Origin of the sequence: Pseudomonas triticicola (genome assembly GCF_019145375.1) — a bacterium.
GTDB lineage: Bacteria > Pseudomonadota > Gammaproteobacteria > Pseudomonadales > Pseudomonadaceae > Aquipseudomonas > Aquipseudomonas triticicola.
The window spans coordinates 471,733-529,403 of sequence record NZ_JAHSTX010000002.1; the positions used below are offsets into that span (position 1 = coordinate 471,733).

The window sequence follows — 57,671 nt, forward strand, 5'->3', positions numbered from 1 at the left end:
TGTAGTTTCCCTGTCTTCTGACGTAGCTGTTACCGAAGCTCAGAAAACTACCGCTGTGAACATCACCAAGAAAATCAAAGGCGTTAAAGCGGTCTCCGCTGACGGCCTGAAAGCCGAGTAAGGCAAGACTTCTCGCCTGAACCGGGAGAAGACGCGACAGACGGGCCGAGCAATACGTCTGCCGCAACTTTAGAGTTCATGCGAACGGTCACACGGATGTGACCATTACAGGCCCCGGCACTTGTGTCGGGGCCTGTTCTATTTTGGGCAATACCAATGTGGGAGCGAGCCTGCTCGCGAATGCGTAGTGTCAGCCGACAAGTTCGTCAGTAGACAGACCGTATTCGCGAGCAGGCTCGCTCCCACAGGGTAAATTTCGTTCGGCTTAATTGCCGCGTTTGCTGTTGATCTGCCGCAGGCGATTGCCTTCGAAGCGCAGGTATTGATACATGCCGTTGTTCGGGCCGTAGGTCCATTCCTCGGCCTGAAACTCTTCGCGGCGATTGGCACTGCGCTTGTAGCCAAGCACATCACGACTGACCGGCTCGCCGCATTTTTGCAGCACCTCGCTGGCGCGGTCGCCGAGGCTGATCAACTGGCTGCCGCAGCGCAATGTATCCGAAGCCGACGCATGGCCGGCGGCGCACGTCAGCGCGAGCACAGCCAGCCAGTTACGCACGGTCATTCGGCATCCAGGTGCATTTGCGTGACCACACGGCCGTCGCTTTCGGCCTCGCCGAGGTTGGCGTCGATGAAGTACACGCGGTCATCTTCCAGCTTGCCCTGGTCGACCAGGTAATCCTTGATGGTGCTGGCGCGATCCTGGCCCAACTGGCGCAACAGCACCTCGCTGCCGCTCCAGAACGCGATCACGCCCTGGCGCATTTTCGCTGTGCGTTCTTCCTTGCCGAGGTCTTTCCATTCTGCCGGTGGCTGGGTTTTCAGGCGGGTGCGGTAAATCCCTTCGAGCAACGCGCCTTTCTCGCTTTCGGGCACTTGCAGCAGCGAGGCCTGGGCCGGGACTTTGTCGCCACGGCGCTGGAGCATCTTGTAGTAGTTGTATTGATATTCGCGTTCCAGACGTTGCTCGGCGAGCAGTGGCCCATCACTGCTCTTCGCGGCAGTGCCTTCGATTTCTAGGCGCAGCGCGGGACGTTCCTTGAGCGCTTGCGACAGTTTCACCAGCGCCGCTTCTGCGTCTTTGCTCAGATCGCTGGAGCCCGGCGCGAAGGACACCGTGCCGAGGTCTTCGGAGCCGCCGCCACTGACCAGCCCGCCGATCATCTTGAACGGCGCGGCGGCCGCTTTGACGATGAGGTTGCGCAGGGTCTGCCAGACGATCGGCATGACGCTGAACTGTGGATTATTCAGGTCGCCGGTCACCGGCAATTCGATGGAGATCTTGCCGTCGACGTCCTTGAGCAGGGCGATCGCCAGTTTCAGCGGCAGACTCACTGCATCAGGGCTGTCGACCTTCTCGCCCAGTTGCAGCTGCTCGACGACGACTTTGTTCTCGGCTTTCAGTTGGCCTTTGGTGATCAGGTAGTGCAGATCAAGGTTGAGCCGGCCCTTGCGGATGCGGTAGCCGGCGAATTTGCCGGAGTAGGGCGTCAGGGTCGTCAGTTCGACGCGCTTGAAACTGGTGGCGATGTCGAGACTGGCCATCGGGTCGAACGGATTGACCGCACCCTTGATGGTCACCGGCGCATAACGGTCGACCTTGCCTTTGATGTCGACGCTGGCCGGTTTTGCCTGGCGACTGTCGATGGTACCGATCTGGCCGTTGAGCTGTTGCACGGCGGTGGCAAAATTCGGCGTCAGGCTGAAGTCGGCGAAGTTGGCCGAGCCGTCGTTGATCGCAATCGCACCGATGTGAATGCCCAGTGGTTTGTCCTTGCTAGCGGGTTTGGCTCCGGCAGGTTTGGCACCGCTGTCGGCTGGTTGCGGGATCAGCAGGTCGTCGACGTTGGTGCTGCGGTCGTCGTTGATCATGAAACGCACATACGGCTGCAACAGGTTGACCTTGTCGATCGACAGGCTGTCGCCGTGCTGATAGTTGATGCCATCGACCACGACTTGCTGCCATTTGAGGAAGTCGCGGGTCTTCAGCGTATCGAGGGTGTGCAGTTGATCGATCTGCGCGCGGCCGGTGACGCTGAGGGCCAGTGGCTCGGTGCTCTTCAGGTTGACTTTGAGGTCACTGCCGAGCATGCCGCTGCGCAGTTCCAGGCGAATGAACGGGTTGATGTAGGACTGCGCGACACGCAGGTCGACGTCCTGGGTTTTCACGTTCAGCTGCGCGTTGACCGGGGCCAGATTGACCGTGCCGTCGGCGCTGATCTTGCCTTGTTTGCCCAGACCGCTGTCGAGCTTGAGCTTGAAAGGCGAGCCGTTGAGGCTGTCGAAATCCTGCAGGTCGACGTTCAGCGGAGTGATGTCCAGCGCCACCGCCGGTTGCGCCGAGCGGTCAGCGAGATGGACCGTGTAGTTGCGCAGTTGCACATCCTTGACCAGCACCTGCCATGGCTTGCTCGGCGCAGTCGATTCAGGCTTCGGCGAGTCAGCGGCAGCCGGGGCATCGGCCGGTTCGGCAGCGGCTTTGGCCGCCGGTTTCGACGGTTGGCTGGCGAACAGTTTTTGCCAGTCCAGTTGGCCGTCGGCTTCCAGCGCCGCCCAGGTTTCCAGTTTGTTGCTGCGGATCTTGCCGACCACCACTTGCTGCTTGGCCAGGTCCAGCGAGGTGTCGCCGATGTCGAGGCGTTCGAGCCTGGCCAGCGGACGTCCGTCCGGAGCCTTGATGGCGAACGGCGCGATGCTCACCGCAACGTTGTTGAGCAGCAGTTCGGTTTGTTTCGACAGGTTGAGTTTGTACTCGGTGCTGAGGCTGACCACGCCGTTTTCCAGCACCAGCGGCACGGCGTCACGCACGTAAGGCCAGAAGGATTTCATCTGGCCATCGGTGACTTTCAGGGTGCCTTCGGAGGTGAACGGGATCAGGCTGAAATTGCCGGTCCAGTCGATCCGCCCGCCAGCGGGGCCGATGGCGACGAGGGTCATGTCGGCGCTGTCCTCGGGCAGGGTGCTGAGGTTTTTCAGCTCGAAACTGAGGTCGTCGTAAAGAAATTCGATCGGCTCGCTGGGCCGCATATCCTCGAAATGCACCACGCCGCCGGCCAGTTTGATGTTGTCGATACGCAGCGGGAATGGCTTGGCGTCGGGATCGGCCGGTGTCTGCTCGCTCGGCGGCACGTTGAACAGGCCCAGCAGGTTGAGCTTGCCGTCCTTGGCAAAGAGGATTTCGCTTTTGGGTTTGTCCAGTTCGATGTCGGACAGGTGCAGGGCCTTGGTCCAGAGGCTGTCGATCTGCAGGTTGGCATAGAGGCGATCGAAGCCGACCTGCTCCTTGCCCGGTTCGCCGATCACCAGGCCCCACAGGGTGACCTCAAGGCTGAAGGGGTTGAGTTCGATGCGCTGCAGATGCGCCGGCAGCGTCGCGTAGTTGGCCAGTTGCTGGTTGGCCACGCGCAAGGCAATGCCCGGCAGGATCAGAAACCCCAGCAGGCTGTAGAGGGCCAGGGCTGTCAGCAGTGCGCCAATCGCGCGAATCAATCCTTTGGGCATGTGCGGCTTCATCTGTCTGAATCGGAGTGCCTTGGAGTATGGCACGCGATTCTGGTTCCGAAGTGCTTGATGTGGGACAGGATTGTTCAGAAATTTCTGTAGGAACAGATCTCCCCGGTGGGAGCGAGCCTGCTCGCGAATGCGCTGGTTCAGTGAAAAACAAGTCGACTGACACTGCGCTTTCGCGAGCAGGCTCGCTCCCACAGGGGAATGTAATCGCTCATGCCTGAGGGATCACAGCTGCAAGATCAGCGTTTTCAACGGGGGCTGCTGGTCCCGCGAGGGGAAGTCGGCACCCGGGGTCATCACGCTCCATTCGCGCACCGGGCGGCCGGCCTTTTCGGCGCAGCGCAACACTTGTTCGCGCCAGTCGTCCATGCTGACTTTCGCCAGGTTGTTGCAGCAGATCAGTACGCCATTGTCGGCGGTGGTCAGCAGCGCCGGTTTGAGCAGGCTCTGATAATCGCGCAGCAAATCGACGGTGCCGAACGCACTTTTTGCCCACGCCGGCGGATCAAGAAGGACCAGATCGTATTGGCGCTGTTCGAGGCGCTGATAGCTCGGCAGCTTCTGCCCGCGCCGCACGCTGATCGGCAGGCCGGCGAGCTGGCGGATTGCCGGAAAGTAATCGGACTGAATGAATTGCATCGGCGGCAGTTGCGGGTTGAGCAAACCATTCTCGCGCCCGACCGCCAGATTGCCCTCGGCAAAATCGAGGTTGCACACCTCGCGTGCACCGCCGGCCGCCGCACTGAGGCCAACGCCGCAGGTGTAGGCGAACAGGTTGAGCACGCTTTTGCCTTGCGCGTGATCCTTGACCCAGCCACGGGTGTTGCGCAGGTCGAGGAACAGCAGCGGATCCTGCCCGGCATGACGCCCGCGCACGCGGTAGTTCAGGCCCCATTCATGCCCGACCAGATCCGCCAGTGCGGCGTCATCGGCTTTATAAACGCTGTCCTCGCGATCGATCCGCGAGTTGCCACGGGAGCGGTCGTTGTAGACCAGCAGGCTGTCGAAGCCCAGGGTCTGGTTGACCATGGCATGCAGTTGCAGCAGATCATCACGTTCGAGCGTCTGGTGAAAACTCTGCACCAGCAATTGTGGGCCGTAGCGGTCGATGGTCAGGCCGCCGGCACCTTCCTGGCTGCCGTGGAACAGCCGATAGCAATCGGTGCCCTGGCTGTGCAGCGCAGCGAGCAGGTCCTGGCGTTGATCGAGGGCGGCGCGCAGCGCCTGATTCAAGGAAGACATGCGGGCGCCTTGCTGAAAAAACGCGAAGCTTAGCAGTCGGGGAGCTAAAAGCGGCAAGTTTCTAGCTGCAAGCTAAAAGCGAAAAGCTGCGCGGACCGCTTTAGCTTGCAGCTTGTAGCTAGAAACTTGCAGCTCTCAAGTATTGAGCCGCTTGTCGACGAGGTCCTGCACCACACTCGGATCAGCCAGGGTCGAAGTATCGCCAAGGCTGTCGAGCTCATTGCAGGCAATCTTGCGCAAAATCCGCCGCATGATCTTGCCCGAGCGGGTCTTTGGCAGCGCCGGCGCCCACTGGATCAGGTCCGGTTTGGCGAAGCTACCGATCTCCTTGCTGACGTGCGCCAGCAGGTCTTTCTTCAGCTCGTCGTTGGCCTCGGTGCCGTTCATTGGCGTCACGAACGCGTAGATGCCCTGGCCTTTGACGTCGTGGGGATAACCGACCACGGCGGCCTCGGCGATGCTGTCGTGCAGCACCAGGGCGCTCTCCACTTCGGCGGTGCCAATGCGGTGGCCTGAGACGTTGATCACGTCGTCGATGCGTCCGGTGATCCAGTAATCGCCGTCCTCGTCGCGGCGGGCGCCGTCACCGGTGAAGTAATAGCCGGGGTAGGGTTTGAAGTAGGTGTCGATCATCCGCTGCGGATCGCCGTAGACGCTGCGAATCTGCGCCGGCCAGCTCGACTTGATCGCCAGCACGCCACTGCCGGCGCCTTTGATTTCCTTGCCGACTTCGTCAAGCAACACCGGTTGCACGCCAAACATCGGTTGCGTCGCGCAGCCCGGTTTGATCCGTTGGGCGCTGACCAGCGGGCTGAGCATGATGCCGCCGGTTTCGGTCTGCCACCAGGTGTCGACAATCGGGCAGCGCTGTTCACCGACAGCATTGAAATACCATTCCCACGCTTCCGGGTTGATCGGCTCACCGACGCTGCCGAGCAATCTGAGGCTGGCGCGCGACGTTTCCTTCAACGGTCCGGCGCCTTCGCGCATCAGCGCGCGCAGGGCGGTGGGTGCGGTATAGAAGATGTTGACCTTGTGCTTGTCGATGACCTGCCAGAAGCGCGAACTGCTCGGGTAGCTCGGTACGCCTTCGAACATCAGTGTGGTCGCACCGTTGGCCAGCGGCCCGTAGACGATGTAACTGTGGCCGGTGACCCAGCCGACGTCGGCGGTGCACCAGAACACTTCGCCGTCGCGGTAGTCGAGCACATATTTGAAGGTCATCGCCGCTTGCAGCAGATAGCCGCCGGTGGTGTGCAGCACGCCTTTGGGTTTGCCAGTGCTGCCGGAGGTGTAGAGGATGAACAGCGGATCTTCGGCGTCCATCGGTTCCGGCGGGCAGTCGTCGCTGACCTCACGCACGGCCTGGTGGTACCAGAGGTCACGGCCCTCGACCCAATCGACTTGGCCCTGAGTGCGCTCGACCACCACCACGGTGCTGACGTTCGGGCAGCTTTGCAGGGCTTTGTCGACGTTGTTTTTCAGTGGCACGAAGCGGCCGCCACGTACGCCCTCATCGGCGGTGATCACGGTACGGCAGTCGGCGTCGAGAATTCGATCACGCAGGGAATCCGGGGAAAATCCGCCGAACACCACCGAATGAATCGCGCCGATTCGCGCGCAGGCGAGCATGGCGTAGGCGGCTTCGGGGATCATCGGCATGTAGATGCACACCCGGTCGCCTTTCTTCACGCCACGGCTTTTCAGTACGTTGGCCAGACGGCAGACGTGGTGATGGAGTTTGTTGTAAGTGATCTGCGCCGATTCGGCAGGATCGTCGCCTTCCCAGAGCAGGGCGGTCTGCTCGCCACGGAGCTTGAGGTGACGGTCGATGCAGTTGTAACTGACGTTGAGCTTGCCGCCGGCAAACCAGGCCGCTTCACCGGTTTTCAGGTCATAGCGCTGCACGGTCTGCCACGGCGTGCTCCAATCGAGAAAACGCGTGGCCTGCTCGGCCCAGAAGGCGCTGGGGTGTTCAATCGATTCGCGGTACAGGCGCCGATACTCGTCCTGGCTCAACTGAGCGGCCTGGCGCACGGCATCGGCTTTGGGGAACGTGCTGATATCGAACATGACGGTTCCTTATTCTTGTGGTGCGACACGAATAAAGATGCGCCGAGCGCTGCACAGGTTCAAGTCATGCGCCAAAACAACTGTGGGAGCGAGCCTGCTCGCGAAGGCGGCGGATCAGTCAACACAGTGTTGAATGACGCACCGATTTCGCGAGCAGGCTCGCTCCCACAGGGGAACAGCGCTGTGCCCGAAGGCTTTTATCAGCCGCGATGACGCCCGCGGAAGTAGTTGATCAGGCCTTGAGTCGAGGCATCGTCAGCCACGGTCTCGTCGCTGCCGACCAGACGGTTGTAGACGCCTTTGCCCAATTCCTTGCCCAGTTCCACACCCCACTGGTCGAAGGCGTTGATGCCCCAGACCACGCTTTGCACGAATACTTTGTGCTCATACATGGCAACCAGGGCGCCGAGGCGACGCGGGCTGATGCGTTCGACCACCAGGGTGTTGCTCGGACGATTGCCCGGGATCACCTTGTGCGGCGCAAGTTTGCGCACGTCGTCTTCGCCCATGCCTTTGTCGCGCAGCTCAGCTTCGGCTTCCGACAGGGTCTTGCCGAGCATGAGCGCCTGGCTCTGCGACAGGCAGTTGGCGTACAGCCACTGGTGGTGGTCGGAAACCGGGTTGAAGCTGACGATCGGCACGATGAAGTCGGCCGGGATCAATTGGGTGCCCTGGTGCAGCAACTGGTGATAAGCGTGCTGACCGTTGCAGCCGACGCCGCCCCAGATTACCGGGCCGGTATCGGTCGACACCGAGGTGCCGTCCTGACGCACGCTCTTGCCGTTGGACTCCATGTCCAGCTGTTGCAAGTGCTTGGTGATGTTGCGCAGGTAGTGGTCGTACGGCAGGATCGCGTGGCTCTGCGCACCCCAGAAGTTGCCGTACCAGACGCCAAGCAGCGCCAGCAGCACTGGCATGTTCTGTTCGAACGGCGCGGTCTGGAAATGCTGGTCCATGGTGTAGGCACCGGACAGCAGTTCCTTGAAGTTGGACATGCCGATGGCCAGGGCAATCGGCAAACCGATCGCCGACCACAGCGAGTAACGCCCGCCGACCCAGTCCCACATCGGGAAGATGTTTTCTTCGCGGATACCGAAGGCCACCGCTGCGGCGTTGTTGCTCGACACAGCGATGAAGTGGCGATACAGCTCGGCTTCCGAGCCGCCCTGTGCCAGGTACCAGGCGCGTGCGGCCTGCGCGTTCTTCAGGGTTTCGAGGGTGTTGAACGACTTCGACGAAACGATGAACAGCGTGGTCTCGGCACGCAGTTTCTGCGTCAGCTCGTGGAATTCGCTGCCGTCGATGTTTGCCAGATAGTGGCAACGTACGCCTTTCTGCGCGTAGGACAGCAGTGCTTCGGAGACCAGCTCAGGACCGAGGAACGAACCACCGATGCCGATATTGACCACGTCGGTGATCGGCTTCTCGGTGTAACCGCGCCACAAGCCATCGTGGATGCGGCCGACCAGATCGGTGATCTGGTTCAGCACTTTGTGCACTTCCGGCATCACGTTGACGCCATTGACCGACAACTTGTCGCCGACCGGGCGGCGCAGGGCGGTGTGCAGTGCCGGGCGGCCTTCGGAGGCGTTGACGATTTCGCCGTCGAACAGCGCTTTGATCGCGCCCTTCAGATCGACTTCATTGGCCAGGCCCACGAGCAGGTTGCGGGTCTCGGCGTTGATCAAATTCTTCGAATAGTCGAGAAACAGACCGCAGCTGCTGAGGGTGAACTGATTGAAACGCTGCGGATCGGCGTTGAAGGCTTCGCGCATGCTGAAATCCTGCATGGCTTGGCGGTGATCTTTCAACGCTTGCCAGGCGGGCAGAGCGGTAACGTCGTGAGGAGTGCGGTAGTACGCCATCGCTGCGGTTTTCCTTTTTACTTGAACGGCCTTTGAACACGGTACAGATCAACCACGGGTTTTTAGCGCATGGGATCAACTGCGTCGACACGAGATCTGGACGCAGGGCGAATACAGTAAACCTCGCGCTGCGTTCTGTCTTGACTTTGTCTGACCAGATCCCTGTACTTTTTTAACATCCGTTGAGGAATCTGGCCGACAAACGGAGGTGCCCGGAACACTTTCGCCCAACCGGCATGCACCGAAAACACCTGTGGGAGCGAGCCTGCTCGCGAAGGCGTGGTGTCAGGCAACTTATAAGTCGCTGATACACCGCCTTGGCGAGCAGGCTCGCTCCCACAGGGAAATTCGTTGCTGCTTAAATCGGGCTATCGAGATTCAGGTGCAGGTTGTCGATCAGCCGCGTGGTGCCGAGGAACGCCGCTGCCAGAATCACCAGATCGCGATCCTCCGCCGTCGCCGGACGCAAGGTCAGGCCATGGCGGATTTCCAGATAGTCCGGACGCAGCCCCGCCGCTTCCAGCACCTGCAGCTGTGCAGCGATCAGCGCCGGGTAATCGCGCTCACCTTGCTTGATCGCTTCGGCAATGCTGCTCAGCACGCGATACACCACCGGTGCCACGGCGCGCTGGTCTTCATTGAGAAAGCCGTTGCGCGACGACAGCGCCAGACCGTCCGCTGCACGCACGGTCGGCTCGCCGATGATCTGGATCGGCATGTTCAGGTCGTGCACCAGTGCGCGGATCACCGCCAGTTGCTGGTAATCCTTCTGGCCGAAGATCGCCAGGTCCGGCTGGACCATGTTGAACAGCTTGCTGACCACCGTCGCCACACCTTCGAAGTGCCCCGGACGGCTGGCGCCACACAGGCCTTCGGACAATTGCGGCACACTGACCCGGGTTTGTCCGGCCATGCCGTCCGGGTACATCTCTTCAACCGTCGGCGCAAACAGCAGGTCGCAACCGGCTTCGAGGAGCTTTTCCTGATCGGCGGCGAGGGTGCGCGGGTATTTGTCGAGGTCTTCGCCGGCGCCGAACTGCAACGGGTTGACGAAAATACTGGCGACGACGAAATCCACTCGCTGAGTGGCTTTGGTGACCAGTGCTACGTGGCCGCTGTGCAGGTTGCCCATGGTCGGCACGAAGCCGATGCGCTTGCCTTCACTGCGCGCGCGGGCGACGGCGGCACGCAGTTCGCGTACGGTTTTGACGGTGTTCATGCAGAGAATCCGTGTTCGATGCCGGGGAACGTGGTGGCTTTTACTTCGCTGACGTAAGCCTTCAGCGCGGACTGGATGCTGTCCTGACCTTGCATGAAGTTTTTGACGAATTTGGGTACGCGGCCGGTGATCGACAGACCCAGCATGTCGTGCAATACCAACACCTGGCCGTCGGTGGCGTTACCGGCACCGATGCCTATCACTGGGATGCCAACGGCCTGGCTGATTTCTGCCGCCAGTTCGCTCGGTACGCACTCGAGCAGCAGCATAGCCGCACCGGCCTGCTCCAGCGCGATCGCATCGGCACGCATCTGCCGCGCCTGGTTCTCGTTGCGGCCCTGCACTTTATAGCCACCGAGGATGTTCACTGCTTGCGGGGTCAGGCCCATGTGCGCACACACCGGCACACCGCGCTCGGCGAGCAGGCGAATCGACTCCGCCAGCCACAGCTGACCTTCGACCTTGACCATGTGCGCACCGGCCTGCATCAGCATGGCGCTGTTGTTCATGGTCTGTTCGAGGGTGGCGTTGGCCATGAACGGCAGGTCGGCGAGGATCAGGGCATCGCCATTGCCACGCTTGACGCTGGCGACGTGATAGGCCATTTCCGCCGTGGTCACTGGCAGGGTGCTGTCATGACCCTGCAGAACCATGCCGAGGGAGTCGCCGACCAGCAGCACTTCGACACCGGCCTCGTTGCAGGCGTGGGCGAAGGTCGCGTCATAGCAGGTCAGCATGGTGATTTTTTCACCGTTCTGCTTGAGGCTCTGGAGCGTGGTCAGGGTGATGGCTGGCATGTAAAAAATCCTCGTTCAGGCGCTCTGGAAACTGCTGCGAGTCACGCGCGTGATTCTTCATCTACTCAGGCGCACGGTCTTGTGTCGTGCTTTGAAAGGCCTGGATTGCGCCCGTTCATACCGGGTTGGCGGCAGCGGGACGCCTATAGTCGTGATGAGCCAACAGGAAGTCAATTGCGTGTGTTACCGCATTGTTACGCGGGCGGTGTTACCGGCGTTACTGATGCGATTCAGCGCTGCGGCGGGCCTGATTCGGGGGATTTTTGTCTGACAAAATCCTGGATTTGTAATAAACCAATGTGGGAGCGAGCCTGCTCGCGAAGGCGGCAGATCAGTCAACACAGTGTTGAATGACGCACCGCATTCGCGAGCAGGCTCGCTCCCACAGGGGATTGCAATCAATCTGTTTGAAGGCGTTCAAGGCCGACGAACGGGCAGGCGGCCAGCAGGGCGGGAAGGGCGCGGCCATCGGCGAGACGCAGATCCTGCGGTGCCAGTTCAGCGAGGGGATAAAGAACGAACGCCCGCTCCTGAATCTGGTAATGCGGAACCTTCAGCCGTGGCTCATCGATCAGGCGATCGCCGAACAGCAGGATATCCAGATCCAGCGTGCGTGGCCCCCAGCGCTCCAGACGCTTGCGGCCCTGATCATTCTCGATTGCTTGCAGGGCGTCGAGCAGCTCGATCGGTGCGAGCGAACTGTCGAGGGCGGCGACCGCGTTGGTGTAACGCGGCTGGCCCGGCAGCAGCGAATCGCTTTGATAAAAGGCTGAAACGCCGGCAAGACTCGTCTGCGGCAATTGCCCCAGCGCCGCGATGGCGCTGCGCAACTGGTCGGCCGGGTCAGCGAGGTTGCTGCCCAGGCCGATGTAGATGCGTTCCATGCTTACTCGCCCGTCGCGCTCGAAGCACCGGCGCGCTTGCGCTTGGAACCGCCGCTGCGGCGACGCTTGCGCGTTGCGCCGCTGGCATCGTCACCCTTGCCGCTGAGGTCGCGGATCATGTCGCGACGCTCGCTGTCGTTGGCGTCCTGATAATCGGTCCACCATTCGCCGAGGCCATCGGTCTCCTCGCCGGCGCTTTCGCGCAGCAGCAGGAAGTCATAACCGGCGCGGAAGCGCGGGTTGTCCAGCAACAGATCGGCGCGTTTGCCGCTGCGGCGTGGCAGGCGTTCCTGCATGTCCCAGATTTCGCGGATCGGCATGGTGAAGCGCTTCGGAATGGCGATGCGCTGGCACTGTTCGGCGATCAGCTCATGAGCGGCTTCCTGCATCGCCGGAATCGGCGGCATGCCACGTTCCTGCAGACGCAACACGCGGGCTGGCAGCGCCGGCCAGAGCAGGGCGGCAAAGAGGAACGCCGGGGTCACCGGTTTGTTCTGCTTGATGCGCAGGTCGGTGTTGGTCAGTGCTTCGCTGATCAGCGTGTGGGTGTATTCCGGGTTGTATTCCAGCGCCTCGGCACTGGCCGGGAACAGCGGGGCGAACAGTTGCAGATCGACCAGCATTTCAAAGGTGATCGCGCCGTGCCCGGACAGGAACAGCTTGAGCACTTCTTCGAACAGCCGCGCCGACGGAATCTCGCGCAGCATCGGCGCCAGCTCACGGATCGGCTGCACGGTGTGCTTCTCGATGCCGAAGTTGAGCTTGGCGGCAAAACGCACGGCCCGCAGCATGCGCACCGGGTCTTCCTGGTAACGCTGCTTGGGGTCGCCGATCAGGCGGATCAGGTGATTGCGGATGTCGTGCACGCCATTGGCGTAATCGAGAATGCGCTCGCTGACCGGATCGTAATACAGGGCGTTGATGGTGAAGTCGCGGCGTTGCGCGTCTTCTTCCAGGGTGCCGTAGACGTTGTCGCGCAGAATGCGCCCGCTCTCGTTGCGCGAAGACTGGTTGCTGTCTTCGTCGTCTTCGTTGACCGGGTGATTGGCGCGGAAGGTCGCGACTTCAATGATTTCGCGACCGAAATGGATGTGCACCAGCTTGAACCGGCGGCCGATGATTCGCGCATTGCGGAATTCGGCACGCACCTGCTCGGGGGTGGCACTGGTGGCGACGTCGAAGTCCTTGGGCGTGATGCCCAGCAGCATGTCACGCACGCAACCACCGACCAGATAAGCCTGGTAACCGGCACCTTGCAGGCGTTCGACGATATTCACCGCATAGCGGCTGAACTGCGTTTTCTGCAGCGAATGTTGGCCGCTGTTGAGCACTTCAGGGGTGCTGCGGATGTGTTGCGTACGACGCACGGGAGTTCGGAATGACTGGAACAGCTTCTTCAGCATGGGATGCACTGTTTGAAGGAATGTTCGGCCATACCAAAAGAATGACCGCATGATGGGCGCAGATTCTAGCATTTAGTCGGGGGATGGTGTAGGACGCAGCAGATATGAGCTGCAAGCCGCAAGCTGCAAGGGTCGAGCGCGGGAAAACGGGGGGATTTCACGGAACGGAGAAACTACAAGGGGAGCCGAAGCTCCCCAAGAAGTAGTTGCGTGCTCTTTTTATTATTGATTCGGGCTTTTTGTTTTTGTTGAGTGCCCTCGCCACGAAGTGTTTCCTTCGTGACCCTCCCAATCGGGAGCCAAGAGCAAACGGATTGCTTTGGTCGCTGAATTGCAGTGATCTCTCGATCCAACCAGTACAGGCTCTGTCTTAGGACAGTTTTTGTTGTTCTCGGCCTGGTCGTGGGGCAAGCCCCAAATACAACGCCTCTCCAAAAGAATCAGTTAGCTGCGCCTCTCGCCGTCTTGTTTTTATTGTGCGTGAGTCGATTCGTCTTATTTTTATTGTCTTGTGCATTGCTTGTTATTGTTCTTGTACCAAACATATAGCAGGGTGCGTGCCAACTTTTGTCTCGCCCAGTAAAACAAGGGGTTAGGTCGATATAACCGTTTTGCAGGGGCGAAAAAAAGCCGGGGTTTCGTTACCGATAACCCCGGCTTCTGTTACGTGAATCGACTGCGGTAACAGTTTTTTCACATTGTCATGCGTTACCCGCGCACGCGGTGGGTAACGCTCAGCTCTCGCTGGCGACCCCGGTCTTGCGCCGTGGAATGCCCAGGCGCTGGCGGCGTTCCCACAGGCATTTGCGGCTGACGCCGAGTTTGCGTGCCAGTTCGGTCTCGGTCATGTGGTCCTGATGCTCGAGGACGAAGTGCTGGAAGTAATCCTCCAGCGACAGATCCTCGGTCGGCTCATGGCTGCTGTTGCTGGCGTTACCGCCGGTTTGCGGCGGCAGGCCGATGAACTCGTCGTCTTCCAGATCGCTCAGCTCGATGTCGATGCCCAGCAGGTCGGCCGAGATCTCCGGGCTTTCGCTGAGAATCACCGCGCGCTCGACAGCGTTTTCCAGCTCACGCACGTTACCGGGCCAGGAATAGTGGCGGATCGCCTGTTCGGCATCGGCGGCGAATTTCAGGTCGGTGCGATTGATCCGCGCGCTCTGGCGAGCGAGGAAGGCATTGGCGATTTCGTTGACGTCAGCGCCGCGCTCGCGCAGCGGCGGCAGCTTCAGGGCAATCACGTGCAGACGGTAATAAAGGTCTTCACGGAACTGACCGATTTTCGCCAAGCTCTTCAGATCGCGGTGAGTTGCAGCGATCAGGCGCACATCGACTTTCTGTGACTGCACCGAACCTACGCGGCGAATTTCGCCCTCCTGCAGAACCCGCAGCAAGCGAGCCTGGGCTTCGAGGGGCAGTTCGCCGATCTCATCGAGAAACAAGGTGCCGCCGTCCGCCGCTTCAACCAGACCGGCACGACCGGCGCTGGCGCCGGTGAACGCGCCTTTCTCGTGGCCGAACAGTTCTGATTCGATCAGGCTTTCCGGAATCGCCGCGCAGTTCACCGAAATCATCGGCGCCTTGGCGCGTTTCGACAGATTGTGCAGGGCGCGGGCCACCAGTTCTTTACCGGTACCGGACTCACCCTGAATCAATACGTTGGAATCGGTTGGCGCGACCTTGCGGATCTTGCTGTACAGGTCCTGCATCGGTGGGCAGGAGCCGATGATGCCGATTTCGCCATTGCTGTTATCCACAGCAGCTTTGCCATTGCCGGCGGCAGGCTTGCTCGCCGTAGCTTCGCCGGCAGCCGGCGCCGACTGGCGATCGCGCAGGATCCGCGCAACCGCCTGGAGCATTTCATCGTGGTCGAACGGCTTGGCGATGTAATCGACCGCGCCCATTTTCATCGAGTCGACCGCCGAGCGCAGGCTGGCGTAACTGGTCATGATCAGCACCGGTGTGCCCTGGCCGAGCTTGATCAGCTCGGTGCCCGGAGCGCCCGGCAGGCGCAGGTCGCTGACGATCAGATCGAACGTAGGAATGGTGAAGCGTTCTTGTGCTTCCTGCACTGATCCGGCTTCGCTGACCTGGTACTGGTTGCGTTCCAGCAGGCGGCGCAAGGCGGAGCGGATAATGGTTTCGTCTTCGACGATCAAAATGTGCGGCATTGATTCGATACTCTCGACGGTCTCAGTTCACAGCGGACGTCGCTTCGACATGACGCGGTAAGGTCACCCGGATACGGGTGCCGCGTTGGCTTTGTACATCAGCCGGGCTGTCGATGGTGATTTGTCCATAATGCTCTTCAACGATGGAATAGACCAGTGCAAGGCCCAGACCGGTGCCTTCACCCGGATCCTTGGTGGTGAAGAAAGGTTCGAACAATCGGTCCATGATGCTCGACGGAATGCCACTGCCTTCGTCTTCGACGATCAGATCGACCGTGTGTTCGCCGGCTTCGCTCTTGACCCGTACCGCACTGTGCGGCGGCGAGGCGTCGCGGGCGTTGGAGAGCAGATTGATCAGCACCTGGGCAAGCCGTTGCGGGTCGCCTTCGACCCAATGATCGGGATCGCACAGGTTGTAGAACTGCACTTCGAAATTGCGCCGGTTCAGCGCCAGCAGGCCAATGGCGTCCTGCGCGACCTCGGCCAGACACACCGGTTCGTCGTTGTGCTGATGACTGCCGGCATGGGCGAAGCTCATCAGCGACTGGACGATGCGCGAGACGCGTTTGGTCTGCTCGAGAATCTGCCCGCTGATTTCCGTCAGCTCGCCGTCGTCTTCACGTTCTTCGCGCAGGTTCTGCGCCAGGCAGGCGATGCCGGTGATCGGATTACCGATTTCGTGGGCCACACCCGCTGCGAGTCGACCGATGCTGGCCAGCCGTTCGGAATGCACCAGTTTATCTTCGAGCATCTGCGTTTCGGTCAAATCTTCGACGAGTAACACCAGACCACTGTTACCCGGTGCCAACGGCTCGTCGATTGCCGCTTTGTGCAGATTCAGCCAGCGGGTCTGACCATCGAGGGCCAGGTGCTGTTTGTGCAAATGCTCGTCGGGCAGGTTGATGAAGCCTTGCAGCAATTCTTTCCACGGGTTGGCGATGGTGCTCAAGCGAGAACCGACTACTCGTTGTGCGGCGATGCCGGTCAGCTCTTCCATGGCCTTGTTCCACATCAGGATCTCCTGATCCTTGGCCAGCGAGCAGACGCCCATCGGCAGTTCCTGCAAGGTCTGGCGGTGGTAGCGGCGCAGGGCGTCGAGCTCGGCGGCCAGGCCGGTGAGGCGCGAGTGGTAATCCTCGAGACGGCTTTCAATGAAGTGAATGTCTTCGGTGACGTAGTTTTCGCCGCCAGCCTTATAGGGCAGGAAGGTTTCCACCATATCCTGCGCAACGCTCGGGCCCATCAGGCCGGACAGGTTGGCCTCGATGCGGTCGCGCAAACGGCGCAAGGCGTAAGGCCGGCGTTCGTCGAAGGGCAGATACAGATCGCGCAAGGCTTGCTCGACCTCTTTCTGCGCAGCCTTGGCACCCAGCGGCTTGGCCAGTTGCGTGGCGAACTCCTGCGGCGAGGCGGCGTGCAGCTCGCGGCGTTGCGGGCGGCGCACGTTGTCCACCGCACAGGCTTCGGCGGCGCTGGCTTCTTCCGGGCTGGCGTTGGTGAACAGCGAGATCAGGGTGAACATCAACACGTTGGCGGCCAGCGAGGCGATGGCCGCCATGTGCCAACTGGTGTCGTCGAGCACGTAGATCATGTTCAGCAGCGGGATATAGAAACCCTGCAGATTGCCGACCAGCGGCAGCAACATGGTCACCACCCAGACCGTGATCCCCGCCAGCAGACCGGCAATGAAACCACGGCGGTTGGCGGTCGGCCAGTACAACACCGACAACACCCCGGGCAGAAATTGCAGGGTCGCCACGAACGCGACGATGCCGAGGTTGGCCAGATCCTGCTCGACGCCGAGCATCAGGTAGAAGCCGAAGCCGGCCATGATGATCGCCACGATCAGCGCCCGGCGGGTCCATTTCAGCCAGCGGTAGATATTGCCTTCGGCCGGCGGCTGATAGAGCGGCAGCACCAGATGGTTCAGCGCCATGCCCGACAAGGCCAGGGTGGTGACGATGATCAGGCCACTGGCGGCGGACAGGCCACCGACGTAGGCGAGCAAGGCCAGCGGTTTGCTGTTGGCGGCAATGCCGATACCAAGGGTGAAATATTCCGGGTCGGTGGTGGCGCCGAGTTTCAGGCCTGCCCAGAGAATCAGCGGTACGGCAAGACTCATCAACAGCAGAAACAACGGCAGGCCCCAACTGGCGCTGACCAGCGAGCGCGGGTTGAGGTTTTCCGTAAAGGTCATGTGATACATGTGCGGCATTACGATCGCCGAGGCAAAGAACACCAGCAGCAGCGTGCGCCACGGACCTTCCTGCAACGGCGTGTGCAGGGCGGCGAGGGCGGTCTGGTTTTGCAGCAGCCACAGTTCGAGCTGTTGCGGGCCGTCGAACACCCCATACAGCGCGTACAGGCCAACGCCGCCGAGAGCGATCAGTTTGATGATCGATTCGAAGGCAATCGCGAACACCAGCCCTTCATGTTTCTCGCGCGTGGCGATGTGCCGGGAACCGAAGAAAATCGTGAACAGAATGATCAGCGCACAGAACGCCAGCGCCACGCGGCTCTGCACGCGTTCACCGGTGAGGATGCCGATCGAGTCGGCCACGGCCTGAATCTGCAGGGCCAGCAACGGCAGCACGCCAATCAGCATGAAAATCGTGGTCAGCGCACCGGCCCAGGTGCTGCGAAAGCGGAAGGCAAACAGGTCGGCCAGCGACGACAGTTGATAGGTGCGGGTGATCTTCAGGATCGGATAGAGCAGCACTGGCGCCAGCAGAAACGCACCGGACACGCCGAGATAGCTGGACAGAAAGCCGTAACCGTACTGATAGGCCAGGCCCACCGTGCCGTAGAACGCCCAGGCACTGGCGTAAACCCCCAGCGACAATGTGTAGGTCAACGGGTGGCGAATGATCGCGCGCGGGATCATGCCCCGTTCGCTGACCCAGGCAACGCCGAACAGCGCCGCCAGGTACGCGGCGCTGATCAGGATCATCTGGGTCAGGCTAAAGCTCATCGGCATCTTTTTGGCTCTGCAGGATGAAGGTCACGACAATCAGGATCAGCCAGAGCAGATAAGGGCGATACCAGGCGCCCGTCGCGTCGATCCACCAGTCCATGATGGCGGGGGAGAACAGGTAGATCCCGACGACCAAAAGCAGGACCAAGCGATAGATGTACATCCCGGCCTCTCTTTTTTATGCGCGTGCCCGAAAACGTGCGGCGATGGTAACGGATGGGCGCGCGACTGCAAGTGTCGTCATTGCAGTTGCGCTTCGGGCAGGGTCAATGTGCGCGGGATCTTCTCGGCATCCCAGTGCACGCTGCCCCAGGCCAGCAACTCGCGCGGCGAAGCGTGAGCCAGCTCAGTGCCGGGATTCTGCCCCAGCGCGCGCAACGCCCGCAGCAGCAACGGCGTGGCTTGATCGGCTTCAAGCGGCGGCGAGCGGTAGGACTTGCCGAGTTTGTTGCCGTCCGGCTGGGTGATCAGCGGCAGGTGCAGATAGCGCGGCTGTTTCAGGCCGAGCAGCTCCTGTAGATATAGCTGACGCGGCGTCGAATCGAGCAGATCGGCGCCACGCACGATGTCGGTGATGCCTTGCCAAGCGTCGTCGAGCACCACCGCCAGTTGATAAGCGTAGAGACCATCGCGCCGACGGATGACGAAGTCGCCGACGTCGCGGCCCAGGTGCTGGCGGTATTCGCCCTGCACGCGATCGATGAAGTGGTATTCCACCTCCGGCACGCGCAGGCGGATCGCGGCGGCGTGCTGATCATGCCCGGCATTGCGGCAAAACCCCGGATAAATGCCGTGATACGGCTCCAGTTGTTTGCGCGAGCAGGTGCAGGCGTAGGCAAGGCCATGGTTGAACAGACTGTTGAGCACTTCGGCGTAGGCAGCGTGCCGATCGCTCTGGCGGACCATTTCGCCGTCCCATTCGAAGCCGTAGCTTTCCAGCGCCTTGAGAATCGCCGCTTGCGCACCTGGCTCTTCGCGCGGCGGGTCGAGATCTTCCATGCGCACCAGCCAGCGCCCGCCAACCGAGCGGGCATCGAGATAGGACGCCAGCGCAGCGACCAGCGAACCGAAGTGCAGGTGGCCACTGGGGGTGGGGGCGAAGCGGCCAATGTAGGCGGGGGATTTGGCAGTCATGGAGGCGATAAAGACTATTCAGAGTTTAAGCAGGTGACCCCTGTGGGAGCGAGCCTGCTCGCGAAAGCGCTGTGTCAGTCAATAATGAGCTGTCTGAAGGGACGCTTTCGCGAGCAGGCTCGCTCCCACAGGTTCCGTGGGCAAAACACAGAAACAAAAACGGAGCGTTCGCACGCTCCGTTTTTCGTTCAGGTCGAGATTACTTGCCGACCTGCTTTTCCTTGATTTCCGCCAGGGTCTTGCAGTCGATGCACAGATCCGCTGTCGGGCGGGCTTCGAGGCGCTTGACGCCGATCTCGATGCCGCAGGACTCGCACCAGCCGTATTCTTCGTCTTCGATCAGTTGCAGGGTCTTGTCGATTTTCTTGATCAGCTTGCGCTCGCGGTCGCGGGCGCGCAGTTCGAGGGCGAACTCTTCTTCCTGGCTGGCACGGTCGGCCGGGTCAGGGAAGTTGGCCGCTTCGTCTTTCATGTGATCAACCGTACGGTCGACTTCCTGCATCAAGTCCAGTTTCCACTTGTTCAGGATCTTGGTGAAGTGCGCGCGCATCGGAGCGCCCATGTACTCTTCACCCGCCTTCGAAACGTAAGGTTCGAAGCCGCTGATCGTCGCTTGCTGCTGTTGCTTTGCCTGGGTGGACATGAAATAGACCGCCTCTACTCTTGTAATCCATTGCGCAGGATTGCTCCATCACCGACACCTGCCGGCCCTGCGGCTGCAAGCGGGCGAACTTACCAGATCAAATCAGCCTGCGCTACTCCCGGATGTCGAGCCCCCGGCGGGTGGCGCTTGCAGATGTCTGACAAGCCGTGTCTGTGGGAATGAAGACCTGTTCAATCACTGATTTTAGTCAATCCTGGAGCGTACGTTCAGATCGTTACAGTCCAGCGTTCTTGAGGCTGTGACCTTCACGGGTTCTCGCTCGTTCCGGCAGACAGGTAGAATCGTCTCTTTTTTCCGTCGAAGGCATTCCAATGGGCCCCTACAGTGCGCGCAGTCGTGCGATCGAACCGTTCCATGTGATGGCGCTGCTGGCGCGGGCCAATGAATTGCAGGCCGAAGGCCACGACGTGATCCACCTGGAAATCGGCGAACCGGACTTCACCACCGCCGAACCGATCATCCGCGCCGGGCAAGCCGCGTTGACCGCAGGCAAGACCCGCTACACCGCCGCCCGTGGGATTCCCGAACTGCGCGAGGAGATCGCCGGGTTTTACCAGTCGCGCTACGGCCTGCATATCGATCCACGGCGGATTCTGATCACGCCGGGCGGCTCCGGTGCGCTGTTGCTGGCCAGTGCTTTGCTGGTCGACCCGGGTAAACACTGGCTGCTGGCGGACCCGGGTTACCCGTGCAACCGACACTTTTTGCGTCTGGTCGAAGGCGCTGCGCAACTGGTGCCGGTCGGGCCGGAAGTGCGTTATCAACTGACTCCGGATCTGATCGAGCGGCATTGGGACCACGACAGTGTCGGCGCCCTTGTCGCTTCGCCGGCAAACCCGACCGGCACTTTGCTGACCCGCGATGAGCTGGCCGGGTTATCCACAGCGATCAAGGCCAGGCACGGGCACCTGGTGGTGGATGAGATCTACCACGGCCTGACCTACGGCACTGATGCCGCCAGTGTGCTGGAAGTCGATGACAACGCTTTTGTCCTCAACAGTTTCTCCAAGTATTTCGGCATGACCGGTTGGCGCCTGGGCTGGCTGGTGGCGCCAGAGGCGGCGGTCAGCGAACTGGAAAAACTCGCGCAGAACCTCTACATCAGCGCGCCGAGCATGGCGCAATACGCTGCGCTGGCCTGTTTCGAGCCAGCCACCATTGCGATTCTCGAAGAGCGCCGCGCCGAATTTGCGCGCCGTCGCGACTTCCTCCTGCCAGCGCTGCGTGAACTGGGTTTCAACATTGCCGTTGAGCCTGAAGGTGCGTTTTATCTGTACGCCGATATCAGCCGTTTCGGCGGTGATGCCTTCGCGTTCTGCCGGCATTTCCTCGAAACCGAGCACGTTGCCTTCACCCCGGGACTGGATTTCGGTCGTTATCAGGCCGGCCATCACGTGCGTTTCGCTTACACACAAAACCTCGCACGTTTGCAGGAAGCGGTGGAGCGCATCGCGCGCGGCTTGAAGAGCTGGCAAGGCTGATGCGCTTTTATCCTGCTCTGGAAGAGGCGCGGCTGATTCGTCGTTACAAGCGTTTTCTTGCCGATATCGAAACCGTTAGCGGCGAGTTGCTGACTATTCACTGTCCAAACACCGGGTCGATGCTCAATTGTCAGGTCGAGGGCGGGCAGGTCTGGTTCAGTCGCTCCAATGACCCGAAACGCAAATTGCCCGGCACTTGGGAAATTGGCGAAACCCCGCAGGGCCGGCTGTTTTGCGTCAACACCGGGCGCGCCAACGGCTTGGTTGAAGAAGCCTTGCAGGCGGGCGTGATCACCGAGTTGGACGGCTTTACCGCGTTGAAGCGTGAGGTTGCGTACGGACAGGAAAAAAGCCGCATCGACTTCCGCCTCGAATACCCCACCGGCCCAGCGTATGTCGAAGTGAAAAGCGTCACCCTCGGCTTCGACGGCACGGCGGTGGCGGCGTTTCCCGATGCGGTGACCCAGCGCGGCGCCAAGCACCTGCGTGAACTTGCGCATCTGGCGCGCGACGGTATCCGGGCAGTGCAGTTGTACTGTGTGAACCTCACCGGCATCGATGCCGTGCGCCCGGCCGAGGAAATCGATTGGGCTTACGCCGAGGCGCTGCGTGAAGCGGTCGCCTGCGGTGTTGAGGTGTTGGCCTACGGTGTGCGCCTGGACCATGAAGAAATGGTCATCGACCGCCGACTCGATGTGCGGCTAAACGGTTAAACGTCGATCCAAACGCCTTGTGTATCTTCCCGGCATTCAATTGCCGTGAGCGACTGCCCGGCGCAGGGTCCGGCGACGCATTCGCCGTCCTCGATCAGAAACAGTGCGCCGTGGGTGGCGCACTGGATCAGGCTGTTGCTCGGATCGAGAAACTGGTCGGGCTGCCATTCCAGCCCGACACCCCGGTGCGGGCAGCGATTGAAATAGACAAAGACTTGGCCACCTCGACGCACGGCAAACAGCTTTTTGCCTTCGATTTCGAAACCGCGACTGCCAGCTTCGGCCAGATCGCTGCCGGCGCAGAGAAACTTCATGGCTATCCTCTAATGTCCGCTCGTGTCTGGATATGTCCGAGCTTGACGTTCAAATGCAAACAATTATCAAATGGCGACCTTCTCCCACAGGGAGTCTGGCCGTTGCCGAGGATACTTGGCTCGCTGCGCCGATGCCCGGGAAACCTTGTTCAAGGAAGCTGCGTATGCGCCTGAAAACCCGCGTTGCCGTACTGTGCGTCGGCCTTTTTCTCAGCCATCAGGCGAGCGCAGCGGATTTGCCGCAACGCTGGGTCAGCGCTGGCGGCGCGCTGTCGGAATGGGTCAGCGCGCTGGGTGGCGAGTCAAAACTGGTTGGGGTCGACACCACCAGTCAGCATCCCCAATCGTTGCAGGCGCTGCCGAGTATTGGTTATCAGCGCAGCCTGTCGGCCGAAGGCATCTTGAGCCTGCGCCCGGACATTCTCATCGGTACTGAAGAAATGGGGCCGCCGCCGGTTCTGGCGCAAGTCAAAGCCGCCAAAGTGAACGTTGAGCTGTTCTCGGCACAGCCTGATCTGCCGACGCTGGAAAAGAATGTCACTCGTTTGGGCCAGTTGCTCGGCGCACAAAGCCAGGCAGCGCAGCTGCTGCAGAGTTATCAACAGCAACTCCAGGCGCAGAAAGCGCGCGTTGCCCAAGTGCAGGCCACACAGAAAGCCCCCGGCGTGTTGCTGTTGCTCGGGCATGCGGGCGGCAAGCCGTTGATCGCTGGCAAGGACACCGCAGCCGATTGGTTGCTGCGACAGGCCGGCGGTCGCAACCTCGCGACGCATACCGGCTACAAACCGTTTTCTGTCGAATCCCTTGCCAGCCTCGATCCCGAAGTGCTGGTGTTCGCTGACCGTGCGCTGACCGGCGAGGCAGCAAAAGCGGCATTGTTCAAGGAAAACCCGATCCTCAATTCCAGCCGTGCGGCCAAGAGCGGGCGGGTAATGGAGCTGGATCCGACGCTGCTGGTTGGCGGCCTCGGGCCACGGTTGCCGGCTGCTTTGCAAACTCTGACTGACGGCTTCTACCCGGCCAAGGGCGGCCAATGACCACACTGGTCAAACCCCGTGGCTTGTTTATCGGCCTGACATTGCTGTGTCTGCTGGCGATCTGGCTGTCGCTGGCGCTGGGGCCGGTGAGCCTGCCGCTGTTCGATACGTTGCGCGCGGCGCTGCGTCTGATCGGCGTGCCGCTGGCGCCGCAAGGATTGGAACAGGCTGAGCTGATTCTCGGCCAGATCCGCCTGCCGCGAACCTTGCTCGGCTTGGCGGTCGGCGGCGTGCTGGCGCTGTCCGGGGTGGCGATGCAGGGCCTGTTTCGTAATCCGCTGGCGGATCCAGGGCTGGTCGGAGTTTCCAGTGGCGCGGCACTCGGCGCGGCGATTGCGATTGTCGGCGGCTCGTTCTTTGGCGGCCTGCCGGAGTGGTTCGGGCCGTATCTGTTGTCGGTGTGTGCGTTTCTCGGCGGACTCGGGGTGACGGCGCTGGTCTACCGGCTGGGCCGGCGCAACGGTCAGACCCATGTGGCGACCATGTTGCTGGCGGGTGTTGCGCTGACGGCGCTGGCCAGTTCGGCGGTCGGTCTGTTCACTTATCTGGCCGATGACGCGACGCTGCGCACCCTGACCTTCTGGAACCTCGGCAGCCTCAACGGCGCCAGTTACGCGCGGCTGTGGCCCTTGCTGATCATCACCATCGGCGTGGCGCTGTGGCTGCCGCGTCGGGCCAAGGCATTGAATGCCTTGTTGCTCGGTGAATCCGAGGCCGGTCATCTGGGCATCGATGTCGAACGGCTCAAGCGCGAACTGGTGTTCTGTACAGCGCTGGGTGTCGGCGCGGCGGTGGCGGCTGCGGGCATGATCGGTTTTGTCGGGCTGGTCGTGCCGCATCTGGTGCGCCTGCTGGCCGGCCCCGATCACAAAGTTCTGTTGCCAGCCTCGGTTTTGGCGGGTGCGAGCCTGTTATTGCTCGCCGATCTGGTGGCGCGCCTGGCGCTGGCGCCGGCGGAGTTGCCGATCGGCATTGTCACCGCGTTTATCGGCGCGCCGTTCTTCCTTTATCTGCTGCTGCGAGGGCGTGCCTGATGTTGTCTGCGCACAATCTGCATGTCCGCCGTGGCCGCAAGGCTGTGCTCAGTGGAGTCACGCTCAGGCTCGAACCCGGTCAAGTGCTTGGCGTGCTGGGACCGAACGGCGCCGGCAAAAGCACCTTGCTCGGCGCCTTGTGTGGTGAGTTGCCCGCCAGCGACGGCAATGTCTCGCTCGATGGTCAGACGTTGAGCCACTGGAGCGGAACGCAGCGGGCACAACGACTGGCGGTGTTGCCGCAGGTGTCGACGCTGGACTTTGCATTCGCCGTGGAAGAGGTCGTCGGCATGGGCCGTTTGCCGTACCAGACCGGGCGCGTGCGCGACGACGAGATTGTCGCGGCAGCGCTGGCCGCCGCCGATGCCGGGCACCTGAGTGGGCGCAGCTATCTGGCATTGTCCGGCGGCGAGCGTCAGCGTGTGCATCTGGCGCGGGTGCTGGCGCAACTCTGGCCGGGTCAAGCCGGGCAAACCCTGTTGCTCGACGAACCGACATCGATGCTCGATCCGCTGCATCAGCACACCACCTTGCAGGCGGTGCGCGAGTTCGCCAATCGTGGCGCGGCGGTGCTGGTGATCCTGCATGATCTGAATCTGGCGGCACGCTATTGTGATCGTGTGCTGTTGCTGGAGGAGGGGCGCCCGGTTGCGCTGGATACTCCGCAGCAAGTGCTGCGCCCGGATACGCTAAAAGCGGTGTTCGGCCTGGAGGTTTTGGTGCAACCGCACCCGGAGCGTGGGCATCCGCTGATCATCGCCCGCTGAATCATCATTGAGGTGTCGCATGCGTGGATTGTGGTTGTTGGCGCTGGTGTTGCTCGCGGGCTGTCAGCACGTGGCGGCTCCGCCTGTGGGCGCTGATATCCGCGATCTGCGCAGCGGCGAGGTACTTACGGCGCAGCAATTGCTGACGCGTCTGGCTGAGCCTGAGCGTTTGATCATCGGTGAGCAGCACGACAACGCCGATCACCATGCTGCGCAATTGTGGCTGTTGCAGTCGCTCGGCGAGCACCGAGCGCAAGGCAGTCTGCTGCTGGAAATGCTCACGCCGGATCAACAAGCGAAAGTCGATGCGGCGCGCCAGTCGAAATCCGTTCCGGCAGACCTGCCCGCGGCATTGGCCTGGCAAGAGGGCTGGGACTGGAACCTTTACGGGCCGATCGTGCGCTTTGCCCTGTCGCAGCCGTATCCGCTGCTGGCGGCCAATCTCGACGACAGCGAAATCCGCGCGTTCTATCGCAATCCACCGGCTCTGAAAGGTCCTCGCAGTAATGCGCTGTCGGTGAGAAATACGTTGCTTGGACAAGTCCGTGAGTCTCACTGCGGCTTGCTGCCCGAATCACAGATGCCGGCAATGTTGGCAATTCAGCAACAGCGTGATCGACGCATGGCCGAACGGATGCTGGCGGCGCCGATGCCTTCGATTCTGCTGGCCGGTGCCTGGCATGCGCGCAAGGATGTTGGCGTGCCGCTGCATCTGTCGGATCTCGGCGCTGGCAAGGCGCCGATCGTATTGATGCTGGCCGAGCAGGGCGCTGCGGTATCGGCGGCGATGGCTGATTACGTCTGGTACACGCCGGCCACGCCGAAGCCGGATTACTGCGAGCAGATGCGCCAGCAATTCGCCAAATGACTTTTCCACAGGCAAAAAAAGACCCGGTAAAAACCGGGTCAAATAACCGTGATTAGCCTGATGAGGAGATAATCTGAGAGTCCGAACCAAGGGCTTTTCAGAATATCGACTGATCTCGCGACCAGTTGTGATAATCATAGCGATTCTCATTACCGCGTCAACCGCTGATTTTGCAAATCTGTAATTTAGTTTTGCGAGCGGTGGTGAGGCCCTGTGAATAAAGGGCTTTGCGCTAGGTGCGCTGCGTCGTCAATTGCGTGATCTGGCGATTCAACTGGCCAATGCGTCGAGCCATGCCCTCAATCAGGCTGTGGGCGATCTTCGGATTGCTGCGGGTCATGCTCAAAAATTGATCACCGGGAATCAACATCACCGTGCTCGGCTCTGACGTGACTACCGTGGCGTTGCGCGGCTCGCCGGTAAACAACGCCATGGCGCCGAAAATCTCGTCCCTCGGCACGTCACCGACCTTGTGCCCGTCAACAAATGCCTCAGCGTGCCCGTCGATAATCACGAAGACATGATCCGCTGCATCGCCCTGTTGAATCAGCACGGCGCCCGCCTCAACGCGTTTGAAGCCGTTGGTGCTGCGAAACTCCCGGGGTTTCAGCTCGGCCACGGCGTGGGCGAGCAGCGCCATTTGCCCGAGCAGATAGCTCAGTAACTGCTCCGCTCGATCAGGTTCGGCATACAAATGCTGCAAAACCTCAGCGCGCCCATAGGGCACCAGGCGCACAGCACTGTCGCTGCAAATGCGGCAGTCGCTCCATTGCTCGCCACGTTGCAGGCCGAGCAGATCACCCTCCTGCCAGTAGAACAGCGCACGGCCCGCGATGCAGCTATGCACCACGCCCTCGGTCAGCAGAAACAACTGATCGTTCGGCAACTGCGTGAATAAATCGTCAGTGGCCTCCAGTTCGATGACAGGCCCGCAGGGTGAGAGGCCTTGCAGCCATTGCCCGGGAAGATTCTGCAAGCGATTGATCAATGCGTCGGCGTGGGCCGATTGCTCTCCCAGTAAATACATGGCGTCAGCGCCTGTTCAGTTCTTGTGGCGCGCGGAAATGGCTTCGAGCTGTTTGTTCAAGGCGTCCTTGCGCTCGGCGGGGATGTCGTTCCAGTGCACGTCCATCAACGCCCCCTCGATCGCATACAACAACACCTTCGATGCGCGAAACCCCCGAGTACGCACGGCCCGGTAGGCATCCACTGCACCGAGGCGACGCAAGTCCGAGGCGCTGTGGATGCCCACGGCATGCAGCCATTGCGCCGATGTCTTGCCAAGATTTTTCAGGTGTTGCAGTTCATCATTCATCAAGCCTCCTTGCGACGGCCGAATGGTGCGTGGGCGAGCTTCTCAGCAGTGTAGCCATCAGTAGGAAAAGCGTGGTTGTTTGGTCGGATTCGACGCAAAAGCTTCTAAGAAAGGGGAGTGAAAGACCTGCGAACGCAGAAGGAAGGCGAGTTAGGCGGTTAACAATGTGGGAGCGAGCCTGCTCGCGAAGAGGGCGTATCAGACACAATCGATATCAACTGACACTACGCCTTCGCGAGCATGCTCGCTTCCACAGGGGAAAGGCGTGGTGTCAGGAAGATTTCCAGATTTCAGCGGGTGCGATAGCGCAACCGCGTGCCGAAATTCATCGACATCAGAATCTCGTCAGCACTCAGCTCCGGCGGAAAGTACGCCCCGGAGATTTGCGCATGGGCCAGGCTGGCGCCTTCGAGCGAAGCCTTGCGGAAGTCGATGCCGCGCAGGTCGGCGGAGCGGAAGTACGCATCGCGGAAATCCACGCCGTCGGCGTTCAGCTCGCGCAGGTCGAGACCACGGAAATCGCCGCCGACCATGTCGATCGGATCATCCAGTGGGCGTTCCTTGTTGAAGCCTGCGACGTCATCTTTGTGCAGCAGGGCGTAAAGCGGAGTGTCGAGCAGTTTTGGCTGGCTCATGTCAGATCACCTGTTGGTTTTATGACGCCAGTATAGTGCCACTATTTGACGGCCGTGAAGCGGGCGAGGGCTTCACGGCCGAAATAGTTTTTTACAGGCCTGGCAGGCGCTGACGAATCTGCGCGACTACGGTATCCAGTGTCCCGGATTCATTGGTCTGTACGCGTTTGCTGCGCAGGATTTCTTCCGGCGTCAGCGCTTCGCGGTTGGCCCGTTGCGCTTCGATCACGGCGAGGGTGGCGTCGGACGGATCCTTCTGGTCGGCCTGACGCATCGCCAGCCAGCTCTCGATCACGGCTTGCGGGGCGTTGCAGTCGAGGATCAGGAATGGCGTGCCAGTAGCTTCGGCAATCTTCGCCGCGTTGTCGCGCTGCTCGCGCTTGAGGTAAGTCGCGTCGATCACCACCGGGAATCCGGCGTGCAGGATCACCTCGGCGATTTCATGCAGGCGCGCGTAGGTCGCGGCGCTGGCATCGGCGCTGTAAATGCCGGCCTGCACATCGTTGGCAACGGTCTGCTCACCAAACAGGCGCTTGCGCTCGACATCGGAACGCAGGCGAATCGCGCCCAGCGCTTCGACCAGGCGCATGGCCACATGGCTCTTGCCGACTGCGGAAACACCGTGGGTAATGGCCATGAAGCGCGAAGGAATGGTGCTGTAGCTTTCCGCCAGGTTGGCGTAGTTGCGGTACTGGCGCAGGGTGGTGGCGCGCTGCACCGCAGTCGCGTCGGCCGGCATGCTGAACAATGCCACCTTGGCTCGCACCAGCGCGCGGTAGGCTTTATAGAAGTTCAACACTTCCAGGCCCTGATAGTCGCCGGTCAGTTCCAGGTATTGGCTGATGAGACGACGCGCCAACGATTTCAGGCCACGGTCTTCCAGGTCCATGGCGAGGAAGCCGGTGTCGGCCCAGACATCAGTAAAACGGAATGGCTCGTTGAACTCGATGCAGTCGAAGATCACCACATTGCCGTCGATGACCGTGGCGTTGCCCAAATGGATGTCGCCGTGACATTCACGGGTAAAACCTTGCGCCTTGCGCTGGGCGAACAGGGGCTTGAGGCGCTCGAAGCTGCTTTCGGCCCAGGCTTTCAATGCCTCAAGTTGCAGCAAGTCGTTTTTGTCGCTGAGGAATGGCAGGATCTGCTCGAAGTTTTGCGCGACCGGCGCCATCACGCTGTCCGGTGTGCCGGCGTCGTGTTCGGCCGGGACTTTCGGTGCGTGAAGGTGGAAGTGCGCGATCTGCTCAGCCAGAGCATCGATGTGCTGAGTGGTCAGCTCGCCATTGGCTTGCAGGGTGCTGAGCAAGCCGCTCTGCGGGAACTGGCGCATTTTCAGCACGTATTCGATAGCCGGGCCGTCGCCGCCCAGTTGTGGTGCTTCGACGCTGCCGGTTACCGGCAACACGTCCAGATACAAATCAGCGGTCAGACGCTGGTTCAGGCGCAGCTCTTCCGCGCAGAAATGCGCGCGTGCGTCGAGGCTGGTGAAGTCGAGGAAGCCGAAATTCACCGGCTTCTTCACTTTATAGGCAAAGGGGCCGGTGAGAATCACCCACGAGATGTGGGTTTCGATGACCTGAAATCCTTCGACGGGATGCGGGTAGAGGGCCGGGTTTTGCAGGGCAGCGATCAGGGACTGGCTCACGGGCGATCCTTCAGAGGCGGGGGAATTCGAGGCGGCCATTATGGCTGCTTGCCCGCCTGACGCAAACCTCCGCGCGTGCCTGTTGAGGATCGATAAAGTGCGTATAATCCGCCGCCATGACTCGATCCCGATCCCCCCGTACCAAGAAAAAACCACCAGCCAAGGGCCTCAGCCCATGGTTGAGCTGGGCCATTAAACTCAGCCTGGTCGGCCTTGTAGTGCTGGCCGGCTTTGCCGTTTACCTCGATGCCGTGGTGCAGGAGAAGTTCTCCGGCAAGCGCTGGACCATTCCGGCCAAGGTGTACGCGCGCCCGCTCGAGCTGTTCGTCGGACAGAAGCTCAGCAAGGACGATTTCCTCACCGAACTCGATGCCCTCGGCTATCGCCGCGAAGCCGTGAGCAACGGCCCCGGCGCCGCAGCCGTCAGCGGCAATACGGTTGACCTGAACACTCGTGGCTTCCAGTTCTATGAAGGCCTGGAAAAACCGCAGCCGGTGCGTGTGCGTTTCTCCGGTGATTACGTTGCTGAGCTGTCCTCGACCAACGGTTCGAAACTGTCGGTGGTGCGCCTCGAGCCGCTGATGATCGGCGGCATTTACCCGAAAAATCTCGAAGACCGCATCCTGATCAAACTCGATCAGGTGCCGCCGTACCTGCTCGAAACCCTGATCGCCGTCGAAGACCGCGACTTCTACAGCCACTGGGGCGTGTCGCCGAAATCGATCGCCCGCGCCGTGTGGATCAATACCTCCGGCGGCAAGATGACCCAGGGCGGCAGTACGCTGACCCAGCAGTTGGTGAAGAACTTCTACCTGACCAGCGAACGCAGCCTGACCCGCAAGCTCACCGAAGCGATGATGGCGTTGCTGCTCGAACTGCACTACGACAAAAAGGAAATTCTTGAGGCCTACCTCAACGAAGTCTTCGTCGGCCAGGACGGTCAGCGCGCGGTGCACGGTTTCGGTCTGGCCAGCCAGTTCTTCTTCGGCCAGCCATTGTCCGAGCTGAAACTGCATCAAGTGGCGTTGCTGGTCGGCATGGTCAAGGGGCCGTCCTACTACAACCCGCGTCGTAATCCGGAACGCGCGCTGGAGCGGCGTAATCTGGTCCTCGATGTGCTGGCGCAGCAAGGCGTGGCCACCGCCGAACAGGTCGAGGCAGCGAAGAAAATGCCGCTCGGTGTGACGACTCGCGGCAAGCTCGCCGACAGCTCGTTCCCGGGCTTCATCGACCTGGTCAAACGTCAGTTGCGCGAAGACTACCGCGACGAAGACTTGACCGAAGAAGGTCTGCGCATCTTCACCAGTTTCGATCCGATTCTGCAGATGAAAGCCGAAGCCTCGGTCAACGACACCTTCAAGCGTCTGGCCGGGCGCAAGGGCTCGGATGACGTCGAAGCGGCGATGGTCGTGACCAATCCGGAAACCGGTGAAGTCCAGGCGATGATCGGCAGTCGTCAGGCCAGTTACGCCGGGTTCAACCGTGCACTGGATGCGGTGCGCCCGATTGGTTCTTTGATCAAACCGGCGGTGTACCTGACCGCACTGGAGAAGCCGAGCCAGTACACGCTGACCAGTTGGCTGTCGGACGATCCGCTGTCGGTCAAGGGCGCCAACGGTCAGGTGTGGAAGCCGCAGAACTACGATCGTCGCTCCCACGGTACGGTTTTCCTCTATCAGGGCCTGGCGCATTCCTACAACCTGTCGACCTCGCGTCTGGGCCTGGAAGTCGGGGTGCCGAATGTGCTCAAGACCGTGGGTCGCCTGGGCGTCACCCGTGAGTTCCCGGCGTTCCCGTCGATGCTGCTCGGTGCCGGCGGCATGACGCCGATCGAAGTGGCAACCATGTACCAGACGTTGGCCAACGGTGGTTTCAATACGCCGATGCGCGGCATTCGCAGCGTGCTGACCGCCGAGGGCGAGCCGCTCAAGCGTTATCCGTTCCAGATCGAACAGCGCTTCGATCCTGCCTCGATTTACCTGATCCAGAACGCCATGCAGCGGGTGATGCGTGAAGGTACCGGCAGTTCGGTTTATAACGTGCTGCCCAAAACCCTGACCCTGGCGGGCAAGACCGGTACCAGTAACGATTCGCGCGACAGCTGGTTCGCCGGTTTCAGTCAGGATCTGCTGGCGGTGGTCTGGCTCGGCCGCGACGACAACGGCAAGACGCCGTTCACCGGGGCCACCGGTGCGCTGCAGGTCTGGACCAGTTTCATGCGCAAGGCCGATCCGCTGCCGCTGGACATGCCGCAGCCGGACAACGTTGTGCAGGCCTGGGTCGATTCGCGCACCGGCCAGGGTTCGGATGCCAACTGCCCCGGCGCGGTACAGATGCCGTATATTCGCGGCAGCGAACCGCCACCCGGCGCCGCGTGTGCAAGCGAAACACCTGCCTCGCCGGAGTCGGTGATGGACTGGGTCAAGGGCTGGATGAATTAAGCAAAGAGGGTTTCAAGTGAACAAGTGGTTGATTCCAGCGGTGACCGCCGTGGCTTTGCTCAGCGGCTGCTCCACCGTACAGCGTGGTTCGATTCCGGTAGTGGATTCGGGTACGGCCGTGTCCAACAGCGAGCGCATCGGCGCCAATGGCGGTTTCCGCCAGACCACGGTCAAGCGCCCGGCGCAGGGCCAGACTCAGGCGATTCCGCAAGGCGATACCGGCGTGGTGGTGATGGTGCCGGGCGGCGGTGCTGCGGTGTCGACACCGATCAGTTCTTCGCCGATCATCCCGGGGCCTGCATCCGGCGGTATCACGTCGGGGCCGTACAACCCATCGGCGGTTGAGTCGGCGCCGATCAACTCCGGCAGCTACAGCATGCCGTCGACGCCAAGTGGCATTCCTTCGGCCAGCAGTGGCGGTGGTCTGTCGGCGGATGAGCAACTGGACGGTCCGGTACTCGCCTTGCTGACCACCGCGCAACAGCAGCAGGCCGGCGGCGACCTCAACGGTGCCTCTTCCAGCCTGGAGCGGGCGCAACGTGTCGCCCCCCGTGAGCCGCAAGTGCTTTACCGTCTGGCGCAGGTGCGCATGGCCCAGGGCGATGCGCCGCAAGCCGAGCAATTTGCCCGTCGTGCGCTGACCATGGCCAACGGTCGTCCGGACCTGCAAGCCAGCCTGTGGGAAATCATCGCTCAGTCTCGTGAGAAACAAGGCGATTCCGCCGGCGCCGCACTGGCCCGTCAGAAGGCCAAGGTTTCCCTGTGATGGATGTGCGCTTCCCGAAAATCGCCGATCAGCTGTTGCTGATCGAACGCGAGCTGCGCACCCAGGGTTGGTGGGATGAGGTTCAGCCGTCCGCCGAAGCCCTGAGCAGTGTCGAGCCGTTTTCCGTCGACACGCTGGACTTCGAGCAATGGCTGCAATGGATCTTCCTGCCGCGCATGAAGATGATCCTCGAACAGGATCTGCCGCTACCGAACGCCTCGGGCATTCAGGAAATGGCGGAAATGGTCTTCGCCCAGCGCAACCTTGGCGGCAAGGATCGGCAGTTGCAGGTGCTGCTCAAAGAGTTTGACCTGCTGATCACCGCATCCCGCTGAACCCCGTTGTGTAGGAGCTTTGTAGGAGCTGCCGAAGGCTGCGATCTTTTGATCTTGCTCTTCCAACAAGTCAAAGATCGCAGCCTTCGGCAGCTCCTACACATCTCTCGAAACGATTACGAACAATTCTCCTTAATCTGCTTCTTCGCTTCGACGATGCGTTCCTGACGCTGTGTATCGTCGAGCCTGCGCACATCCCCCTCAACCTCCTCCCGCAAACGTGGATTGTTCTGCAGTTGCGCCAGGTTTGTGCGCGCCTGTTCGCAAAAGGCCCTGAGCTGCGCCTGCTGCTCGGCGACCTGTTTCTTCACCTTGGCATCAATGGCTTTCTGATCGCCAAGGACGCCACCGCCCGGCATCGGCGCAGCTTTCGGCGCGGATGAGGAGGGCGTCTGTACGGTCGTCGACGGTTGGCCCTGCGGAGGCTGCGCATCGAAATGCGTGACGCCTTGGGCATCGACCCATTTGTAGATTTGAGCGGCCGAGCACCATGGGCTGAGACCGATCAGCAGAGTGAGGAGGAGCGTTCGCATGCTGATTCCTTGGCAAAAATGCGCAATTGACGCTAACAGAGTAGCGCTTTTCAGGTTTTTTCTTGCGTTCTCATGTGCTTACCCACAATTAACCACACAGACGACTTGACTTGCAGAGGGCGAAACAGAAGAATCCAAAGTCCGCTGTAGAGGGACTGCCAGAAGCAGACCCACTCGGTAGATCATGAGGCGCACATCCGCGCCGACCTGTTACACCCGCAACGCGTTACCTCGCGCTGGGTGGGAAAGGCCCGCAACACTTGGGACGATCCCAATACTTGCTCAGTCAGTGCTGACGTAGTCGGCGACCACCGTCGCTCATGCTCTGCCGAGAAGTAAACCTATTAAGACCCGCCCCTTTTTTGTGGACGGTATTCTGGCGTTTTAGAGGTGAACAACGTGGAGCTTTTATCTGGCGGTGAGATGCTCGTCCGCTTTTTGCGTGACGAAGGCGTCAAATATATCTACGGGTACCCGGGTGGTGCTCTCCTGCATGTTTACGATGCCCTGTTCAAAGAACCGGAAGTGACCCACATCCTGGTTCGTCACGAACAAGCGGCGACCCATATGGCTGACGGCTACGCCCGTGCCACCGGTAAAGCCGGCGTGGTATTGGTGACTTCCGGTCCAGGCGCCACAAACGCCATCACCGGTATCGCCACCGCCTATATGGACTCGATTCCGATGGTGATCATTTCCGGTCAGGTGCCAAGCACCATGGTCGGCACCGACGCGTTCCAGGAAACCGACATGATCGGTATCTCCCGGCCGATCGTGAAGCACAGCTTCATGATCAAGCACGCTTCGGAAATCCCGGAAGTCATGAAGAAGGCCTTCTACCTGGCGCAATCCGGTCGTCCTGGCCCGGTCGTGGTCGACATCCCGAAAGACATGACCAATCCGGCCGAAAAGTTCGAATACGTTTTCCCGAAGAAAGCCAAGCTGCGTTCCTACAGCCCGGCCGTTCGCGGTCACTCCGGGCAGATCCGCAAAGCAGCCGAAATGTTGTTGGCGGCCAAGCGCCCGGTGCTGTACTCCGGCGGCGGCGTGATTCTCGGCAATGGCTCCGCGCAACTGACCGAACTGGCGAAAATGCTCAACCTGCCGGTGACCAACACGTTGATGGGGCTGGGCGCTTTCCCAGGCACTGACCGTCAGTTCATCGGCATGCTCGGCATGCACGGCAGCTATACCGCGAACCTGGCGATGCACCATGCCGACGTGATCCTCGCAGTGGGCGCCCGCTTCGACGATCGGGTGATCAACGGCCCGGCGAAATTCTGCCCGAACGCCAAGATCATCCATATCGACATCGACCCGGCGTCGATTTCCAAGACCATCAAGGCCGACGTGCCGATCGTTGGTCCGGTCGAGAGCGTCCTGACCGAAATGGTCGCGATTCTCAAGGAAATCGGCGAGACCCCGAACAAGGAGTCCGTAGCCAGCTGGTGGAAGCAGGTGGATGAATGGCGCGGTGATCGCGGCCTGTTCCCTTATGAAAAGGGCGACGGCAGCAAGATCAAGCCGCAGACCGTGATCGAAACCCTCTGCGAAGTGACCAAGGGCGACGCCTTTGTGACCTCCGACGTTGGTCAGCACCAGATGTTTGCCGCGCAGTACTACACGTTCAACAAGCCGAACCGCTGGATCAACTCCGGTGGTCTGGGCACGATGGGCTTCGGTCTGCCAGCCGCGATGGGCATCAAACTGAGCTTCCCGGACGACGACGTTGCCTGCGTCACCGGCGAAGGCAGTATCCAGATGAACATCCAGGAGCTGTCGACCTGCCTGCAATACGGCTTGCCGGTGAAGATCGTCATCCTCAACAACGGTGTGCTGGGCATGGTTCGCCAGTGGCAGGACATGAGCTACGGCAGCCGTCACTCGCACTCCTACATGGAATCGCTGCCCGACTTCATCAAGCTGGCTGAAGCCTACGGCCACGTTGGCGTACGCATCACCGAATCGAAAGATTTGAAGTCGAAGATGGCCGAAGCCTTCGCCATTAAGGATCGCCTGGTGATCATCGATGTTGCGGTCGACACCAGCGAGCACGTCTACCCGATGCAGATCAAAGACGGCTCCATGCGCGATATGTGGCTGAGCAAGACGGAGCGTACTTAATCATGCGGCACATTATTTCCCTGCTTCTGGAAAACGAACCCGGCGCTCTGTCTCGCGTAGTCGGCCTGTTCTCGCAGCGCAACTACAACATCGAAAGCCTGACCGTGGCCCCGACCGAAGACCCGACCCTGTCGCGTCTGACGCTGACCACCGTGGGCCACGATGAAGTGATCGAGCAGATCACCAAAAACCTGAACAAGCTGATCGAAGTGGTCAAGCTGGTGGACCTGTCGGAAAGCGCTCACATCGAGCGTGAACTGATGCTGGTCAAGGTCAAGGCCACTGGCGCCCAGCGCGCCGAGATCAAACGCACCACCGATATCTACCGTGGACAGATCGTCGACGTCAGCGCCAGCGTGTATACCGTTCAATTGACCGGTACCAGCGACAAGCTCGACAGCTTCATTCAGTCCATCGGCACCGCATCGATTCTGGAGACCGTCCGTAGCGGCGTTACCGGCATTGCTCGCGGCGACAAAGTACTCAGCATCTAAACCAAATTAGCGCATGGCCTGAACGGCCGGATATAAGGGGAAATTCATGAAAGTTTTCTACGATAAAGACTGCGACCTGTCGATCATCCAGGGCAAGAAAGTTGCCATCATCGGTTACGGCTCCCAGGGCCACGCTCAGGCGTGCAACCTGAAAGACTCCGGTGTCGACGTTACCGTCGGTCTGCGTAAAGGTTCGGCCACCGTTGCCAAAGCCGAAGCTCACGGCCTGAAAGTGACCGACGTTGCTTCCGCTGTTGCCGCTGCCGACCTGGTCATGATCCTGACCCCGGACGAGTTCCAGTCCTCGCTGTACAAGAACGAAATCGAGCCGAACATCAAGAAAGGCGCCACTCTGGCCTTCTCCCACGGCTTCGCGATTCACTACAACCAGGTTGTTCCGCGCGCCGACCTCGACGTGATCATGATCGCGCCGAAGGCCCCGGGCCACACCGTGCGTTCCGAGTTCGTCAAAGGCGGCGGTATCCCTGACCTGATCGCGATCTACCAGGACGCTTCGGGCAACGCCAAAAACGTAGCGCTGTCCTACGCTGCTGGCGTCGGTGGCGGTCGTACCGGCATCATCGAAACCACCTTCAAGGACGAGACCGAAACCGACCTGTTCGGCGAACAAGCCGTTCTGTGTGGCGGTACCGTTGAACTGGTGAAAGCCGGTTTCGAAACTCTGGTTGAAGCTGGCTACGCGCCGGAAATGGCCTACTTCGAGTGCCTGCACGAACTGAAGCTGATCGTTGACCTCATGTACGAAGGCGGTATCGCCAACATGAACTACTCGATCTCCAACAACGCCGAGTACGGCGAGTACGTGACTGGCCCGGAAGTTATCAACGCCGAATCCCGTCAGGCCATGCGCAACGCCCTGAAACGTATTCAGGACGGCGAATACGCCAAAATGTTCATCAGCGAAGGCGCAACCGGCTACCCTTCGATGACCGCCAAGCGTCGTAACAACGCCGCTCACGGTATCGAAATCATCGGCGAGCAACTGCGCTCCATGATGCCGTGGATCGGTGCCAACAAGATCGTCGACAAAGCCAAGAACTGAGTCGTCGTTCCTTGTACGAAAAACGCGGCCTCGGCCGCGTTTTTTCGTTTGGGCCGGTGCTTCTGGTATAAAGCTGCATCGTTTGTGGCCGAACTGTCGTCCTCAAGCTTCTGTCGAATTTTTTCCAAACCGTTGCAAGGTAATGTCCATGAGCGAACGTCCCGAAGAGCCGAACAAGGCTTCCGACGCCGAAAGCCTGCTGCCCATCGATGAACACATCGAAGAAGGGCACGACGCTGAAGGTCGTAAAGTCCGGCATCGTGGTATCTATCTGCTGCCGAACCTGTTCACCACTGCCAACCTGTTCGCAGGCTTCTATTCCATCATCAACTCGATGAGCGCCCAGGCCGCGTTGAGCGCCGGCGACTCGGTGAATGCGAGCAAGTATTTCGCCTTCGCTGCGATCGCGATTTTCGTCGCGATGGTGCTCGACGGCCTCGATGGTCGCGTGGCGCGCATGACCAATACGCAAAGTGCCTTCGGCGCCGAGTACGACTCGCTGTCGGACATGGTCGCCTTCGGCGTCGCGCCGGCATTGCTGGCCTTCGGCTGGGCGCTGGGCGACATGGGCAAGGTCGGCTGGATGGTCGCCTTCATATATGTAGCGGGTGCGGCGTTGCGTCTGGCGCGTTTCAACACCCAGGTCGGCACGGCGGACAAGCGCTACTTCATCGGTCTGGCCAGCCCGGCGGCGGCAGGTGTGGTGGCCGGTATTGTCTGGGCGTTCAGCGATTACGGCATCCAGGGTTCGAAGATGTCGTTCCTGGTGGCCTTGATGGTGGCGGCGGCCGGCATGCTGATGGTCAGCAACATCAAGTACAACAGCTTCAAGGAGCTGGATCTCAAAGGTCGCGTGCCGTTCGTGGCGATCCTGGCGGTGGTGCTGGTATTCGCTGTCGTGTTCAGTGATCCGCCGCGCATTCTGCTGCTGGTGTTCCTCGCCTATGCGGCGTCCGGTCCGGTGCAATATCTGTTGCGTCTTCGTCGTCACAAAAACGCCGAGTGATGTAATTTCCCGCATACTCCGCAGTCTATGGGTGCACCTGTCCTCCAAAGCTGCGGAGTTGTCATGTTGATCAAGATCCCCAAAGCATCCGACTGCCATGAGTCGGATGTCACGCCTGAAGCCATTTATCTCTCCCGTCGCCAATTGCTCGGCGCCACTGCTGCCGGTATTGCCGTGAGCAGCCTGCCGCGCTGGGGCAGTGCCGCTGATGCCCCTCGCTACTCTGATGTCGAATCCGGCAAGGCTCCGGCCTGGTTTGCCGAAAAGCTACCTTCTACTCAATGGGGGGCGGTCAACGTCAAGGACGAGGCGATCACGCCTTATAAAGACGCGACGAACTACAACAACTTCTATGAGTTCGGTACCGGCAAGGGCGATCCGGCTTCGAATGCTGGCGACCTGAAAACCGAACCCTGGAGCGTGGTGATTGACGGGGAGGTGGGTAAGCCGGGGCGTTATGCGCTGGAAGACTTCATGAAACCGTATCAGTTGGAGGAGCGTATCTATCGTCTGCGCTGCGTCGAGGCGTGGTCGATGGTCATTCCCTGGATCGGCTTTCCCATCTCGGCCTTGCTCAAACAGGTCGAGCCGACTTCCAAGGCCAAGTACATCCGCTTCGAAACCCTGCAGGATCCCAAGAGCATGCCCGGCCAGCGTTCCGGTTTTGCCTTGATCGACTGGCCGTATGTCGAAGGCCTGCGTCTCGATGAGGCGATGAATCCTTTGGCGATCCTGGCGGTGGGCATGTATGGCCGCGAACTGCCGAACCAGAACGGCGCGCCTCTGCGTCTGGTGGTGCCATGGAAGTACGGCTTTAAAAGCGTGAAGTCCATTGTGCGCATCAGTCTGGTCAGTGAGCAGCCGAAGACCACTTGGCAAAGCATTGCTGCCGATGAATATGGCTTCTACGCGAATGTGAATCCTACCGTCGACCATCCACGCTGGACCCAGGCCCGCGAGCGGCGCCTGCCGAACAGTCTGTTCAAACCGAATGTGCGCGATACCCAGATGTTCAACGGCTACTCGGATGAAGTCGCTTCTTTATATACAGGGCTCGATCTGCGGAAGAACTACTGATGCGTTATCCGTTCTGGCGAGTGGGCGTTTTCATTGCGACAGCGATCTGGCCATTGCTGTGGTTCTATCAAGCGTTCGCCGATCTGCTCGGGCCTGATCCGGGCAAGGTGCTGGTTGATCGTCTCGGGCTTGGCACGCTGGTGTTGCTGTTGATCACCTTGAGCATGACTCCCCTGCAAAAGCTGAGCGGCTGGGCGGGGTGGATTGCAGTGCGCCGGCAGTTAGGGCTTTGGTGTTTTGCTTATGTGACGCTGCATCTGTTCAGCTATATGGCGTTTATCCTCGGGTTCGATTGGTCACAGTTGGGCGTTGAGCTACGCAAGCGTCCTTACATTATTGTTGGTGCGCTGGGCTTTCTCGGATTGCTGATACTGGCGGTGACGTCCAATCGTTATAGTCAGCGTCGTTTGGGAGCTCGCTGGAAGAAGCTGCACCGTTTGGTTTACCTGATTTTGGGGCTGGGTTTGCTGCATATGCTGTGGATCGTCCGGGCTGATCTGGAGGAGTGGACGATTTATGCCTTTATAGGTGGCGTGCTTTTGCTGCTTCGTCTGCCGCCGGTGATGAAGCGAATCCCGCGTTTACTGGGTAAAAAGCAGAATCTGCAAGAAAAGCGAAATTAACGGTTGACGGCAGATTTCAGAGGTCTATAATTCGCCCCACTTCCGGCGCAGTCGAAACGGAAAACTCCTTGAGATTCAAAGAGTTACGCAGTTTTCGACGGCGGCTTGCTTCAGATCATCGAAGCCTGGAAGGAGTTGAAAGAGCAGTGATGTGTGGCTCTTTTAACGGTTCGATCTTCTCGGTCGAAAGCGGAGAAAAAGAGGTGTTGACAGCAGCGATTAACGCTGTAGAATTCGCCTCCCGCTAACGAGAGATCGGAAGCGCAAGTGGTTGAAGTTGTTGAAGAATTCTTCGAAAGCTTCTGAAAATAATCACTTGACAGCAAATGAGGCTGCTGTAGAATGCGCGCCTCGGTTGAGACGAAAGATCTTAACCAACCGCTCTTTAACAACTGAATCAAGCAATTCGTGTGGGTGCTTGTGCAGTCAGACTGATAGTCAACAAGATTATCAGCATCACAAGTTACTCCGCGAGAAATCAAAGATGTAACCAACGATTGCTGAGCCAAGTTTAGGGTTTCTTAAAAACCCAAAGATGTTTGAACTGAAGAGTTTGATCATGGCTCAGATTGAACGCTGGCGGCAGGCCTAACACATGCAAGTCGAGCGGATGAAAGGAGCTTGCTCCTGGATTCAGCGGCGGACGGGTGAGTAATGCCTAGGAATCTGCCTGGTAGTGGGGGACAACGTTTCGAAAGGAACGCTAATACCGCATACGTCCTACGGGAGAAAGCAGGGGACCTTCGGGCCTTGCGCTATCAGATGAGCCTAGGTCGGATTAGCTAGTTGGTGAGGTAATGGCTCACCAAGGCGACGATCCGTAACTGGTCTGAGAGGATGATCAGTCACACTGGAACTGAGACACGGTCCAGACTCCTACGGGAGGCAGCAGTGGGGAATATTGGACAATGGGCGAAAGCCTGATCCAGCCATGCCGCGTGTGTGAAGAAGGTCTTCGGATTGTAAAGCACTTTAAGTTGGGAGGAAGGGCAGTAAATTAATACTTTGCTGTTTTGACGTTACCGACAGAATAAGCACCGGCTAACTCTGTGCCAGCAGCCGCGGTAATACAGAGGGTGCAAGCGTTAATCGGAATTACTGGGCGTAAAGCGCGCGTAGGTGGTTTGTTAAGTTGGATGTGAAATCCCCGGGCTCAACCTGGGAACTGCATCCAAAACTGGCAAGCTAGAGTATGGTAGAGGGTGGTGGAATTTCCTGTGTAGCGGTGAAATGCGTAGATATAGGAAGGAACACCAGTGGCGAAGGCGACCACCTGGACTGATACTGACACTGAGGTGCGAAAGCGTGGGGAGCAAACAGGATTAGATACCCTGGTAGTCCACGCCGTAAACGATGTCAACTAGCCGTTGGGAGCCTTGAGCTCTTAGTGGCGCAGCTAACGCATTAAGTTGACCGCCTGGGGAGTACGGCCGCAAGGTTAAAACTCAAATGAATTGACGGGGGCCCGCACAAGCGGTGGAGCATGTGGTTTAATTCGAAGCAACGCGAAGAACCTTACCAGGCCTTGACATCCAATGAACTTTCCAGAGATGGATTGGTGCCTTCGGGAACATTGAGACAGGTGCTGCATGGCTGTCGTCAGCTCGTGTCGTGAGATGTTGGGTTAAGTCCCGTAACGAGCGCAACCCTTGTCCTTAGTTACCAGCACGTAATGGTGGGCACTCTAAGGAGACTGCCGGTGACAAACCGGAGGAAGGTGGGGATGACGTCAAGTCATCATGGCCCTTACGGCCTGGGCTACACACGTGCTACAATGGTCGGTACAAAGGGTTGCCAAGCCGCGAGGTGGAGCTAATCCCATAAAACCGATCGTAGTCCGGATCGCAGTCTGCAACTCGACTGCGTGAAGTCGGAATCGCTAGTAATCGCGAATCAGAATGTCGCGGTGAATACGTTCCCGGGCCTTGTACACACCGCCCGTCACACCATGGGAGTGGGTTGCACCAGAAGTAGCTAGTCTAACCTTCGGGAGGACGGTTACCACGGTGTGATTCATGACTGGGGTGAAGTCGTAACAAGGTAGCCGTAGGGGAACCTGCGGCTGGATCACCTCCTTAATCGACGACATCAGCTGCTGCATGAGCTCCCACACGAATTGCTTGATTCATTGAAGAAGACGATAGAAGCAGCCCGAAATTGGGTCTGTAGCTCAGTTGGTTAGAGCGCACCCCTGATAAGGGTGAGGTCGGCAGTTCGAATCTGCCCAGACCCACCAATTTTGTGTGGGAAACGCCTGTAGAAATACGGGGCCATAGCTCAGCTGGGAGAGCGCCTGCCTTGCACGCAGGAGGTCAGCGGTTCGATCCCGCTTGGCTCCACCACTACTGCTTCTGAAGTTTGAAAGCTTAGAAATGAGCATTCCACCGAGACGGTGATGAATGTTGATTTCTAGTCTTTGACTAGATCGTTCTTTAAAAATTTGGGTATGTGATAGAAAGATAGACTGAACGTTACTTTCACTGGTAACGGATCAGGCTAAGGTAAAATTTGTGAGTTCTCTTAGTTGAGAAATTCGAATTTTCGGCGAATGTCGTCTTCACAGTATAACCAGATTGCTTGGGGTTATATGGTCAAGTGAAGAAGCGCATACGGTGGATGCCTTGGCAGTCAGAGGCGATGAAAGACGTGGTAGCCTGCGAAAAGCTTCGGGGAGTCGGCAAACAGACTTTGATCCGGAGATGTCTGAATGGGGGAACCCAGCCATCATAAGATGGTTATCTTGTACTGAATACATAGGTGCAAGAGGCGAACCAGGGGAACTGAAACATCTAAGTACCCTGAGGAAAAGAAATCAACCGAGATTCCCTTAGTAGTGGCGAGCGAACGGGGACTAGCCCTTAAGTGGCTTTGAGATTAGCGGAACGCTCTGGAAAGTGCGGCCATAGTGGGTGATAGCCCTGTACGCGAAAATCTCTTAGTCATGAAATCGAGTAGGACGGAGCACGAGAAACTTTGTCTGAATATGGGGGGACCATCCTCCAAGGCTAAATACTACTGACTGACCGATAGTGAACTAGTACCGTGAGGGAAAGGCGAAAAGAACCCCGGAGAGGGGAGTGAAATAGATCCTGAAACCGTATGCGTACAAGCAGTGGGAGCAGACTTTGTTCTGTGACTGCGTACCTTTTGTATAATGGGTCAGCGACTTATTTTCAGTGGCGAGCTTAACCGAATAGGGGAGGCGTAGCGAAAGCGAGTCTTAATAGGGCGTCTAGTCGCTGGGAATAGACCCGAAACCGGGCGATCTATCCATGGGCAGGTTGAAGGTTAGGTAACACTGACTGGAGGACCGAACCGACTACCGTTGAAAAGTTAGCGGATGACCTGTGGATCGGAGTGAAAGGCTAATCAAGCTCGGAGATAGCTGGTTCTCCTCGAAAGCTATTTAGGTAGCGCCTCATGTATCACTGTAGGGGGTAGAGCACTGTTTCGGCTAGGGGGTCATCCCGACTTACCAAACCGATGCAAACTCCGAATACCTACAAGTGCCGAGCATGGGAGACACACGGCGGGTGCTAACGTCCGTCGTGAAAAGGGAAACAACCCAGACCGTCAGCTAAGGTCCCAAAGTTATGGTTAAGTGGGAAACGATGTGGGAAGGCTTAGACAGCTAGGAGGTTGGCTTAGAAGCAGCCACCCTTTAAAGAAAGCGTAATAGCTCACTAGTCGAGTCGGCCTGCGCGGAAGATGTAACGGGGCTCAAACCATACACCGAAGCTACGGGTATCACCTTCGGGTGATGCGGTAGAGGAGCGTTCTGTAAGCCTGTGAAGGTGAGTTGAGAAGCTTGCTGGAGGTATCAGAAGTGCGAATGCTGACATGAGTAACGACAATGGGTGTGAAAAACACCCACGCCGAAAGACCAAGGTTTCCTGCGCAACGTTAATCGACGCAGGGTTAGTCGGTCCCTAAGGCGAGGCTGAAAAGCGTAGTCGATGGAAAACAGGTTAATATTCCTGTACTTCTGGTTATTGCGATGGAGGGACGGAGAAGGCTAGGCCAGCTTGGCGTTGGTTGTCCAAGTTTAAGGTGGTAGGCTGAGATCTTAGGTAAATCCGGGATCTTAAGGCCGAGAGCTGATGACGAGTTACCCTTTGGGTGACGAAGTGGTTGATGCCATGCTTCCAAGAAAAGCTTCTAAGCTTCAGGTAACCAGGAACCGTACCCCAAACCGACACAGGTGGTTGGGTAGAGAATACCAAGGCGCTTGAGAGAACTCGGGTGAAGGAACTAGGCAAAATGGCACCGTAACTTCGGGAGAAGGTGCGCCGGTGAGGGTGAAGGACTTGCTCCGTAAGCTCATGCCGGTCGAAGATACCAGGCCGCTGCGACTGTTTATTAAAAACACAGCACTCTGCAAACACGAAAGTGGACGTATAGGGTGTGACGCCTGCCCGGTGCCGGAAGGTTAATTGATGGGGTTAGCTAACGCGAAGCTCTTGATCGAAGCCCCGGTAAACGGCGGCCGTAACTATAACGGTCCTAAGGTAGCGAAATTCCTTGTCGGGTAAGTTCCGACCTGCACGAATGGCGTAACGATGGCGGCGCTGTCTCCACCCGAGACTCAGTGAAATTGAAATCGCTGTGAAGATGCAGTGTATCCGCGGCTAGACGGAAAGACCCCGTGAACCTTTACTATAGCTTTGCACTGGACTTTGAATTTGCTTGTGTAGGATAGGTGGGAGGCTTTGAAGCGTGGACGCCAGTTCGCGTGGAGCCATCCTTGAAATACCACCCTGGCAACTTTGAGGTTCTAACTCAGGTCCGTTATCCGGATCGAGGACAGTGTATGGTGGGTAGTTTGACTGGGGCGGTCTCCTCCTAAAGAGTAACGGAGGAGTACGAAGGTGCGCTCAGACCGGTCGGAAATCGGTCGTAGAGTATAAAGGCAAAAGCGCGCTTGACTGCGAGACAGACACGTCGAGCAGGTACGAAAGTAGGTCTTAGTGATCCGGTGGTTCTGTATGGAAGGGCCATCGCTCAACGGATAAAAGGTACTCCGGGGATAACAGGCTGATACCGCCCAAGAGTTCATATCGACGGCGGTGTTTGGCACCTCGATGTCGGCTCATCACATCCTGGGGCTGAAGCCGGTCCCAAGGGTATGGCTGTTCGCCATTTAAAGTGGTACGCGAGCTGGGTTTAGAACGTCGTGAGACAGTTCGGTCCCTATCTGCCGTGGACGTTTGAGATTTGAGAGGGGCTGCTCCTAGTACGAGAGGACCGGAGTGGACGAACCTCTGGTGTTCCGGTTGTCACGCCAGTGGCATTGCCGGGTAGCTATGTTCGGGAAAGATAACCGCTGAAAGCATCTAAGCGGGAAACTTGCCTCAAGATGAGATCTCACTGGAACCTTGAGTTCCCTGAAGGGCCGTCGAAGACTACGACGTTGATAGGTTGGGTGTGTAAGCGCTGTGAGGCGTTGAGCTAACCAATACTAATTGCCCGTGAGGCTTGACCATATAACACCCAAGCAATTTGCGCTTAAAAAGCCAGATTGCGGTGTGTGAAGACGAAACGAACCGAAAGTTCGAAACGCACAAACACCGAAAGCTGTCACATACCCAATTTGCTGAAGCGAGGCCATCTGGTCGCGAGTCAGTACCCGAATTTCTTGACGACCATAGAGCGTTGGAACCACCTGATCCCATCCCGAACTCAGCAGTGAAACGATGCATCGCCGATGGTAGTGTGGGGTTTCCCCATGTGAGAGTAGGTCATCGTCAAGATTAAATTCCGAAACCCCAATTGCGAAAGCAGTTGGGGTTTTGTTTTGCCTGCGAGAAAGTTTTCAGCGTTACGGCGAACAAAATTGCACAGTTATTTTCGAATCAGAACACTAGAATAGCCCCATCTTTATCGGAGTCAGAGCCTGTATGTCAGAATCGGTTGACGCCCCCGGGCTGTCAGATTTACCGCTGGAAGACTTGATAGCCTGCCACGAGTGCGACCTGCTGATGCGCAAGCCGACACTTGCCCATGGTGAAAAGGCCCTATGCCCGCGTTGTGGTTATGAGTTGTACGCCCACCGCCATAATGTGGTGCAGCGTAGCCTCGCGCTGGTAATCGCCGCGTTATTACTTTACGTACCGGCAAACTTTTTACCCATCATGCAACTCAATATCCTCGGGCAATCCTCGCAGGATACGGTCTGGAGCGGCGTGGTCGGTCTATTCAGCACCGACATGCAAGGTGTGTCGATCGTCGTCTTCCTTTGCAGCATGGCGATACCGTTGCTCAAGTTGCTGTGCCAGCTGTTTGTGTTACTGACGATTCGTTTCGATGTCGGCCGAAGCTACGGTTTGCTGCTCTATCGTATTTACCACCACCTCAGAGACTGGGGCATGCTCGAGGTCTACCTCATGGGCGTCCTTGTCGCGATCGTGAAGCTGGCGGATATGGCAGCAATTACCGTCGGCCTCGGGCTGGCATGTTTTATTGGCTTGTTGTTGGTGCAAGTCTGGCTGGAGGTGGTGATGTCACCGCATCAGATCTGGCAGGCATTATCAGGAGAGGATGCCCATGCGGGCGATTGATGCGGGCATTCTGGTGTGCACCGAATGCCATGAACTGAACAAGCAGGAAGCTGACGTCGATGAGCAGAGCTGTACCCGCTGCGGCGCGCAGGTTCACGCTCGCCGCCCCAACAGCCTGACCCGCACCTGGGCGCTGTTGATCACTGCAGCCATTATCTATATTCCGGCCAACGTCTTGCCGATCATGACGGTCAGCTCCCTGGGCCAAGGTGAACCGAGCACCATCATGTCGGGGGTGATCGAACTGGTGCAGCACGGCATGATTCCAATCGCGAGCGTGGTGTTCATCGCCAGCATTCTGGTGCCCACGTTTAAATTGGTCGGCATCGCGCTGCTGCTGTTTTCCGTGCAGCGCCGGCAGCCATTGTCGGCCCGTCAGCGCATCTGGATGTACCGTTTCATCGAGTTCATTGGCCGCTGGTCGATGCTCGATATTTTCGTGATCGCCATTCTCGTGGCGGTCGTCAACTTCGGCCGGATAGCCAGTGTCGAAGCCAATCTGGGCGCCGTCGCCTTCGCCTCTGTGGTGATTCTGACGATGCTCGCCGCAGTAACTTTCGATCCCCGACTGATTTGGGATAACACGGAGTCGGACGACGACCATGACTGATTTGCCTGTAGCGAAAACCCGACCGGCTTCGAACTGGTCGGCCATTTGGGTGCTGCCTCTGATCGCTTTGATCATCGGCGGCTGGCTCGGCTGGCGTGCTTATTCCGAGACCGGTATCGAAATTCAGGTGCGCTTCGAAAGCGGCGAAGGCATCCAGGCCAACAAGACTGAAGTGGTCTACAAAGGCATGCCGGTCGGCAAGGTCAAGACGCTCAAGCTCGACGATGAGGGCAACTCGAAAGGGGTGATCGCGACCATCGAAATGAACAAGGACGTGGAACAGTACCTGAAGACCAGCACGCGGTTCTGGCTGGTCAAACCGAGCGTGACCCTGGCCGGTATCACCGGTCTGGAAACGCTGGTCTCGGGTAACTATGTTGCGATCAGTCCCGGTGAAGGCGAGCCCGTGCGCAAGTTCAAGGCACTCGCCGAAGAGCCGCCGCTGTCCGACGCCAAGCCCGGTTTGCACCTGACCATCAAGGCCGATCGCCTCGGCTCGCTGAATCGCGGCAGCCCGGTGTTCTACAAGCAGATCAAGGTCGGTCAGGTCAAAAGCTATGTGCTTTCCGAGGATCAGAGCACCGTTGAACTGAAGGTGTTCATCGAGCCGACCTACGCCAAACTGGTGCGCAAACACACACGTTTCTGGAACGCCAGCGGCATCAGCATCGACGCTAACCTGTCCGGCGTGAAAGTGCGCAGTGAATCCCTGGCCAGCATCGTCGCTGGGGGCATCGCTTTCGCCACGCCGGAGAATCGCAAGGACAGTCCGGCGACCGATCCGAGCCTGCCGTTCCGTCTCTATGAAGACTTCGACGCTGCCGCTGCCGGGATTCGCGTGAAGGTCAAACTCAGCGATTTCGAGGGCCTGCAGGCCGGTCGCACGCCCGTGATGTACAAAGGCATTCAGGTCGGCAACCTGAAAGCGCTCAAAGTCGATCCGGACCTGAACAGTGCAACAGCCGAGCTGACCCTTGATCCGTTGGCCGAAGACTATCTGGTTGAGGGCACGCAGTTCTGGGTGGTCAAACCGTCGATATCCCTTGCCGGTATTACCGGCCTGGAAGCGCTGGTGAAAGGTAACTACATCGCCGTGCGTCCGGGCGACAAAGGCGCTGCGCCGAAACGCGAATTCGAGGCGCGACCGAAAGCTCCGCCGCTGGATCTGCGTTCGCCGGGCCTGCATCTGGTGTTGTTTACCGATTCGCTGGGTTCGATCGATGTCGGCAGTCCGATTCTGTACAAGCAGGTCAAGGTCGGTTCGGTGCAGAGCTACCAGTTCTCCCGAACCAAGAAGCAGCTGGTCATCGGCGTGCACATCGAGAAGGAATACGAAAACCTGGTCAACGCCTCGACGCGCTTCTGGAACGTCAGCGGCATCACCCTCACCGGTGGCTTGACCGGGGGCATTCAGGTCAAGAGTGAATCCCTGCAAACCCTGATGGCCGGCGGTATCGCGTTCGAAACGCCACAAGCCAATGCGCCGTTGAAGAAACGCATCCCGCGCTTCCGTCTGTTTGCCGACCACGATGAGGCGAACAAGAAAGGCGCAGTAGTGACCATCAAAGTCGATCGCGCCGACGGTTTGAGCAGCGGTACGCCGGTACGTTTCAAGGGGCTGGATGTCGGCAAGATTGAAAGCGTCGATCTGACCGATGACATGCAGTCGGTAATCCTCACCGCACGCATCACCGAAGTACCGGAAAAGATCGCCCGAGTCGGCAGTCAGTTCTGGGTGGTCAAGCCGGAACTGGGCCTGATCAAGACGCAGAATCTGGAAACGCTGGTCACCGGTAAATACATCGAAGTCCAGCCAGCGGCGAAGAATCTCGGGCCGCAGAAGAACTTTGTTGTCTTGGCCGAGGCGCCGGAAGTCACCAGGCAGGAAGCGGGTCTGAGTCTCGTGTTGAGCGCCGCACGTCGTGGTTCGCTTAAGCCTGGCGTACCAGTGACCTACCGCGAAATCACGGTCGGCAAGGTCACCGGTTATGAGTTGGGCCAAACGGCTGACCGTGTGTTGGTGCACATCCTGATCGAGCCGAAGTATGCGCCGCTGGTGCGCAGCGGCAGCCGCTTCTGGAACACCAGCGGCGTGGGATTCGATTATGGGTTGTTCAAAGGCGTGACGGTGCGCACCGAGTCGCTGGAGACACTGATTCAGGGCGGGATTGCCTTCGCCACACCGGATGGCGAGCGCATGGGCAACCCGGCGCGGGCGGAGCAGACGTTCCCGTTGTTCGACAAATTCGAGGATGAATGGCTGACCTGGGCGCCGAAGATTCAGCTGGGTAAGTAGTGGCGCCTGTCGAATAGTCTTCGCGAGCAGGCTCGCTCCCACAGGGGAACGCATTCCAATTGTGGGAGCGAGCCTGCTCGCGAAGGGGCCAGCCACATCAACACAAAATCCAGACCATAAAAAAAGGCCGCGATCCCAGCAGATCGCGGCCCTTTTTGCCTTCAGCTAAAGCCGATCAAACCGCATCCAGCTCCGGCTCATCGGCCTGCACATTCAGCGTGGCCTTGACCACATCATGGCGGCGAATGTACTTCCAGTCCGCCTCATCGATGTAGATCCCCGCCGGGCCGCTGCCGCCTTCCAGGTCGATCGCGACACTGGCGCAGACCTGCGGCTTCACACTCGCCAGAATCGGCACGAAGCCCAGTTGCAGACTGGTTTCCAGCAGCGCCGCCTGGTTCTTCTCGTCGATGTCCGCCGCCTCGTCGAGGTAGTACGGCAAACGCACGCGGCCGGCCAGATCGCGATCCATCAAGTGCAGCAACAAGTACATGTTGGTCAGTGCCTTGATGGTCATGGTCGTGCCGTTGGACGCTGCGCCATCGATATCGGTGTGGATCACCGGTTGGCCGTTGACCTTGGTAATCTCGAAGGCCAGTTCGAACAAGTCCTTGAGGCCGAGCTGGTTGTGGTTCGCCGCCACCAGCCGCGCGAGGTATTCCTTGGCCTCTTCGTTCTTGTTGTCCTGCTCGGCGCTCTGGCTGAGGTCGAACACCGACAGGGTTTCGCCTTCTTCGTACTGGCCAGCGCTGTGGATGATCTGGTCGATGTGCTTGAGGGCTTCCTTGTTCGGCGCGAGGACGATGCGGAAGCTCTGCAGGTTGGAGACCTGACGCTTGTTGATCTCGCGGTTGAACAGCGCCAGTTGGTGCTCGAGGCTGTCGTAGTCGCTGCGGATGTTGCGCAGGGTGCGGGCGATATCGGTGACCGCCGCGCGCCGCGCCTTGCCCAAGGTCAGCGCTTCATCGGTGCGGTGTGCGTAAGCGTTGATCAGCAGCGACAGACGCCGCTCCATGTCGTCTTCGCTGTCGAACTTGGCCACGCCTTTCAGACGCACCTGCGCATACAGCGCCTCGATCTGCCCATCGGCACGCAACAGACCCTGCCAGCTGTCCTGATAGTCGTTGAGCAGCGGCAGCAGGTTGTCCATCGAATCATCGACCGGATCCATGAACGGCGTACCGAACGGCAGGTCCGCTGGCAGCAACTGACGACGGCGCAGCGCGTCGTCGAGGGTGCGCTGCTTGGCTTCCATGTCGGCGATCTGCCGGCCGACCAGTTGCAGCTTGGCCGACAGTTGCTGGACGCTCTCGGTGAAGGCATCGCTGGAGCGCTTGAGTTCGTCCTGCGCAGCTTCCATCTGCGCCAGTTGTTCGAGTTTGTCGCTTTCTTCGGCGCTCAGGGTCTGGGTGCGACGGAAATCTTCCAGCGCCTTCTGCGCGTCCAGCACCTGCTGATAGAGCGCCTCGGTCTGGGTCTTGCTCGCGGCGCGGTCGGCGGCCACGGCTTGCTGGGTTTTCAGCTGCTTGAGTTCTTTTTCCAGACGCTCTTTCTGGTCGCGCAACGCGGCGCGGTCGGCCAGCGCTTGCAGGGCCGGCGGCTCGATGTGCGAGATGTCGATCGACAGGCCCGGCACTTCGAAGCGCTCGCCCTTGAAGCCATCAAGAATCAGCTCCACGGATTTGACCCACTCACCGTTCTCGTCGAGGGTGATGCCGTGCTCGCCCAGCGGCAGGCTGAACAGCGCGCTGTTGAACAGGCGCATCAGACGTTCGACGTCCTGTTGCGAGAACTCTTCGCGCAGGCGGGCATAGCTGTTGTTGTCGGCGTGATCAAGTTGCTGCTTCACCGACTTCAGGCGTTTTTCCAGATCGCGCAGACGCTCTTCCAGATCTTCGGCGCTGAACTGACGCGACTGCGCCAGGGCACCGGCCAGTTCGTCGTGAGCATCCTTGGCGGCGAGCAATTGTTGTTCGAGCACTTTGACGTCATCGACCAGCGCGAAGCGGTTCTTCAACACAGACAGCTCGCCGAGCCAGCGCTGGATGCCGGAAATTTCCCGCTCCAGACGCATCAGTTCCTGAGTGCCGCCGCGCTGATCGGTTTGCAGATCGTCCTGCTCGCGACGGTAGTGCTCGGCCTGGATGGTCAGCTCTTCCTTGCGTGCGGTGGCGTAGTCCGACCAGGTGCCGAGCAGGGAATCGAGCAGCGGCGACAGGCGATGCAGTTTGCCGCGCAGTACGTCGCGCTGCTTCACGCCGTTAGCCAGCGCTTCAACCAACGGGCCGGCGGCGACCAGCGAGTTGTAGTCCTGCTCCATGCGCCGCACATCGCGGAAAGCCTCTTCGCACGCGGCGATGTAATCGACACTGCCGGAACGCAGGCTGTGCTCGAAGGCATCGAGGAACAGTTGCTTGAGCTTGGCCGCGGTGATTTCACGCATGTGCAGCAAGTTGATGAACAACGCGCGGAAGGTCTTCAGGCTTTGCTCGCTGGTGGAGCGCAGCGGGATCAGGGTCAGGTCGAGCGGGATCGAAGTGTGGCCGCCAACCAGCAGGCGGCGCAGTTCATCCGGCTTGAGTTCGTAGGCTTTCAGGCCTTCTTTTTCGAGATTGCTGAACAGTTCTTTCTGACGCAGGCAGGTGTCGTTTTTCTGGTAGTGGGCCAGGTCGAGCTTGCCGGCATAGGCGAAGAACTGGTGACCGAAACCGCCGCCCGGGCCGCGCCCGACCACGCCGATCACGTGGGGGCCGTGGGGCAGGTTGACTTCGACGAGGATGTAACTGGTGTCGGAAGCGAAGTAGAAACGCCGCGATTGTTCGAGGCTGTACTTGCCGAAACTCATGTCGGACATGCGCGCCAGAATCGGAAACTGCAAGGCGTTGATCGACGCCGATTTACCGAGGTTGTTCGCGCCGTAGACCGACAGCGGTTCTTCCAGCGGGAACAGGCCGAGGCTGTAACCGGCGGTGTTCAAAAGGGCAAAGCGGCGGATGCCATAGCGTTCCTGGCTCATGCATCGGACTCCTGTTCTTCGGCAATGGCGCGGGCCAGTGCGTCTTCTTCGCTTTCTTCTTCAAATTCGGAAAGATCGAGCGGATCGTCGGTTTCGAGGAATTTCGCTTCGGCTTCTTCGTCGATCAGCACCGGCGCCGGCAGCGGCAGAACGCTGTGGACGCTGGCTGCCAGGTCGCGGTCCTGTTGTACCGACAGGCACACGTCGAGGAAACGGTGCATCGGCGGCAGGAAGCGGTAGACACCGTTTTCTTCGCCGGCAAAACCAAGCTGGGTCATGCGGCGCATGATTTTTTCTTCGAGTTCTTCGACGGTCTGCACTTCGGCCTGAATGAACAGGTCGCGGTACTTGTCCAGCAGCGACGGCAATTCTTCGCGGCCGAGGCTGCCGCCGTCGAGCACGGCGATCGGGTCGCGGCCCTGATCGGCCAGGTGCTCGACGAGGATGAAGGTGAACAGCGCCAGACGCTGGGCGGTCTTGTTCACCGCTGCGGCGGCCATGTCCGGCACGAAGTAATAGAAACCACGGGTGTCGCAGACCAGTTCAAAGCCCAGCGCCTTGAACAGCGTGCGGTACTGGTCCTGGAAATTCGACAGTTGTGCGTACAGCTCGGGATCACGACGGCTGACGTGGTAACCCTTGAACAACTCGCGGAAGATCGGCGCCAGTTGCGACAGTTCGGAAAGATCAAGATGCATTTGGGATGCTCGCAGAATCCTCGGCGGCGGTGTCGCTGGCCGAGAGCAGGGCGAAGGAGCGCAGGCTGACCTGATGCTCGTGAGTGTGGTATTCGCGGCGTTCCAGACGCTCGCGCTTGAAGCGTTTTTCCCGCGACAGGCGCGAGAACCAGTAAAGCAATTCGTCGGTGGCGCCGTCCGGTTCCTGCTCCAGCAGCCAGGTCATCAGGTCCGGCATCGGCAGCGATTCTTCGCAACGATCGACCATCTCGCGCACGGTGCGCGGTGCACGTGGAGCGTCGCCAGCCTTCTGGGTTTTGTGCGCCTTGGGGAAGCGCGCCGGTTTCGGCTCGAAACGCGCCAGGGCATACACGTAGGCTTCGACCTGACTGGCGCTGCCGAGGAAGGTGCTTTGCGGGCGGGTGAACAGTGGCATCGCTGCCTGCGGCACGGCGTCGATGCCTTTACGCCGGATCGCCGCCAGCGCCAGTGCGGCGCCACGGGTCACGGCGTTATGCCGACGCGCTTCTTCACGCAACGGCAGCAGCAGTTCGCGGGCATGACGCAGGGTCAGTTGCGCGCTGGTCTGCATTTCGAGGATGCGCGCGTGGGTGCGCAGGAGCATGTCGTCATCGACCAGATGGCCGAGGCGCTGCTGTTCGCTGAGCATCTTCAGTAGCACTGTTTCGACCTTGCGCACGCCTTGTTCGAAGGCGCCATCGGCGTTGACCAGATCGATCATCGGCTCGACGTATTCGTCCCACGTCGCCAGGACTTCGGCGTAACGCTGACGCAGCGGAATCTGCCGGTCGCTGGTCTTCGCCCGTTCGGCCACTGCCACCAGTGCCTGTTCATCGTTGTCGAGTTTCTTCAGTACGTCGCGCACGCGCATGTCGAGCAAGCGCAGCTGGCGCGCCAGATCGTTGCCGTCACGAACATCGAAAGCGTCCTGGATGTAACCGGCCAGACGCTCCAGGTGACGCAAATAGGCTTCGATTTCCAGGCACAGACCGAGGCGGTGTTCGCGGCGCAGGTAGGCGAGGAAGTCGTGGATCTGCGCGTTGAGCTCGAAACGGTTCGGGCTTTTCGCCACCGGAACCAGAATATCGAGGCGAATCCACACGTCGAGCAGGCTGGTGATGTCCTGCGGCGTGCTGTCGAGTTGTTGGGCGGCCAGTTGCGTGCGCAGTTCGTTGAGGCTCAGGGTGCCTTGGTCGAAGTGCTCGCACAGTGGCTCCAGAAGTGCCCAGTGTTCAGCGAGGGCGCGCAAGACGCGCTTGGGTTCGATCATCGGAATGGCCGGCTGGTTGGCGATTAAAAGCGGCGATTGTACTGCATCACAGGCGCGGCGATTCACTCTCGGGACGGGCTGTCGCATTCTTTGCCCAAAGGGCAGCGGCGCAGCGCAGCGCGGAGTATCGATCAACAGCGAGCGATCTTGTGCGAAGGGCGGTAGAATCAGCGCACTTTCCGTTATCCACAAGTGGCCGACCTTTGCTTATCGAGTCCCGCCGCCGCGCCTATTTGAACGCCATGCAGGTGGTCAACTGGCTGCCGCGCACCGAACTGCCTTTCGCCGCACCGTCGCGGACCGAGCTGCTGGAGATGCCCGAGCCTGAGCTTGAGGTGCCGGTTGTTCCGGCGCCCCAGGACGAAGCACCGGCGCAGCCTGCCGCGCGTCAGGCCGAGCGGCCGAAAATCGAAGTGCCGCGTCCGTCGCTGGCCAGTACCCGCAACGGCGCCAAACCGGTGGAAGAAGTCGACGACACGCCGGTGGTGGTCAAGCCTGCACCAGTCCCGCCGCCACGGTTCGCCCTGCAACTGCTGCGCGCCGGGCGCTGCCTGCTGCTGGTCGAGTTACCCACAGGCGAAGCGTTTCAAAGTCGCGATCCGGCCTACCTGCTGCTCAAGGACATGCTGCGCGCCGCCGGTCTGCCGGATGCGCCGCAAATCGTCGGCGAACCTGTGCGCTGGCCGTGGCTCAATCGCGGCACGCTGGATCAAGGCCCGGAAGCGGCGCGCGACTTCGTGCAGGGTTTTCTCTCGGTGCAGATGGAAGCGGCGCCCTGCGCCTGTCTGTGGCTGATCGGCCTGCCGGCGGTGAAATTTGCCGGGGAAGCGGACGCCGAAGCGTTCAATAGTGAATTGCAGATCGAAGGTCTGGGCCTGGCCTGGGCAATTCCCGGTCTGGAACTGTTAATGGAAGAGCCACAGCGCAAGGCCGCTGTGTGGCAAGCCATGCGTCGGCTGATGGCGCGCTGGAAACAATCCGATGAGTGAGGCTGTAACCTTTCGCCCGATGACCGAGGCGGATCTGGACGCTGTGTTGAAGATCGAATACGCCGCGTACAGCCATCCGTGGACCCGGGGGATTTTTCTCGATGGCCTGGGCAAATACCAGATCTGGCTGATGTTCGAAGGGCAGCAGCAGGTGGGCCACGGTGTGGTGCAGATCATTCTTGATGAGGCGCACCTGCTCAATATTACCGTCAAGCCGGAAAATCAGGGGCGTGGACTGGGGCTGACGTTGCTTGAGCATTTGATGTCGCGTGCGTATGCGGCCGAGGCTCGAGAATGCTTTCTCGAAGTGCGCGACAGCAATACTTCTGCGTTCAGGTTGTATGAGCGGTATGGCTTCAACGAGATCGGCCGCCGTCGCGATTATTATCCGGCGGTGGGTGGGCGTGAGGATGCGGTGGTGATGGCCTGTACCCTGGTTGACTGACCGACCTTGAAAGCTTCGCGAGCAGGCTCGCTCCCACATTGGATTGTGTAACCATCCCTGAACCCTGTGGGAGCGAGCCTGCTCGAGAACGCGTCAGATCATGCGCCTCTTATCTCCGCTTGCCATCCAGCGGATCCAGATCCGCCAGTTCCGCTTCATCCAGCCCGTCACCGCCGCCGATGTCATTTTCATCGACCACGCTCAGATCCCAATCCGCCTGGTTACCCTCACCGACTTCCTCGGCATCGCGCGCGCCGTCCTCGCGAATCAACGTTTCCGGGCTCAGGTCATCATCAGTCGGCTGGTGATCATCCACCGAGGCCCCGGTCATACCCGCCTCACGCACTCGCTCAGCCGGCATCAATTGTTCACGTTCACGCTCGGGCAGCTCATCACCGATCTTCGCGCTGGGCTCTTCGTCGTCGAAATCCAGCTCGTGCACCGAGCCCATGCGGTCTTCGTTATCATCGATGGGTTCCGGTTGCACCGCATCATAAGGGCGTCGTGAATCAGTCATGGCAATTCCTCATAGTGTGGGCCTTACTCAGTGGACTCACCGGGCGCGCGAGAATTCCAACGAAAACACTTTGCGCTGGCGGCGTGACTTCGACGGGTGGTCGTCTATCAAACCTGCGCATCTTTCTTGAGGCCTTATCCATGCACGATCTACAAGACCTGATTGATAACAACGAGCGTTGGGCTGACGCGATCACCAAGGAAGACCCGGATTTCTTCGCCAAACTGGCGCGCCAGCAGACTCCGGAATATCTATGGATCGGCTGCTCCGACGCACGCGTACCGGCCAACGAAATCGTCGGCATGCTGCCGGGCGATCTGTTTGTGCACCGCAACGTCGCCAACGTCGTGCTGCACACCGACCTCAACTGCCTGTCGGTGATCCAGTACGCGGTTGACGTGCTCAAGGTCAAACATATCCTCGTCACCGGCCACTACGGCTGCGGCGGTGTGCGTGCGTCGATGCAGGATCGCCAGTTCGGCCTGATCGACGGCTGGCTGCGGTCGATCCGCGATCTGTATTACGAAAAGCGCGAAGAGCTGGCCAAGCTGGCGACCGAAGAAGAGCAGGTCGATCGCATGTGCGAACTCAACGTGATCCAGCAAGTGGCCAACGTCGCCCACACCAGCATCATCCAGAACGCCTGGCATCGCGGGCAGCCCCTGTCGATCCACGGCTGCATCTACGGCATCAAGGACGGCCGCTGGAAAAGTCTCAACACCACCATCAGTGGTTTCGAACAGTTGCCGCCGCAATACCGTTTGCGTCCGGTCGGCGCGCCGTAACCGCAGCTTTCAGCTTCGGCCTGGATGCCGCCAGCGCTGTAAAAAGCGCTGGCCTTCAGGCGTGGGTGGTTCGTCGTGACCGGTGATCCACCCACGGCAGCGCGACGAGCCGCAATCACAGGCGAACTGGCGTAGCAGTTTGTCTTCGGTCGATGCGT

Annotated in this window: 47 protein-coding genes, 2 tRNA genes and 3 rRNA genes (2 of these 52 only partly in view); 27 read left to right on the plus strand and 25 right to left on the minus strand. The window is 59.6% G+C overall.

The window, feature by feature from the left end; genetic code table 11:
• On the plus strand, positions 1-121 hold the end of the coding sequence (locus tag KVG85_RS23995; RefSeq protein WP_039761635.1) for a BON domain-containing protein. 233 nt of this gene lie to the left of the window's left edge; only the last 121 of its 354 coding nucleotides appear in the window; its start codon lies beyond the left edge, outside the window; its stop codon occupies positions 119-121.
• 264 nt (positions 122-385) lie between these two features.
• On the opposite strand, the gene KVG85_RS24000 is transcribed toward KVG85_RS23995, so the two are convergent.
• From KVG85_RS24000 to dksA, 14 genes are all read right to left on the minus strand, one after another.
• The gene (locus tag KVG85_RS24000) at positions 386-685 is read right to left on the minus strand and encodes a DUF2845 domain-containing protein (protein ID WP_217865204.1); all 300 of its coding nucleotides are present in this window, start codon (positions 683-685) and stop codon (positions 386-388) included.
• Positions 682-3,633 carry a DUF748 domain-containing protein gene (locus tag KVG85_RS24005; RefSeq protein WP_217865205.1) on the minus strand — a complete coding sequence of 984 codons (2,952 nt, stop codon included), beginning with the start codon at positions 3,631-3,633 and terminating at the stop codon, positions 682-684. The genes KVG85_RS24000 and KVG85_RS24005 overlap by 4 nt, the downstream gene beginning before the upstream one ends.
• Before the next feature lie 222 nt (positions 3,634-3,855).
• On the minus strand, positions 3,856-4,872 hold the full coding sequence (locus KVG85_RS24010; protein WP_110603185.1) for a class I SAM-dependent rRNA methyltransferase: 1,017 nt from the start codon (positions 4,870-4,872) through the stop codon (positions 3,856-3,858).
• A 135-nt stretch (positions 4,873-5,007) separates the two neighbouring features.
• Positions 5,008-6,945, minus strand: a complete 1,938-nt coding sequence (acs, locus tag KVG85_RS24015) for an acetate--CoA ligase (RefSeq protein ID WP_217865206.1) — start codon at positions 6,943-6,945, stop codon at positions 5,008-5,010.
• Between the two features lie 200 nt (positions 6,946-7,145).
• Positions 7,146-8,810 carry a glucose-6-phosphate isomerase gene (gene pgi, locus KVG85_RS24020; protein ID WP_217865207.1) on the minus strand — a complete coding sequence of 555 codons (1,665 nt, stop codon included), beginning with the start codon at positions 8,808-8,810 and terminating at the stop codon, positions 7,146-7,148.
• A gap of 358 nt (positions 8,811-9,168) precedes the next feature.
• Positions 9,169-10,029: a pantoate--beta-alanine ligase gene (gene panC / locus KVG85_RS24025; protein ID WP_217865208.1), complete on the minus strand. Its 861-nt coding sequence runs from the start codon at positions 10,027-10,029 to the stop codon at positions 9,169-9,171.
• On the minus strand, positions 10,026-10,826 hold the full coding sequence (panB, locus tag KVG85_RS24030) for a 3-methyl-2-oxobutanoate hydroxymethyltransferase (protein WP_217865209.1): 801 nt from the start codon (positions 10,824-10,826) through the stop codon (positions 10,026-10,028). Before panB ends, panC begins: the two co-directional genes overlap by 4 nt.
• Positions 10,827-11,224: 398 nt before the next feature.
• The gene (gene folK, locus KVG85_RS24035) at positions 11,225-11,710 is read right to left on the minus strand and encodes a 2-amino-4-hydroxy-6-hydroxymethyldihydropteridine diphosphokinase (protein ID WP_217865210.1); all 486 of its coding nucleotides are present in this window, start codon (positions 11,708-11,710) and stop codon (positions 11,225-11,227) included.
• Between the two features lie 2 nt (positions 11,711-11,712).
• Entirely contained in the window at positions 11,713-13,113 is a 1,401-nt protein-coding gene (locus KVG85_RS24040) for a polynucleotide adenylyltransferase PcnB (RefSeq protein ID WP_217865211.1), read from the minus strand.
• A 734-nt stretch (positions 13,114-13,847) separates the two neighbouring features.
• Positions 13,848-15,284 (minus strand): sigma-54-dependent transcriptional regulator, encoded by a 1,437-nt coding sequence (locus tag KVG85_RS24045; protein ID WP_039761623.1) that lies wholly within the window; start codon positions 15,282-15,284, stop codon positions 13,848-13,850.
• Positions 15,285-15,306: 22 nt separating this feature from the next.
• A complete protein-coding gene (locus tag KVG85_RS24050; RefSeq protein WP_024014332.1) occupies positions 15,307-18,261 on the minus strand; it encodes a sensor histidine kinase in 2,955 nt (984 codons plus the stop codon).
• Positions 18,245-18,421: a hypothetical protein gene (locus tag KVG85_RS24055; protein WP_003176118.1), complete on the minus strand. Its 177-nt coding sequence runs from the start codon at positions 18,419-18,421 to the stop codon at positions 18,245-18,247. Before KVG85_RS24055 ends, KVG85_RS24050 begins: the two co-directional genes overlap by 17 nt.
• 77 nt (positions 18,422-18,498) lie before the next feature.
• Positions 18,499-19,392, minus strand: a complete 894-nt coding sequence (gluQRS, locus tag KVG85_RS24060; RefSeq protein WP_217865212.1) for a tRNA glutamyl-Q(34) synthetase GluQRS — start codon at positions 19,390-19,392, stop codon at positions 18,499-18,501.
• Positions 19,393-19,591: 199 nt separating this feature from the next.
• Positions 19,592-20,035, minus strand: a complete 444-nt coding sequence (gene dksA, locus KVG85_RS24065) for an RNA polymerase-binding protein DksA (RefSeq protein ID WP_042610464.1) — start codon at positions 20,033-20,035, stop codon at positions 19,592-19,594.
• 332 nt (positions 20,036-20,367) lie between these two features.
• Here dksA and KVG85_RS24070 point away from each other — a divergent pair, with 332 nt between their 5' ends.
• Together KVG85_RS24070 and sfsA are read left to right on the plus strand one after the other, a co-directional pair.
• Complete coding sequence (locus KVG85_RS24070; RefSeq protein ID WP_217865213.1) at positions 20,368-21,537, plus strand: pyridoxal phosphate-dependent aminotransferase; 1,170 nt, start codon at positions 20,368-20,370, stop codon at positions 21,535-21,537.
• Positions 21,537-22,250 (plus strand): DNA/RNA nuclease SfsA, encoded by a 714-nt coding sequence (gene sfsA, locus KVG85_RS24075; protein WP_217865214.1) that lies wholly within the window; start codon positions 21,537-21,539, stop codon positions 22,248-22,250. Before KVG85_RS24070 ends, sfsA begins: the two co-directional genes overlap by 1 nt.
• Here sfsA and KVG85_RS24080 read toward each other — a convergent pair.
• Positions 22,247-22,564, minus strand: coding sequence for a Rieske (2Fe-2S) protein (locus KVG85_RS24080; RefSeq protein WP_041477834.1), 318 nt, complete (start codon positions 22,562-22,564; stop codon positions 22,247-22,249). The genes sfsA and KVG85_RS24080 overlap by 4 nt on opposite strands.
• Before the next feature lie 164 nt (positions 22,565-22,728).
• On the opposite strand from KVG85_RS24080, the gene KVG85_RS24085 reads away from it, so the two are divergent.
• Genes KVG85_RS24085 through KVG85_RS24100 form a run of 4 tightly spaced genes read left to right on the plus strand, consistent with a single transcriptional unit; the run spans position 22,729 to position 26,270 of the window.
• Positions 22,729-23,601: a heme/hemin ABC transporter substrate-binding protein gene (locus KVG85_RS24085; RefSeq protein WP_217865215.1), complete on the plus strand. Its 873-nt coding sequence runs from the start codon at positions 22,729-22,731 to the stop codon at positions 23,599-23,601.
• A gap of 50 nt (positions 23,602-23,651) precedes the next feature.
• On the plus strand, positions 23,652-24,635 hold the full coding sequence (locus KVG85_RS24090) for a FecCD family ABC transporter permease (protein WP_217865368.1): 984 nt from the start codon (positions 23,652-23,654) through the stop codon (positions 24,633-24,635).
• A 2-nt stretch (positions 24,636-24,637) separates the two neighbouring features.
• Positions 24,638-25,402: a heme ABC transporter ATP-binding protein gene (locus tag KVG85_RS24095; RefSeq protein ID WP_437182204.1), complete on the plus strand. Its 765-nt coding sequence runs from the start codon at positions 24,638-24,640 to the stop codon at positions 25,400-25,402.
• Positions 25,403-25,421: 19 nt separating this feature from the next.
• On the plus strand, positions 25,422-26,270 hold the full coding sequence (locus KVG85_RS24100; protein ID WP_217865217.1) for a ChaN family lipoprotein: 849 nt from the start codon (positions 25,422-25,424) through the stop codon (positions 26,268-26,270).
• A 232-nt stretch (positions 26,271-26,502) separates the two neighbouring features.
• Here the strand turns inward: KVG85_RS24100 and KVG85_RS24105 are convergent, their stop codons facing one another.
• The 4 genes from KVG85_RS24105 to KVG85_RS24120 all read right to left on the minus strand — a co-directional run bounded on the left by KVG85_RS24105 (position 26,503) and on the right by KVG85_RS24120 (position 29,868).
• Positions 26,503-27,297, minus strand: coding sequence for a Crp/Fnr family transcriptional regulator (locus tag KVG85_RS24105; RefSeq protein WP_217865218.1), 795 nt, complete (start codon positions 27,295-27,297; stop codon positions 26,503-26,505).
• 15 nt (positions 27,298-27,312) lie between these two features.
• A complete protein-coding gene (locus KVG85_RS24110; protein WP_016773175.1) occupies positions 27,313-27,585 on the minus strand; it encodes a TfoX/Sxy family protein in 273 nt (90 codons plus the stop codon).
• A 290-nt stretch (positions 27,586-27,875) separates the two neighbouring features.
• Positions 27,876-28,220: a pentapeptide repeat-containing protein gene (locus KVG85_RS24115; RefSeq protein ID WP_217865219.1), complete on the minus strand. Its 345-nt coding sequence runs from the start codon at positions 28,218-28,220 to the stop codon at positions 27,876-27,878.
• Positions 28,221-28,311: 91 nt separating this feature from the next.
• A complete protein-coding gene (locus KVG85_RS24120; protein WP_217865220.1) occupies positions 28,312-29,868 on the minus strand; it encodes a bifunctional aminoglycoside phosphotransferase/ATP-binding protein in 1,557 nt (518 codons plus the stop codon).
• Positions 29,869-29,984: 116 nt separating this feature from the next.
• Between KVG85_RS24120 and mrcB the strand changes: the two genes are divergently transcribed.
• Genes mrcB through KVG85_RS24135 form a run of 3 tightly spaced genes read left to right on the plus strand, consistent with a single transcriptional unit; the run spans position 29,985 to position 33,410 of the window.
• Entirely contained in the window at positions 29,985-32,309 is a 2,325-nt protein-coding gene (mrcB, locus tag KVG85_RS24125) for a penicillin-binding protein 1B (RefSeq protein WP_073475436.1), read from the plus strand.
• 16 nt (positions 32,310-32,325) lie between these two features.
• Positions 32,326-33,075 carry a tetratricopeptide repeat protein gene (locus tag KVG85_RS24130; protein ID WP_217865221.1) on the plus strand — a complete coding sequence of 250 codons (750 nt, stop codon included), beginning with the start codon at positions 32,326-32,328 and terminating at the stop codon, positions 33,073-33,075.
• The gene (locus KVG85_RS24135) at positions 33,075-33,410 is read left to right on the plus strand and encodes a YqcC family protein (RefSeq protein WP_073475432.1); all 336 of its coding nucleotides are present in this window, start codon (positions 33,075-33,077) and stop codon (positions 33,408-33,410) included. Before KVG85_RS24130 ends, KVG85_RS24135 begins: the two co-directional genes overlap by 1 nt.
• Positions 33,411-33,526: 116 nt before the next feature.
• Here the strand turns inward: KVG85_RS24135 and KVG85_RS24140 are convergent, their stop codons facing one another.
• Positions 33,527-33,943, minus strand: coding sequence for a DUF4124 domain-containing protein (locus tag KVG85_RS24140; RefSeq protein ID WP_217865222.1), 417 nt, complete (start codon positions 33,941-33,943; stop codon positions 33,527-33,529).
• A 399-nt stretch (positions 33,944-34,342) separates the two neighbouring features.
• Between KVG85_RS24140 and KVG85_RS24145 the strand changes: the two genes are divergently transcribed.
• From KVG85_RS24145 to KVG85_RS24210, 14 genes are all read left to right on the plus strand, one after another.
• A complete protein-coding gene (locus tag KVG85_RS24145) occupies positions 34,343-36,067 on the plus strand; it encodes an acetolactate synthase 3 large subunit (protein WP_217865223.1) in 1,725 nt (574 codons plus the stop codon).
• Positions 36,068-36,069: 2 nt separating this feature from the next.
• The gene (ilvN, locus tag KVG85_RS24150; protein WP_003176102.1) at positions 36,070-36,561 is read left to right on the plus strand and encodes an acetolactate synthase small subunit; all 492 of its coding nucleotides are present in this window, start codon (positions 36,070-36,072) and stop codon (positions 36,559-36,561) included.
• A gap of 46 nt (positions 36,562-36,607) precedes the next feature.
• Positions 36,608-37,624, plus strand: a complete 1,017-nt coding sequence (ilvC, locus tag KVG85_RS24155; protein WP_003228216.1) for a ketol-acid reductoisomerase — start codon at positions 36,608-36,610, stop codon at positions 37,622-37,624.
• A 148-nt stretch (positions 37,625-37,772) separates the two neighbouring features.
• Entirely contained in the window at positions 37,773-38,630 is an 858-nt protein-coding gene (pssA, locus tag KVG85_RS24160; protein WP_016773182.1) for a CDP-diacylglycerol--serine O-phosphatidyltransferase, read from the plus strand.
• 63 nt (positions 38,631-38,693) lie between these two features.
• Complete coding sequence (gene msrP, locus KVG85_RS24165) at positions 38,694-39,707, plus strand: protein-methionine-sulfoxide reductase catalytic subunit MsrP (RefSeq protein WP_217865224.1); 1,014 nt, start codon at positions 38,694-38,696, stop codon at positions 39,705-39,707.
• Positions 39,707-40,330, plus strand: a complete 624-nt coding sequence (gene msrQ / locus KVG85_RS24170) for a protein-methionine-sulfoxide reductase heme-binding subunit MsrQ (RefSeq protein WP_016773184.1) — start codon at positions 39,707-39,709, stop codon at positions 40,328-40,330. The genes msrP and msrQ overlap by 1 nt, the downstream gene beginning before the upstream one ends.
• 541 nt (positions 40,331-40,871) lie before the next feature.
• A 16S ribosomal RNA gene (locus KVG85_RS24175) occupies positions 40,872-42,408 on the plus strand.
• A gap of 81 nt (positions 42,409-42,489) precedes the next feature.
• A tRNA-Ile gene (locus KVG85_RS24180) sits at positions 42,490-42,566 on the plus strand.
• Positions 42,567-42,596: 30 nt separating this feature from the next.
• Positions 42,597-42,672, plus strand: a tRNA-Ala gene (locus KVG85_RS24185).
• 247 nt (positions 42,673-42,919) lie between these two features.
• Positions 42,920-45,813, plus strand: a 23S ribosomal RNA gene (locus tag KVG85_RS24190).
• Between the two features lie 151 nt (positions 45,814-45,964).
• Positions 45,965-46,080, plus strand: a 5S ribosomal RNA gene (gene rrf, locus KVG85_RS24195).
• Together the 16S, 23S and 5S rRNA genes with 2 tRNA genes alongside form the textbook arrangement of a ribosomal RNA operon.
• Positions 46,081-46,227: 147 nt before the next feature.
• Positions 46,228-46,887 carry a paraquat-inducible protein A gene (locus KVG85_RS24200; RefSeq protein WP_056790348.1) on the plus strand — a complete coding sequence of 220 codons (660 nt, stop codon included), beginning with the start codon at positions 46,228-46,230 and terminating at the stop codon, positions 46,885-46,887.
• Positions 46,874-47,497: a paraquat-inducible protein A gene (locus tag KVG85_RS24205; RefSeq protein ID WP_071173597.1), complete on the plus strand. Its 624-nt coding sequence runs from the start codon at positions 46,874-46,876 to the stop codon at positions 47,495-47,497. Before KVG85_RS24200 ends, KVG85_RS24205 begins: the two co-directional genes overlap by 14 nt.
• On the plus strand, positions 47,490-49,793 hold the full coding sequence (locus KVG85_RS24210) for a PqiB family protein (protein ID WP_217865225.1): 2,304 nt from the start codon (positions 47,490-47,492) through the stop codon (positions 49,791-49,793). Before KVG85_RS24205 ends, KVG85_RS24210 begins: the two co-directional genes overlap by 8 nt.
• 175 nt (positions 49,794-49,968) lie before the next feature.
• Here KVG85_RS24210 and mksF read toward each other — a convergent pair whose 3' ends face one another.
• Genes mksF through mksB form a run of 3 tightly spaced genes read right to left on the minus strand, consistent with a single transcriptional unit; the run spans position 49,969 to position 54,777 of the window.
• On the minus strand, positions 49,969-52,809 hold the full coding sequence (gene mksF / locus KVG85_RS24215) for an Mks condensin complex protein MksF (protein ID WP_217865226.1): 2,841 nt from the start codon (positions 52,807-52,809) through the stop codon (positions 49,969-49,971).
• Positions 52,806-53,507: an Mks condensin complex protein MksE gene (gene mksE, locus KVG85_RS24220; protein ID WP_016773189.1), complete on the minus strand. Its 702-nt coding sequence runs from the start codon at positions 53,505-53,507 to the stop codon at positions 52,806-52,808. The genes mksF and mksE overlap by 4 nt, the downstream gene beginning before the upstream one ends.
• A complete protein-coding gene (gene mksB / locus KVG85_RS24225; RefSeq protein WP_160768349.1) occupies positions 53,497-54,777 on the minus strand; it encodes an Mks condensin complex protein MksB in 1,281 nt (426 codons plus the stop codon). The genes mksE and mksB overlap by 11 nt, the downstream gene beginning before the upstream one ends.
• Positions 54,778-55,019: 242 nt before the next feature.
• Here mksB and KVG85_RS24230 point away from each other — a divergent pair, with 242 nt between their 5' ends.
• On the plus strand, positions 55,020-55,766 hold the full coding sequence (locus KVG85_RS24230; protein ID WP_217865369.1) for an energy transducer TonB: 747 nt from the start codon (positions 55,020-55,022) through the stop codon (positions 55,764-55,766).
• On the plus strand, positions 55,759-56,211 hold the full coding sequence (gene rimI / locus KVG85_RS24235) for a ribosomal protein S18-alanine N-acetyltransferase (RefSeq protein WP_217865227.1): 453 nt from the start codon (positions 55,759-55,761) through the stop codon (positions 56,209-56,211). Before KVG85_RS24230 ends, rimI begins: the two co-directional genes overlap by 8 nt.
• A gap of 109 nt (positions 56,212-56,320) precedes the next feature.
• On the opposite strand, the gene KVG85_RS24240 is transcribed toward rimI, so the two are convergent.
• Complete coding sequence (locus KVG85_RS24240; protein WP_024014311.1) at positions 56,321-56,728, minus strand: hypothetical protein; 408 nt, start codon at positions 56,726-56,728, stop codon at positions 56,321-56,323.
• 140 nt (positions 56,729-56,868) lie between these two features.
• Here KVG85_RS24240 and can point away from each other — a divergent pair, with 140 nt between their 5' ends.
• Positions 56,869-57,513 (plus strand): carbonate dehydratase, encoded by a 645-nt coding sequence (can, locus tag KVG85_RS24245; RefSeq protein WP_039761245.1) that lies wholly within the window; start codon positions 56,869-56,871, stop codon positions 57,511-57,513.
• 9 nt (positions 57,514-57,522) lie between these two features.
• Here the strand turns inward: can and KVG85_RS24250 are convergent, their stop codons facing one another.
• Positions 57,523-57,671, minus strand: partial view of an SET domain-containing protein-lysine N-methyltransferase gene (locus tag KVG85_RS24250; RefSeq protein WP_217865228.1) — the end only. 376 nt of this gene lie beyond the right edge of the window; only the last 149 of its 525 coding nucleotides appear in the window; the start codon falls outside the window, past its right edge; its stop codon occupies positions 57,523-57,525.

What these genes read in the sequence shown, in the direction of transcription:
- KVG85_RS24070 (WP_217865213.1), top strand. Translation starts at nt 20,368, where the DNA reads ATGGGCCCCTACAGTGCGCGCAGTCGTGCGATCGAACCGTTCCATGTG.
- KVG85_RS24005 (WP_217865205.1), bottom strand. Translation starts at nt 3,633, where the DNA reads ATGAAGCCGCACATGCCCAAAGGATTGATTCGCGCGATTGGCGCACTG.
- KVG85_RS24040 (WP_217865211.1), bottom strand. Translation starts at nt 13,113, where the DNA reads ATGCTGAAGAAGCTGTTCCAGTCATTCCGAACTCCCGTGCGTCGTACG.
- KVG85_RS24100 (WP_217865217.1), top strand. Translation starts at nt 25,422, where the DNA reads ATGCGTGGATTGTGGTTGTTGGCGCTGGTGTTGCTCGCGGGCTGTCAG.
- KVG85_RS24230 (WP_217865369.1), top strand. Translation starts at nt 55,020, where the DNA reads ATGCAGGTGGTCAACTGGCTGCCGCGCACCGAACTGCCTTTCGCCGCA.
- pgi (WP_217865207.1), bottom strand. Translation starts at nt 8,810, where the DNA reads ATGGCGTACTACCGCACTCCTCACGACGTTACCGCTCTGCCCGCCTGG.
- KVG85_RS24240 (WP_024014311.1), bottom strand. Translation starts at nt 56,728, where the DNA reads ATGACTGATTCACGACGCCCTTATGATGCGGTGCAACCGGAACCCATC.
- KVG85_RS24010 (WP_110603185.1), bottom strand. Translation starts at nt 4,872, where the DNA reads ATGTCTTCCTTGAATCAGGCGCTGCGCGCCGCCCTCGATCAACGCCAG.
- mksE (WP_016773189.1), bottom strand. Translation starts at nt 53,507, where the DNA reads ATGCATCTTGATCTTTCCGAACTGTCGCAACTGGCGCCGATCTTCCGC.
- ilvN (WP_003176102.1), top strand. Translation starts at nt 36,070, where the DNA reads ATGCGGCACATTATTTCCCTGCTTCTGGAAAACGAACCCGGCGCTCTG.
- mrcB (WP_073475436.1), top strand. Translation starts at nt 29,985, where the DNA reads ATGACTCGATCCCGATCCCCCCGTACCAAGAAAAAACCACCAGCCAAG.
- rimI (WP_217865227.1), top strand. Translation starts at nt 55,759, where the DNA reads ATGAGTGAGGCTGTAACCTTTCGCCCGATGACCGAGGCGGATCTGGAC.
- msrQ (WP_016773184.1), top strand. Translation starts at nt 39,707, where the DNA reads ATGCGTTATCCGTTCTGGCGAGTGGGCGTTTTCATTGCGACAGCGATC.
- sfsA (WP_217865214.1), top strand. Translation starts at nt 21,537, where the DNA reads ATGCGCTTTTATCCTGCTCTGGAAGAGGCGCGGCTGATTCGTCGTTAC.
- dksA (WP_042610464.1), bottom strand. Translation starts at nt 20,035, where the DNA reads ATGTCCACCCAGGCAAAGCAACAGCAGCAAGCGACGATCAGCGGCTTC.
- KVG85_RS24210 (WP_217865225.1), top strand. Translation starts at nt 47,490, where the DNA reads ATGACTGATTTGCCTGTAGCGAAAACCCGACCGGCTTCGAACTGGTCG.
- KVG85_RS24135 (WP_073475432.1), top strand. Translation starts at nt 33,075, where the DNA reads ATGGATGTGCGCTTCCCGAAAATCGCCGATCAGCTGTTGCTGATCGAA.
- KVG85_RS24045 (WP_039761623.1), bottom strand. Translation starts at nt 15,284, where the DNA reads ATGCCGCACATTTTGATCGTCGAAGACGAAACCATTATCCGCTCCGCC.
- KVG85_RS24050 (WP_024014332.1), bottom strand. Translation starts at nt 18,261, where the DNA reads ATGCCGATGAGCTTTAGCCTGACCCAGATGATCCTGATCAGCGCCGCG.
- KVG85_RS24105 (WP_217865218.1), bottom strand. Translation starts at nt 27,297, where the DNA reads ATGTATTTACTGGGAGAGCAATCGGCCCACGCCGACGCATTGATCAAT.
- KVG85_RS24110 (WP_016773175.1), bottom strand. Translation starts at nt 27,585, where the DNA reads ATGAATGATGAACTGCAACACCTGAAAAATCTTGGCAAGACATCGGCG.
- panC (WP_217865208.1), bottom strand. Translation starts at nt 10,029, where the DNA reads ATGAACACCGTCAAAACCGTACGCGAACTGCGTGCCGCCGTCGCCCGC.
- panB (WP_217865209.1), bottom strand. Translation starts at nt 10,826, where the DNA reads ATGCCAGCCATCACCCTGACCACGCTCCAGAGCCTCAAGCAGAACGGT.
- gluQRS (WP_217865212.1), bottom strand. Translation starts at nt 19,392, where the DNA reads ATGACTGCCAAATCCCCCGCCTACATTGGCCGCTTCGCCCCCACCCCC.
- KVG85_RS24000 (WP_217865204.1), bottom strand. Translation starts at nt 685, where the DNA reads ATGACCGTGCGTAACTGGCTGGCTGTGCTCGCGCTGACGTGCGCCGCC.
- mksB (WP_160768349.1), bottom strand. Translation starts at nt 54,777, where the DNA reads ATGATCGAACCCAAGCGCGTCTTGCGCGCCCTCGCTGAACACTGGGCA.
- msrP (WP_217865224.1), top strand. Translation starts at nt 38,694, where the DNA reads ATGTTGATCAAGATCCCCAAAGCATCCGACTGCCATGAGTCGGATGTC.
- KVG85_RS24115 (WP_217865219.1), bottom strand. Translation starts at nt 28,220, where the DNA reads ATGAGCCAGCCAAAACTGCTCGACACTCCGCTTTACGCCCTGCTGCAC.
- pssA (WP_016773182.1), top strand. Translation starts at nt 37,773, where the DNA reads ATGAGCGAACGTCCCGAAGAGCCGAACAAGGCTTCCGACGCCGAAAGC.
- KVG85_RS24205 (WP_071173597.1), top strand. Translation starts at nt 46,874, where the DNA reads ATGCGGGCGATTGATGCGGGCATTCTGGTGTGCACCGAATGCCATGAA.
- KVG85_RS24200 (WP_056790348.1), top strand. Translation starts at nt 46,228, where the DNA reads ATGTCAGAATCGGTTGACGCCCCCGGGCTGTCAGATTTACCGCTGGAA.
- KVG85_RS24140 (WP_217865222.1), bottom strand. Translation starts at nt 33,943, where the DNA reads ATGCGAACGCTCCTCCTCACTCTGCTGATCGGTCTCAGCCCATGGTGC.
- folK (WP_217865210.1), bottom strand. Translation starts at nt 11,710, where the DNA reads ATGGAACGCATCTACATCGGCCTGGGCAGCAACCTCGCTGACCCGGCC.
- KVG85_RS24080 (WP_041477834.1), bottom strand. Translation starts at nt 22,564, where the DNA reads ATGAAGTTTCTCTGCGCCGGCAGCGATCTGGCCGAAGCTGGCAGTCGC.
- mksF (WP_217865226.1), bottom strand. Translation starts at nt 52,809, where the DNA reads ATGAGCCAGGAACGCTATGGCATCCGCCGCTTTGCCCTTTTGAACACC.
- KVG85_RS24055 (WP_003176118.1), bottom strand. Translation starts at nt 18,421, where the DNA reads ATGTACATCTATCGCTTGGTCCTGCTTTTGGTCGTCGGGATCTACCTG.
- can (WP_039761245.1), top strand. Translation starts at nt 56,869, where the DNA reads ATGCACGATCTACAAGACCTGATTGATAACAACGAGCGTTGGGCTGAC.
- ilvC (WP_003228216.1), top strand. Translation starts at nt 36,608, where the DNA reads ATGAAAGTTTTCTACGATAAAGACTGCGACCTGTCGATCATCCAGGGC.
- KVG85_RS24085 (WP_217865215.1), top strand. Translation starts at nt 22,729, where the DNA reads ATGCGCCTGAAAACCCGCGTTGCCGTACTGTGCGTCGGCCTTTTTCTC.
- acs (WP_217865206.1), bottom strand. Translation starts at nt 6,945, where the DNA reads ATGTTCGATATCAGCACGTTCCCCAAAGCCGATGCCGTGCGCCAGGCC.